This is a genomic window from Alkalicoccus luteus, from assembly GCF_012034335.1.
Classification (GTDB): domain Bacteria; phylum Bacillota; class Bacilli; order Bacillales; family Salisediminibacteriaceae; genus Alkalicoccus; species Alkalicoccus luteus_A.
On the sequence record NZ_JAATHJ010000001.1, the window covers coordinates 228,619 to 285,483 of the forward strand.

Here is a 56,865-nt window from a genome sequence, read left to right on the forward strand (position 1 = left end):
AATCTTCCGGAAAAAATGAATCCACAGGCCAGAAAGCTGCTGCTGTTGCTGCTGAACGGCGCTGATAGCCGTACGCTGCGGTTCAGACATGGGTATACGCAGGCTTCCCTGCAGCACGCGAGACAGAAGCTGATGGAGGAGACGGCTTCAGACAGCGTTACAAAAGCCGTAGTCACCGCCATTCGAAACGGATGGACCACCCCGGTGCGTGCTTCTGCCCCAGAAAGGGTGCTGCTTTGACACTGCAGGAGATCAGGCTGTTGCATGAGAGCGGTTCATATCGTCTGTCTGCTTCCATTCAATCGTCAGATGCCGGCAAAAAAATGTATTACATTGCCTTGACACCGATGCGGGGAGACCTGCCGCCGCACTTGTACATCACAGAAAATAGGACGGTCTATCAATTTGTACAGCGTCTGCTAACCTGAAAAACACGATAAATATAAAAACCGAACGATCGCGGGAACTCCTTGACGAGTCTCCAGATCGTTCGGTTTTTTTGAGGCGGGGGATCCTTATGCCTCCAGCAGGTAATGCAGAGATTTCGTCATGGATTCGTTAATCGACGTCAGCTCGCGGTTGATATCGGCGAACCGTTCGATGACGCGGTTATTCTCTTCCACGGAGCGGTCTACCTGGTTAAATGAGCTGCTCAGGCTTTCTGAAGCAGTCCGAATCTCAGACATATGTGAATCAATCAGTCCCGATGCTTTCGACGTTTCCTCTGCCAGCTTGCGCACTTCTTCAGCAACGACGCTGAAACCTCTGCCGGCTTCCCCAGCTCTTGCTGCTTCAATAGATGCGTTTAGCCCGAGAATATTCGTCTGGGAAGAGACCTTGTTTATCATATTCAGTACAGCGTCAACGCTGTTAATACTTTTTTCTACCTGTTCCATGCGGATTTCAAGACCTTCGCTTGAGCTGCTGAGCCCTGCAGCTGCCTGTTCAAGCCGTTTTGTATAGTCGGTTACCGACTCGAGAACAGTTTCTGTCTTTTTAATGTTTTCCTCTATTTGAATCAAGTGCTCTATGTTATACCCGATCCCGAGAGCACCGATCACCTCGCCGCGTCCGTTGTGAACCGGCCAGGTGCGCCCAAGAAAATGCACGCCGTACGCTTCAAACGGGGGACGTCCGGATTGAGGCGTTCCACGCAGTGCCCCCTGCATCACTTCGTCATCAGACGGAACCGGATCGCCTGCCTGAATCGGAACATCGATTGTCCGTCCCGGGAAATGAGCGAGAAACCGCTCCTTCGTCACAATATCCATCATAAAATCATCTTTTGAGATCTGCTGGAATATCGGCGCCGCTACGACCAGCGCCTGTAAAATCTCTTCATCGGTCATTTGAGCGAGCTGATCCTTCTGCAACACATCCATCATGGCCATCACGTCCTTCGTCAAATCTGTCCTCTTCTCTAATCGGCAGAAAGACCTATTTCGTGAAGAAGAACAATATATTTTGCTATAAAGGTTGAAATACTATACAGGGGTATTGTATAGTGGAATCAAATACAAAAAGGAGGGATCGGTATGGCCGCTCCGGAGAAGAAAGTCGTGCAGCCGAACAAGCAGCAGCTTTTAAACCGCCTCAAGCGGATAGAAGGCCAGGTCCGCGGGATTCATAAGATGGTGGACGAAGACCGTTACTGCGTGGATGTGCTCAATCAAGTGTCTGCCGTGAACTCCGCGCTTCATAAAGTGTCGATGGCGCTGCTTGCGGATCATACGCACCACTGCGTAGCCAGAGCCGTGCAGAATGACAACGGGGAAGAAGCGATCGATGAAGTGCTTGATGTAATGGAACGACTGCTCAAATAATTTCTGAAGGAGGAACGATGCATGCTGAATAAAACGATAAACGTAAAAGGAATGACTTGCGGGCACTGTGTATCATCTGTTGAGGGAAGCGTCGGAAGTCTGGAAGGTGTCGATAAGGTAAAGGTAGACCTCGATCAGGCAACGGTTGATGTTGTATTCAATCCGGATCAGGTGACGGAAGAACAGATTAAAGAAACGATTGATGATCAGGGATTTGACGTTGTTTCCTAAATAGCAGATCGGGCTGACACGGTAGAATCGTGCAGCCCTGCTTTTTATTCAGTTTAATACTCCTTAGGGGTATATGTTTCTTGCGAAAGGAAGGTGAAGCTCTTATGAAAAAAGTAAACATGTCTGTCTCCGGTATGTCGTGTGCGTCATGCGTGAACCGGGTGGAAAAGTCGCTGAAAAAAGTGGAAGGCGTGGAAGAGGCGAACGTGAACCTGGCCTCGCACAGTGCGCAGATTCGCACGAGTGATGCTGTCACGACCGAACAGCTGATTCAGGCAGTGGAAAAGATCGGCTTTGGTGCGGATGTGGATGAAGATGGATCGGTGAAGGACCGCTCGGATAAACAGGAATCGGAAGCCTCCTCATTGAAAAAAAGTGTGCTTTGGAGCAGTATTCTCACTGCGGTCGTCTTAGTCGGAAGTATCCCGCACATGATGCCCCACTGGGGTACATGGGTCCCGGCGTTTCTGGCCAGCCCTTACGTTTTGCTCATCTTAACGACGTTCGTGCAGCTCGGGCCTGGACGCCGGTTTTATACAAAAAGCTATCAAGTACTGAAAAACGGTTCGGCGGACATGAACGTGCTCGTTGCGATGGGAACAACCTCAGCCTGGCTTTACAGCGGGGCGCTAACGCTTTTCCCGGCTTATCTGACGGGGCTAGGATTCCCGAATGAGCTTTATTATGATGTGACAACCGTCATCACCACGCTCATTCTCGTCGGCCGTTATTTGGAAGCAAAGGCTAAAGGGCAGACGTCCACAGCGATTAAAAAGCTGATGAACCTGCAGGCAAAAACCGCTCGTGTCGTCCGCGGCGGCGAGCAGCTGGAGATCCCGCTTGAAGACGTAGAGATCGGTGATGAGCTCATCGTCCGGCCGGGTGAACGGATTCCGGTGGACGGTATCGTATTAAAAGGTGCTTCAACCGTAGATGAATCGATGCTGACGGGAGAATCTATTCCCGTAGAAAAGCAGCTTGATGACCCGGTGATCGGTGCGACAATCAATAAATCCGGCAGCTTCACGATGCAGGCCTCCAAAGTCGGAAAAGATACGGTGCTGTCTCAAATTATCCGCATGGTCAATGAAGCACAAGGATCGAAAGCGCCGATTCAGCGGATCGTTGACGTGATTGCGGCCTACTTTGTACCGGCTGTTGTGCTCATTGCTCTCATCAGCGCTGCTGTGTGGTTCTTTATCGGACCGGAACCGGCGACCATTATGGCGCTGACGACCTTCATTGCCGTGCTGATCATCGCCTGTCCTTGTGCCCTCGGTCTCGCCACACCAACGGCGATTATGGTCGGCACGGAAAAAGGAGCAGAAAACGGGATTTTAATTAAAGATGCGACGAGCCTCGAGCGGGTAAAGCACGTCGATACGATTATTTTCGATAAAACAGGCACGATCACAGAAGGCAGACCGGTCGTTACTGATTTGCTGCCGCAGGGAGCTTTCACAGAAGAAGCGCTGCTCCGCGCAGCGGCTTCCGTGGAAAACAGCTCGGAGCATCCGCTCGGCGAAGCGATTGTCGACGCAGCAAAACAGCGAGGCTATAAGCTGGAAGAGCCGGAGCGCTTTCAGTCCATTACGGGTCACGGCATCGAAGCCGTTCTGAACGGACAGACGATTTTAATCGGCAATGATAAGCTGATGCGAGAGCGAGGCATCGAAACCGCCTCTCTTCAGAATGAAGCGAAGACGCTGGCTGAGAATGGCAAAACGCCGATGTTTACCGCAATCGAGGGAGAGGCCGCAGGGCTCGTAGCTGTAGCAGATACGCTGAAGCAGGATGTGAAGAAATCCGTGCAGGCGCTGCAGGGGCTGGGCATGAAAGTACTGATGCTGACAGGGGACCATGAAGGCACTGCCGCTGCGATCGCCAGAGAAGCCGGAATTGACGACTACATTGCGGAAGTGCTGCCGGAACACAAGGCAGATGCCGTGAAAAAGCTGCAGGCAGAAGGCCGGGTCGTCGCGATGGTCGGGGACGGCATTAACGACGCACCGGCGCTTGCACAGGCAGATGTCGGCATGGCGATCGGAACCGGCACAGATGTTGCCATGGAAACGGCAAACATTACGCTGATGAAAGGTGACGTCGCAAAAGTAGTGACGGCAGTGAGGCTCTCTCGTTCGACGATGCGCATGATCTGGCAGAACCTCGGCTGGGCATTCGGCTACAACGTTGTGCTCATCCCGGTAGCAGCTGGTGTGTTGTTCCCGGTGTTCGGCATCCTGTTGAATCCGATGCTTGCAGGTCTTGCAATGGCACTCAGTTCCGTATCCGTCGTGCTGAACACCTTGAGACTGCGAAAATTCAAATCGATTCCGGCTGCATAGCTGGACCGGGCACCAGAGGACGATCTCTGGTGCCCGTTTTGTTGGGGTTTTACTAAATCAGGATCAAAAAGCAGGCGCGTTGTAAAAGCTGAAGCAGCTTCTCGGCGCTTTTTTTAAATGACGGAACATTCGTCGTTGAAAGTGGTCTCGAGTTTGATAAGATCAGGCGCTAGAATGAAAAGTTCAGGCAGGGAAATGATAACATTTTCGCTATCGCGAACGAAAGTTGATAACTGTAATAAGTTTCAGCCTGAGATTGATAAGTTTAGCATCGAGATTGAAACGTTTGAGCTTCTGTTCGATAACTTCAGCCCTCAGAATGAAAACTTTCCTCACATTCTTAAGGAAGCTTCCGGCGGCCGGAAGCCATCTGAGTTAAGCTTTAGAAGAAAGTTAAACGTTTTTGCTGGAAAAGTTGATCATTTTGAGGAAGCGGATGAACGTTTATTCGTTATAGAAGTTCTAAGTTGATGCTCGTAAACAGTTGCGAGGCGAGGTTGACGCTTTTGCAAACGAAGTTGAACATCTCGCAGTAAAAGTTAATGCTTTTGCCGGAAAAGTTGAACACTTTCGTTCTGCCGGGCAGACTTGCAGCGCTTCGACCGCAGCCGGAAGCCGGTCTTTTTTACACAGAAAAAGCACTGAAGAAACCGAAACCGGCTTTTTCAGTGCTTTTCAGTGCGATCAGGAAGCGGATTGATCCGGCACGAGACTGTCCAGGGACTCTACTACCTGTTGTTCCGTTTTGCCGCCGACATGATGCTCCTGCACTTCGCCGGTTTCGTCAATCAGAAAAACAGACGGAAGGACGCCGACTCCATACGCGCTGCTCACGAGCATGTTGCGGTCGATATAAAGCTCGTAATCAAGCTGAAATCGCTGCTCGTGGCGCTCGACTTGAAGCTCCGTCTCATCTACGTTCACGTTCAGCACCTGCACGCCGAGTTCTTCATATTCCTCAAAATGTTCATTCAGGTACTCCATTTTATCGCGGCAGTAGGTGCAGTAAGTAGCCCAGAAGTTGAGGTAAACTCCTTCACCTTCGAAGTCCTCTAAGTACATTTCTTCCCCTTCCATATTTTCGAGTACAAAATCAGGCGCTTCATCCCCTTCTGCGACAAGGCCCTGATCCTCTGAAAAATGATTATAAAAGGTATATCCAATCGCCAGCAGCATGACAAGCAGTATGCTGGAGCGAATGAGAAGCCGGTTCTTTTTCATGCTGGTTCCTCCTCGAACAAACATCGTTCGTGCAATCGTACCAGCTGAAAAACCGGGATTCAACAGGCAGAAAGCATCAGTGCCTGATCACTTCAATCACGGCAAGTGCAGCCGTGGAAAGCAGGAACACCGCTCCTAACAGCGAGAATGTAAGCAGACGCTCCTCCAGCAGGGCTGCATATGCATCGGGAGCGGCAAACGCCGCCTGTGGGAAAAAGAGCAGCAGGGTAAATAAAAGCATGAGCAGAAGCGAGCCGTATTTCATCCATAGCAGTTGCTGAAGATGTGATGCCATAAGCGTCAGTCCTTTTTCTTTTTACTATAGCTTGAAATGGGAAAAAGTTCCACATTAATATCAGAGAAATGTGTTCAAAAACGGGTATAGGTGCATAACAGGGAGGAGGAGAAGAAGATGGGATTCGTAGCAAAGCTGATGAACGGGGCAAATAATTATTCTGTTGCAGACTTTGCTGTTTTAAAGACAGGACTGCTGGCGCTCGGTGTGATCACAGGCATATCCTTCCCGCGCAGGCTGCAGGCGTTTTTCCCGCTGTTTGTGATTGTTTATCTGGTAAGCCTCGTCTATATTATCGTACGCACCTTTTCACTGGCGGAGCAAGATGAGTAACAGGCTGCCGCAGCCCGGGTGAGAGGGCGGCCATTCAGCTGCGATATTTCCCGCGTCTGCTTCAGGCTGTCTCTGTCAATCTGCTGAGACAGCCTCCGCTCTCACGAATCCTGCTTTTTCGACTTGTCGTACAGCTCAGCGGATGTTCGGAGAGAGCCGTTTCTCGTCAGGCTGTAGGTCAGCTGATGAAACTGCTCCAGCGTCAGATCTTTGCCGCGGCTGAACCACAAGGTGAGCATGCCGAGACGGGAAGCCATTTCCGCTTCGACGATGTACTCCATTTTCAGGCGATCCTGTGCGGACAGCCCTGCCAGTTCGGAGGTAGAATAATACAGCAAATAATGACGCATTCTGTCTTTGAGCCTGTGGGCGAATGTCGGATCGCCATTCGGGCCGAGCAGCACTCTTAATTTATCGCCGTGCGTTTCATAAAAAGAGGTGAAATGCTCCATGCTCGTATAAAAATCGATTCCTTCATGATGAAGTTTCATCATTTGTTCAAATTCTGCTTCATCGGGTATAATCGCTTCTTCAATGGTTTGCAGGGCATCGTACACATCGGTGAAGTATACATAAAATGTTCCGCGGTTAAAGCCGGCTGCATCAGTAATTTCACGGACCGTGATCCGGTCAATCGGCTTTTCGCAGTAGATCTGCCAGAAGTGATCGAGAAGCGTCTGCTTCGTTTCTTCTGGTTTCGGTCGGCGTGGCATAGGTTCAGCTCCTTTTCGTTACCCGACAGATCCCATCTGATTGTTGATTGATAGGAAAAACGGCGTGTGATAGCGTAATCGTACAACACGTTGTTGGGTAACGCAACCAGATGAAGGAGCGGATTCATTAAAATGAGAATATGGGATTTTTCTATCAGACGACCGAAATTTACGGTCGTCATTATGATTGTGCTGCTGCTTTTGGGCACCGTCTCGCTGACGAGGCTTCCTGTGCAGCTGCTGCCGGACGTCGAGGCACCTGCTGCCGCGGTCGTGACGAGCTACCAGGGCGCAGGACCGAATGAGGTGCTGGATGATGTAACCGAACCGCTGGAAAACGAGCTCTCCAACGTTTCGGGACTGAATCAGCTCTCCTCCCAGACGCAGGAGGGCAGCTCTATTATTATCATGGAGTTTTCATTCGACACGTCTATTGAAGACGTTGAGAACGAAATTATTACCACGATCAACCAGGCAGATTTACCGGATGATGCCGGTCAGCCGAACTTCCTGCAGTTTGATCCGTCGATGTTTCCAAGCATGCAGCTTGCGATATCCTCGCAGGGAGATGATGTAACAGACTTTCAGGACGAGGTTGCCGATCTGCAGCAGGAATTGTCCAGGGTGAACGGGGTTGCTTCTGTTGATGAATCCGGAACGATTGATGAACTGTATGAAGCAGAGCTCGATCTGGATGTGCTGGAGGAGAACGGCCTGACGCAGAGCGATATCGTCGATGTGATTCAGGGGAGCAGCATGTCTATGCCAGGGGGCACCATCGTCGATGAAGACGAAGAAGAGCAAATTACAACCCGTCTTCTAAGCGAAATTGCGTCGCTGGAGGAACTGGAGGATCTGGTCATCACGGAAGATCCGGAAACCGGCGATGAGCTGACGCTTGCCGATGCAGGTGAGGTGTCGTTAACAGAAGAAGACCAGGATGTCATTACTCGTTTGGATCAGGAAAATTCTATTCAGCTCGATGTGATGTTTGAGTCAGAAGCAGACACCTCCGGAACCGCACAAGACGTGCGTGACGAGCTGGACAGCCAGCTTGAAGAAGACGAGTATGAGGATTTGACCGCAGGCTTTCTGTACGATGAAGGAGAATTCATCGATCAGGCGATCAGCAGCGTGATGATGTCGCTGATTGGCGGGGGAATCCTCGCAATGGTGCTGCTGTTTGCCTTTCTGCGCAACTTGAAAACACCGTTTATTATCGGGATTGCGATTCCGTTTTCGGTGATTACGACGTTCGCGCTGTTTTTCTTTACGAATATCAGTCTGAACATCATGACGATCGGCGGGCTGGCACTCGGGATCGGAATGCTTGTCGATAACGCCGTCGTCGTCATTGAAAATATTTACCGGCACCTGTCGATGGGCAAGGCATCCCGGCAGGCAGCGGCTGACGGAACGAAGGAAGTAGCCGGTGCGATTACCGCCTCTACGCTGACAACCGCCTCGGTATTTTTACCGATTGTGTTTGTTACGGGACTTGTTGGCGATCTTTTCGCACCGCTTGCGATTACCGTCGCCTTCAGTCTGCTGGCGTCACTGTTCGTGGCCGTCACGATTGTACCGATGATAGCGAGCCGCATCCTCTCGCCGCCGGATGAAGATTTGGAAGCGAGGCGGAAAGAAAAGCCGTATATGAAGCGGCTGGCCGGTGCTGTCTGGTGGACACTGAGACACCGCATTATTGTTATCGGGATCACGCTTGCGACGCTGCTGATCGGTGCTGTCGGACTGGCAGGGACAGGCGTGGATCTGCTTCCGGATTCTGATGAGGGAACGTTCCTGATCGAAGTGGAGCATGAAGAAGGAACGCTTCTGAGCCGGACAGAAGAAACGGTGGAACAAATCGAAGAAGAGCTGAACGACTATGCAGAAGTCGACACGTATTTGAGTACAATCGGGTCCAGCTCAATGGGGGGAGGAATGTCAAGCTCCTCTCATACGGCAGAAATTATCGTCACGATGGTCGATGCTGCCGATCGAAACGTCTCATCGTTTGACTTCATCGAAGAGATTGAATCAGATATTGAAGCGGTGGATGATACGCCGGAAATTGACGTACTCGCTTTTGCACAAGCAGGCTTCGGCGGTGAGCCGAACACATACAGCTTCAGTCTGCAGGACGAAAATGAGGCCCGGTTGACAGAAGCAGCGGATGAGATTATGGAACTGCTGGAGGATGAAGCTGATATCCGTCAGGTTTCTTCCTCTGAAGAAGAAACCTCTCCGGAGCTTCAGGTCACCGTTGACCGGGATGCTGCGAGAGAAGAGGGACTCATTCCTGCTCAGGTCGGCCAGGCGGTGTTGGATGCGACAGGCGGAGTGACAGCTGGTACGCTTGAGCTCGGTGAGGAGAGTCCGATGCCGCTCAACGTCCGTTATCCATCCGATGTGCTGAGCAGTACGGAAAGCTTCGGCTCGATCTTAATTCCGGATCAGCAGGGTGGATTCATTGAGCTTTCCGACGTTACGGAATTTGAAGATGGTGAAGGTCCTGCCATGATCAACCGTGCCGACCAGGAACGTACGATTGATATTGATGTCGGCTATGTGTCTGATATCTCCTTGCAGGAAGCAGGTGTTCTCGTGGCAGATGCTGTTGATGAAGCAGACCTCGACGATAGCACATCGTTTGTCGTCGGAGGCGATCAGGAGCTTCTCGATGACATCTTTCTTGATATAGCTCTCGCCTTTGTGCTCGGAATCACCTTCATTTACCTGGTGATGGTCGCGCAATTCGAATCATTTAAGTACCCGTTTATCGTTATGTTTACTGTGCCCCTGTTTGTGATCGGTGTGATGCTGTCTCTTACGGTGACGCAGAATCCGCTCAGCGTGATGGTGTTTATTGGAATCATCGTGCTGGCAGGTATCGTCGTTAACAATGCCATCGTGCTCGTTGATTACATTAATCAGCAGAAAGCAAAAGGCATGCCTGCGGCAGAAGCGATAGTAGCCGGTGTTCAGGACAGGGCCCGGCCGATTCTGATTACGGCGCTTACAACCATTTTCGGTGTCGTGCCGCTTGCAATCGGCATTGGGGAAGGTGCAGAAATCATCCAGCCGATGGGAATTGTCATTATCGGAGGGCTAATCAGCAGCACCCTGCTGACGCTGTTTGTTATACCGGTCATTTACAGCTTTTTTGATCGGACAACGCGAAACATGAATAAAAAATACATGACTCCGGATGGTCAGGTTGTTTACGGGCGTGATCTGGAAACGATGCAGACGACCGGGAACGAACCGTTTCGCATCGAAGCAAGACTGCTTCCAGATGAGGAGGAGCCGGACATCTATGAAGCAGAGCCGGACAGCCCTGTGGAAGCAGATGGGGATAATGAACTTGTTGAAGAAATGGAAGACCTTCTGCAGCGCATGAAAGAAAAACGCCGCCGCAGAGAAGAAGAATAACAATCGTGCACCGGGCTATCAGAGCCCGGTGTTTTTTGTGGAATTTTATCACCGGCGCCTATATGTTTACCACTAAACCGGTCAGAAAAGCATCTGCTTTGAAAACGTTTTATACAACTTTATTTCAATGTTTGTATAATAAATATATTGGGTAGATAGATTATTAGCTTATCCACGCGAACATGATACGGGACAACCGCTTATATAACAAGAAAGGCCCGTCCCTGGAGCACACGGAAGCGTACCGGCCGCTTCTTTTCGTTCACAAGCTGCCGGAATCGGCTACAGGACAGGGAGCAACGCATATGAGAAGAGAAGCCGAATTTAAGAAGCGCAAAATACTGGAGGCAGAAAAAGAAATCGTAGTGCTGGAAATCCAGCAGCTGGAGAAAGAGATGTCGATTATTCAGTGCCGCAAAAGCCGCTACACGAGTCGCCATATGTTAAAAAAATATGATGATAAGCTGTTTACAATTCGAACGAAAATACGCCGCCTGGAGCATCGGCTGATGAAAATTGAAGCAGCTATCGCGCATACAGAACCGTCGTGAACCAGTACGGCGGTCTTTTTAAAATTTTCTGGGAATATAAAGAATAGACCCATGCAAAAAGAGGCACAAACCTCTATGATTAAGGTACTAATGAATCATGGAGGGGGTAGTCAAATGTATATTTCTCCAGCAGAACTCGATGCACTGGAAGATTTTCGACCGGCTGTACAGCGTGCGCTCTATTTAGCAGAACGTATAAACGGAGTATGTATGCGCTACGTGTCCCATCATTACAATAATGCGTATGCAATTATCGATGGAGTCAAAACAGACGGCACCCCTTTTCCGCGGAACCTGTCGTTTGACTTCAACGATACGTACTGTGCGCTGACGAACCGTTCATCCACAGACGTCCTTCACATTCACGATGCGCTCAGCTATGATCAAACAGCCCGGCTGAAAGTGACAGAGCTACTGCAGATCCGTTCGTATGTCGGTGCCCCGATCCTGCTGAACGGAAGTGTATTTTTCGGCACCCTCGGGATAGCCGCTCCGGAGCCAAACGCCTTTTCAGCTCAGGATGCGGAAACCCTTAAGGCGATAGCCGCGTTTCTCGCTGCTGCAATCGAGCTCGAGTATGAACACTGCAGGCATGTGAAAGCAGGAACTTACAAGCGGGCAGCGCTTTCTCTGCTTCCGGAGGACATACCCGGTCTCGTCTGCTACAGCATCCGGATGGATTTGTATCCGGACTGGAACGGGATGCTTGAGGAAGCCGATCAAGCACACGTCGAGCATGTGCTGATAAGCAGGCTAAAACAGTATACGCAGCGGGAGCTGACGCTATTTCAGCTGGAGCCGCTCAAGTACATGCTGCTTATGTACGATGATGAAAAGCCGGTCGACAAACTTTATGCGGCACGTCAGCTGCATGATCATTTAACCGAACCGGTTAAATCCGGTGACCGCTTCATTAAGCCGGCAGTTGCTCTCGGCGTATCGGAATATGGAGAAGAGACGCGCACGCATACGCTGATTCAAAAAGCGTATATGGCTTCTGTCCGTTCGAAAGCAACACACCGGGCAAAAACAGTGTTTACACCGCCATCGGCCAAAGCAGCCTCCGAAACCAAATCGATTATCGCAAGAGATCTGCCTCTTGCTCTTGAACATGAATCGTTCTCTTTCGTCTATCAGCCGCAGTTTCACACTGGAACAGGCGCATTCTCCGGAGTAGAGGTACTGCTGCGCTGGGAGCACCCGGACATTGGCTTCGTGAATCCCGAATGGGTGTTTGAAGTAGCTGAACGGACAGGGATGCTTCTGGAAATGGACCGCTGGATCATGCAGAAAGCCGTACAGAACCTGAGTCCGCTTTATCAGATTCAGCCGTTTCAGGTATCGATTAACTTATCTTCCTTTCATGCTGATCCACATGAACTCGCAGCTGTTATCCGGCAAACGGCTGGCAAAGGTCTTATTCCTGCAGAGCACTTGACGTTTGAACTGACCGAGAACCCGGAGCCGGAATCAACCGAGCAGCTTCATTTGTTTCTGGAGTCGCTGAAGGAGACAGGTGTCCGGATTGCCCTGGATGATTTCGGCAAAGGTTACTCCTCCATGAGCTACATCCAACGGCTGCCGATTCATACACTGAAGCTGGACCGGACATTTATTCAGGATCTGGATACAGACAGCGCGCACCGCTGGCTTGTCAAAGCGATGGTGACGATGGGACGGCGTTTCCAGCTTTCGGTGATTGCCGAAGGAGTCGAGACCGGGGAGCAGCTGGCGCTTTTAAAGGAGTGCGGCTGCCCGTTTGTACAGGGCTACTATTTTGCACGTCCGATGCCGCTTGAAGAGCTGAAGAAAAAGCTGATGATGAACACCTACCGAACTGCAGGCTCTTAACGGAGAGATAAGAGATAAGACGGCGGCCGCCCTACTGCTCTTTCTTTTCGGCCGTCTGCTCTTCTTTGAGCGAGTTCAGCATATAAATCAGCCGGTCGTACTCATAAGGAGACAATGTGTCATACTGCTTCAGCTGACTCTGAATAAACTGGACCGTGTCGTTATCGACAAGGTCCTCTTTTTTGTCGAGAAAATAGGTGGCGATTGAGCTCGTGACCATCCCGATCAGGCCGATTCCAAATACCATCAGCAGCACGGCAATTCCCCGGCCGGTCGTCGTCACCGGTGCAATATCGCCGTACCCGACGGTCGTGGCCGTGACGACCGACCGCCAGACGCCGTCCATAAAGGTCTCGACTCCAGGTTCCAGATAGGTGACTGGAATCGCAGAAAGAAAGATTAATATTCCTACTGCGCCCAGTGTTTTCATGAGGCCATTTGTCCGTAAAATAGTATAGATGGGCGTGCGCTTCAGCAGCAGAGCTACTCTGATCAGGCGGAAAAGCCGGATCAGACGCGCAAACTGAAAGATCGAATCGAGCGGAATTGCCGCTATAAAATCAAACGGATTCCGCTTGATAAAGGCAGCTTTGTTGTCTGCGCGGAACAGACGAACAAGAACATCTGTAAGCAGCACGATCCAGACGAGATGATCGAGAAAAACGAGATTCGATTCATAGAAAACTGTAGAAGCCGACCAGAGAATCAGCAGCACAAGTATCACTTCATACGCAATTTTCAGCTTCTGCTTCATACACGTTTATCCCCTAAGCATCTGACAAAAAGTATACAGGAGAGAAGGCATAATGACACGGGTAGAAAGGCAGTGGTGTTTATTATATGAAAGCGTGGTGAAACAGAACAGAAAGGAGGGATTCGCATGATTCATATGCGTCCGCAAACGGAAGGTAATTACGTGGAGTATGAGGCGGAGGGCAAGCTGACGGAGGAGGAACATGAGCGCGTTTTTACAGAATTAAAGGACCGGATTCACCAATACGGAACGATCAGGCTGCTGGTTGTTCTGCCCGAGTTTCCGTCGATTGAAGCATCTGCTGTAAATGACCGGCTGCGCTTTGCGAAAGAACACCTTAACAGCATCGATAAGTACGCACTTGTGACGGATTCCAAGACAGCCTCCGCAGCAGTGACACTGTATGACAAGCTGGCCAAAACCGATTTTCAGACCTTCTCACCAGATGGACTGGAGCAAGCGAGGGCGTGGGTGAAGGAGTAAGGGAATGTGAACACGTTAATAGGGGGAGCTTTCGGAAAGATGCCGAAAGCTTTTTCTTTCACCGCATGCGCAGCGGGAGGCTTGTTGCTTTTGCCTCGAGTTAAGTTACTTTCGGGGGGAGTTAAGTCGTTTTATTCGTTATAACGATCTGTTACGTTAGCTAAATTACTTTTAACCGTCGTTATGGTTCTTACTTGAATAGAGGGAGAAGGTGCCTGCTCTGCTCGTGAGGAGGATCAATGTTTTTTTACGATAAGGTTTTATGGCATGCGATATAAGACCTTCTTTTCGAGAAGGTCTGGTTTGGCACGGCTTTGCATGATCCGTTTTTGCGATTTTAAGTGATTAATCAATCCTTCCATAAAGCCGTTGGAGTCGTCGTGTTCACAGGCCGCGACCAACGCTTTTCGGTCTCGCCACAGCCGTTGACAGAAATGGTGAATCAACGGGACGCTTTTCCATTCAGGTTGTGTCATCAGTCGTTCCAGTTCCAACCCATCTTTCTGCCGGACCCCTTCCCGAAACAGGTAGATAAACACGAAGAACGGGGCAAGGGGAGGAAATCGCGTCACGAGACGATGCACCCGATCCCGATCCGCCGGGTCTCCGTCCATGGTCCATCTCCACAGGAGCCGCTTGGCCTCTTTTCGGCTGATGGCCGCTACTGGAGGGGCCCGGCCTTCTCGGCGATGACGGCGAATCAGGCCGACCATTTTCTGCACGGCACTAGGGCTCCCGCGATACCCCTCCAGTCGCAACACCTCGACGATGCGGCGAACCGACCATCGCTGTCCTTCCAACTCGACCATGCGTTGTTCCCACCCGATCGCATCCGGGGCTGGTGGAACCTGAGCCGGTGGCGGGACGTCCCGGCCCAAGTCTTTTTTGACCGTTCGATAATCGATGCCCATGATCCGGCCGATGGCTTTGTAGGAACGACCCTCGGCTCGCAGGGCCTGACAGCGCTGAGCTCGTTCCCATTGGTCAGCCATGCGCTTTTCCCGGAGACTGGATGGATGGGCTTCTGTCGAAAGAGGGGGCGCCGGCTCAATCGACGGCGCCTCTTCTAACAACACGGTCGCATCCACGAACGTGTCCAGGGCGGTGTCGAGTAGCTGTTTCAGGTTGTGGATGACGTGAAAACGATCCACGATCTGGATGGCGTTCGGCAATGCTTCCTCAATGGCCTTTTGAAACCCCTTGTATCGGTCCCGGCAGACAGACTGGATCTCTGGATGCTCGGTGAGCCAAGCTGCGACGGTCCCCGCATCCCGACTTGGCAACAGGGCAATCGGCTGGTGCGTGTCGACATCGGCCAGTAAGGTGCCGTAATCGTTCCCTTTTCGAAACGCAACGTCATCGATGGCGACGAATCAGCGCAAGTACCGCATCGTTACTGATTGGACAGCCTAACTGACGGCACACCTTTTCGGTCTGGACGGCACTGGTCGTAAACGCAATGAGGCGAATCTGTTCTTCCAGCCTCGCACTGCGGCGATGGCGAGGTGGCAGCCAGGGAACGGGCTCTGTAAACACTTTTCGCGAGCAGGCAGGCTCGTCGCAAAACCATTTGGTTAACCGAATGGTCATCCGAACGGGACGCTTCGTATCCGGCAGATCCATGAACAGGCGGGTGGTGGCACTGTGGCGGCGGGTGGCCGTTTGATGGCAGGCAGGACAGGCAGCCGAGGGGGACCGCAGATGAACATGCAGGTGGACATCCGTGGCGGTTTCCGTTCGTTCCAGCAGCTCCAGACGAGGATCGAGGGATTGAAGTGCATAATCCATGGCAGCGCCCTTCTTTCGCTTTTGGTTATTATATTCCCCAATTAATCCAACATGACGCTCCCTAATTGAAAGTAAGAACCGATGTTGTGCAGCTTTTCATCGCTTCAAGTAACACGAGGAAGGTCGTCGTCATTATAGGACATGGAAAAAGAGCCGCTAAATGGTGGAAGGAATTTTCTCCCACTTGTCGAATCAGACAATATAGTGCATAGATCAAGCTAAAAACGGAGGTACGACGCGATGTAAAAAACACCTTTATCTCAGGAAATAATTGAATATCGATAAAGGTGTGAAAACGATGCTGATTACAGAACGATCGTTTTTGACGATGTGGATCGGCCAGCTTGCGACGATTTTTGGAAACCGCTTCAGTGAGATTGCAATTCCACTGATCGTGCTGCAGGTGACCGGATCACCTCTGCAGGCGGCGCTCGTTGTCATCTGCTCCCAGGCGGCTCCGCTGATCCTTGCGCTTCCGGCCGGGAATTGGATGGAGCGCCGCAGCAAACGTGCAGTGGCGATGTCGGCGGAAGCAGTCAGCTTTACGGTGATGAGCGTATTCACTCTGGCGGTCCTGTTTGACCTGCTCACCGTCTGGCTGCTCGGAGCAGGCTTGTTCGTCATCGGCGCTGCGGGCCTTTTCTTTCGGGTTTCCTTTGGGGCAATGGTGCCGCAGGTTGCAGGACGCAAGCGGCTCGTCGAAGCGCACGGATGGTTTGAAGGAGCGGATGCGATCAGCACCTTCGCCGGCCCCGTTTTAGCAGGCGTGATTTTGTCGGCCTATGGGACAGCTGCTGTACTGGCGGTGGATGCTGCTACGTATGCTGTTTCTTTTTTAGGGATCGCCTTTTTAACGCTGAAAGAGAAACCGGTATCGAAGCAGCCACGGTCCAGAGAGCCGATGCTTGCCGGGCTGCGCATGCTGGTCACGAACAGTCGTCAACAATTTATTACGATGCAGCACATCATCTTGAACAGCACGACGACGGCCGCTGTGCTGCTCGTCATTATTTATACGAGTGAATCGCTCGGGTTTGCTGCCTGGCAAACGGGTGTTGTTCTTTCAGCGGCCGGAGCGGGCAATATTGCCGCGGTGCTCCTGCTGCGAAGCGTCAGCCGCTTGGCATGGAGCAGCCTTTACGGGGGGCTCATGCTGCTCGCTGCTGCGGGGCTGCTCCTTATCAGCCTGACAGAAGCACTTGTACTTCTGGCGTTCGGCATGTTCTTATTTGACGGCGCGCTGTCGATGGCATTTGTACTGAATGGGTCCGCCCGTACGGCGGTGACATCCGATGCCAGGCTGGCGCGCGTGCTGGCGGCGTCTGCCTTTATTGGAGGTGCTGCTGCCATTGCGGGAAATGCATTTGCAGGAAGTGTATCCGAATGGTTTCTACCGGCATTTGGATTGATTGGTCTCAGCGTGCTGCTCGCTGGAAGTGCGTGCGCAAGCTTTTTCTTTCGGGAAGGACGTTCTCCAGTGCAGGAGCTGGAACCATAGACAGGAGAGGGGAAGACCGATGTTTACATTCGATATTGATGAAGAGCTGAAGCTAGAGCTTGTCGCAGCAAAGCACAAGAAAGATATTTTTACACTGACAACGAAAGACAAGGTGTATCTTGGAAAGTGGCTGCCGTGGGTCGATCAAGTCGAGCGGGAAGAAGATACGGCTGCATTTATTCAGAACAGCCGAAAACGGTTTGCCGAGCAGAAATCGCTTGAGGCCGTTATTTTGTATCACGGGGAGGCTGCCGGGATCGCCGGGTTCAATCGGATCGATATGACAAATGGCGTTGCTTCTGTCGGCTACTGGCTCGCTGCAGAGTTTCAAGGGAACGGGATTATGACGCGGACGGTAAAAGCATTGACAGATTACGCCTTCGTGGAGCTTTCCATGAACAAAGTGGAGGTCCGGGCAGCCGATGAAAACCGGTCGAGCCGGGCTGTACCCGAGCGTCTCGGTTTTATTGAGGAAGGAACGATCCGCGAAGTGGAGCAATTGCGCAGCGGCATGGTGGATCATGTTGTGTATGGCGTGCTGAAGCGGGAATGGGAGGCAACAGGCAGCTGATAAATACTGTCTCAGGCCCGCTTTGAGGAGGGATGAAGATGGAACAGCTTCCTGAAAAAAACCTGTTTATGTGTTGTCATGAACCGAACAAGAAGGCGTTTGCGGCATTTCCAGCTGGCGTGCACGTGCGTTCGATGACTGCGCATGATTTACCGACGTGGATGGCAATGCCATTTGACGATCCGGCGGATGCCAGCGCGTACCGGCCGTTTATGGAAGAGTACGTGAAACGCGTTTATAGCTCTGACATGAAGTGCTTTTTCAGGCAGACGTTGATTGTGGAGGATGACAAGCGAATCATCGGTGTTTGTACGAGGTGGAAGGCGTACGGCAAGCTGGAAACCGTTCACTGGCTGAAAACGGTCCCCGAATGGGAAGGACATGGGATCGGAAGGGCGTTGATGACTCAGCTTCTCGCAGGGGAGCGGTTCGGCACCCGTATTAATCACGTGGAAGAGAGCATGTCCTACTTACAAGCAAACATGAAGCCGGAGCTGTATGCAAAGCTGCAGATTGTGAAGGCACCGGCTGCTTTTGTACAGATTATGGATGAAGCTGAAACAGAAGAATGTTAACGGCGTCTGTTTAGATAAAAGAAGGGAATGGCGCGGATGCGTAAAGCATGGTTTGGAATGATACTGCTTCTGGCTGCCTGCGGATCAGGAGAATTGAGTGCTGAAACAGAGTGGGAAGAAGGCTATGGCGAACTGCCGGATGCGATTGAAAGTAAATTCACTCATGAAGAGGATATCCTCGCTTGTCTTCATGACAACGGCTGGACACACGGTGAGAACTTCGATGAAGCAGCCGATCCGGGCAAGCGGACCGGAACATGGTTTCTGCATGATGGGGGTGGAACCTTTGGCTATGGATGGCCTCATGGAATCATGCCTTCCGGTACGGAATATGAAGCCGTGCTGTTTGAGCATGGAGAGGGGGAGGCAGACGTTGATCGGAAGCTGCAGCTGACGGTAGTGGATTACAGCAGCTGTGAAGCCGGTGAAACCGTGGTACAGGAGCGGACCGGGATCGGCTCGTTCGATCAGAAGAAAACGTTCTTTTCCGGCGAGATTCCCGGACCGGACGGGATGCTCTACCTGTCAGAGCTGAGCGTGCTTCATCCTGACACGGGAGAGGCAGAGGATACGCGGAGCGGCTTTCTGCTGACAGCACCGAACGAAATTGGGGCAGCTCTCTCGTATGAAAACGATGCAATAAAGCTCGAAAATACAGGCCCTGTTCCGCTTGTGACAGGCAGCGCTTATACGGTCGAAAAGCGTGTTAACGAGACGTGGCGCACTGTACCGACTGAGCAGGCGTTTACAGATGAAGCTATTGCCATTGGCATTGGAGAGAGCGTGGAAGAAACGGTAGAGCTGCCGGAGCTCGCAGCGGGAGAATACCGTCTCGTCAAGCAGGTTCACCCTGACGGTTTTTCGGGGGAATATACGCTGGCGATTCCGTTTGAGGTGAAACAGCCATGAAGATTCAGCTGACAGAGGAGGTTGACGAGGCACTGCTTGCTCGTTTGGAGCCGCTATACCAGCATATGTTTAGCGACATCCGAACGCTTCAGGAAAAAGCAGCTGCAAAGCCTGCTCTGCATGTTACAGCAGCGTGGGATCATGAGGCTCTCATTGGATTTAAGATTGGGTATAGGACAGGAGCAACGACGTTTTACAGCTGGCTTGGAGCGGTCGATCCGGACCGGCGCCGGGCCGGAGTTGGCAGCGCACTAATGAGAGGCCAGCATGAAGCGCTCAGGAAACTGGGGTATACAAGCGTCTGCATGAAAACGATGAACCGCTGGCGTGGGATGCTGATCCTCGCGCTGCAGCATGATTTTCTCATCATCGGCACAGAAGAAGGAGAAAAAGGGGTGAAAATAGTGCTGGAAAAAGCACTCACTGAACGTCAATAACAGCTGGCAGACATACAACCAAAGAGGCTGTCCCTATGTATAAGTCGGGACAGCTTTTTTCGTTATTTCCCGGGAAATAGAAGCGTCCTACGATGTCAGGCTCATCATTCGTTCGATAGCCAGACCTGCATCAGCTGCTATGTCTTCCGGCACGCGGATTTCATGAACAATTTTCCCGGATGAAACTTCATCGAGCACCCACGCCAAATGAGGCAGATCAATCCGGTTCATGGTGAGGCACGGACACATATCCGGATTAAGCGAGACGATCGACTGCTCCGGATATTCGGCAGCAAGCCGCTGCACGAGGTTCATTTCCGTTCCGATGGCCCATTTTGTTCCGGGCGCAGCCTGCTGAATCTGGTTAATAATGTAGGAGGTAGATCCTGCTAAATCGGCTGCCTGCGTCACTTCCCATGTGCACTCCGGATGCACCAGAATCTGTCTGTCCGGCTCCTCGCTGCGAAACTGCTGAATGTGCTCCATTCTAAAATTCTCATGTACCGAACAGTGTCCTTTCCAGAGCAGCAGCTCCGCATCGTCCAGTGCCGCACCCGGCTGATCCGGTACCAGTTCGGCACGAATCGGATCCCAGACCGCCATCTTTTCGCGGCTCATGCCTCCTTTATACGCAGTGTTTCGTCCAAGGTGCTGATCGGGCAAAAACAGTACTCGTTTTTTCTGCGAATAGGCCCACGCCATGACCTGCTCGGCATTTGAAGACGTAACAGTCGTGCCGCCGTGCCGGCCGACGAACGCTTTGACTGCCGCAGAAGAATTCACGTAGGTAACAGGAAGGATCGTGTCCCCGTAGCGGTCCGTCAGCTGTCTCCAGGCCTCTTCACACTGCCGGTCATCGGCCATATCAGCCATGGAGCAGCCGGCTCGTAAATCGGGCAGAATCACGCGCTGCCTGTCCGGCGTCAGAATATCTGCTGTCTCTGCCATGAAATGGACGCCGAGAAAGATAATCACATCCGCTTCGGGACGTGCAGCCGACTGTCTGGCAAGCTGCAGGGAATCCCCTGTTACATCAGCAAAACGTATGACTTCGTCGCGCTGATAGTGGTGGCCGGGAAGAAACAGCGAGCTGCCAAGTGCTTTTCGATTTTCGCATACGAGCTGCTGGAGCTCCTTATCAGACAGCTGCTTATATGCAGTAGGAAGTGCCGGTGTCAACTGGTCGAACAGCATAGACTTCATCGAACTGCCTCCTTTATCGTCAGGCGCATGCTCATATCGAGAGCAGGTGCTGAATGCGTCAGTGCTCCGAGAGATATAAAATCAATGCCTGCAACCGCAGCTTCACGGATCGTGTCGAGCGTGATCGACCCGGAACGTTCAATTCGAATAGAATTCGGGATCAGACGGACCCAGCGGACGGCTTCCTCGTTCGTGCAGTTATCAAGCATGATCACATCCGGCTGGCACTGGACAGCCTCCAGCAGCTCCGCTTCGTTCTCCACTTCGATTTCCAGTGCGGTGAGCGGTCCTGCGGTGCGCCGGATCGCTTCTGCTGCTTTCGTGATCGACCCTGCGGCTGCAATGTGATTTTCTTTGATCATGCAGACGTCATCAAGCCTGGCACGGTGACTGGCACCGCCGCCGGCGCGAACAGCATCTTTTTCAAGCATGCGAAGTCCGGGAGTCGTCTTGCGGGTGTCCGTTACGCGCACACCGGTTCCCTTAAGACGGGTCACTGCCTGCTGTGTGAGCGTTGCTGTCCCGCTCAGCCGCTGCAGCAGGTTCAGCAGCACCCTTTCTCCAGACAGGAGATGTGCGGCGGGCCCATGAAGCAGCACCACTGTATCTCCAGCTTTCACGGAGACGCCGTTTTCCAGACAAAATACCACCTGCAGACCAAGAATGGAAGCACCGGTATGTATGAGCTCATTTCCGTAAAAACATCCGTCTGCCTTCATTGTGATGGCTGCCTCAGCCTCCGTGCTGCCGAGCGCAGCGGCTGACCGGTCTCCAAAGCCAATGTCCTCATTTAAAAACTGGATCAGCTGTTCGCGTAAAAGCAGTTGGTTCATATGCATTCTCCTTCCAGTGGGCGCCAAGCGGCGTGTCATTTTCTCTGGCTGCTATCGCCATTAAAGTCGCAGTATCGATCATATTGGCTGTCTCCAGCGCCGTCGTTTTTTCGAGCGCAGGGGAAAAGGACCGTAAATAATCGAGCAGTCCGTCAAGCGCTGTATTGTTGCGCACCACGCCGAGCCCTTCGTGAATGTGCCGCTGCAGCTCCTGTACATCCGGCGCTTCAGCAGGAAGAGGAGAAGTGAGCTTTATCGAACCCGAAAGACCTGGAACGGACTCTTCTCGTAAAGCATTTCCGCAGCGCGTTCCTGTAACAAGTGCTTCAAGCAGCGAATTGCTCGCGAGCCGGTTCGCCCCGTGGACCCCGGTACAGGCTGCTTCACCGATCGCAAAAAGTCCGGGAAGTGCGGTTCTGCCGTCCAGGTCAGCCGGGATTCCGCCCATATGAAAATGTGCGCCGGCAGCGACCGGCAAAAGGGGGCCGGATCGACGGCGTTTCATTTCCAGGTACAGAAACGGAAAGCGTTTCGACAGCTGATCGACTCCGCTCACATCAAGCCACACGGACCGGCCCTGCTGACGTTCCTGGTCGACGGCCCGGGCCGTGACGTCTCTTGGAGCAAGATCACCTCCGGCGGCCTGCATCAGTTTCGTGCCATCCTCTCGAAGCAGCGTGGCACCTGCCCCTCGGACAGCTTCGGAAATGAGCTGAATGGTTTGTCCTTTTTCTGTCCACAGAGTCGGATGAAACTGAAGATACTCCATGTCCTCCAGCTGCATACCTGCCCGGTGAGCCATCGCAGCGGCATCTCCAGTCGTGCCGGGGGCATTTGATGTATATGGAAACAATGAGCCACTCCCGCCTGAAGCTAGCACGACCGCATCAGCGCGCAGCTGCAGACGTTCACCTCGGTGACGATACACAACGCCTGTGCAGCGGCCGTGTTCCACGAGCAGGTCTTCTGCCTGCGCCTGCTCCAGAACGTGTGCCTCTTCCAGGACGCGCGCTGCTTGCTTCATCAGACGTGCACCTGTCTGATCTCCTCCGGCATGCAAAACGCGCGGCAGGGCATGAGCGCCTTCTGTTGCAAGCGAAAGCGCTCCGTCTGGCTGTCGGTCGAATACATATAGCTTTGCAGCGAGCAGCTCTTTACCATCGCGAATCAGTTCACGCACACGGGTGCCATTATTTTTCCACGAGCCGCATTCCATCGTATCGAGCCAGTGCTGCTCGATTGAATCATCCGGATGAAAAGGAGCGGCAACGCCGCCCTGTGCCAAATAAGAATTGCCGGTGTGCTGGTCGTGTTTTATCAGCACTGTGCAGGTTGCCTCCTTTGGCAGGTTGGCCAGCGCGCTGCAGGCAGCGAGTCCACCTCCGATTACAATCACGTTCATATACGTCACCTGTCTTTATAAGTGTCTTGACACCTATCTTTACATAAAACTACACTAAGAACAAGTACTGGAAAGGAGAAGAGCGATGATATATTTGGATCACGCCGCAGGAAGCCCGATGCATTCAACCGCAGTAGAAACGTGGTGCCGCGCGCAGAGAGAGTTTGCAGCCAATCCATCCAGCCTGCATGAGCCGGGAACAAGGGCCGCGCAGCTGCTTGAGCTTGCCAGAAAGGAAACAGCGGCAAGACTCGGTGCAGAGACGGAACAGCTGTACTTTACAGCCGGCGGGAGTGAGGCGAATCAGCTGGCACTCGGAAGCCTGCTGCAAGGGAAAGAGCCGGGGCACGTCGTTACGACAACGATTGAACATCCGTCAGCCGCTTCTTTTTTCAGGCGTCTGGAGCGAAACGGAACAATGGTGACGAGATTAGTGCCGGATCGAAGCGGCGTACTGACTACCGAGCAGCTTACACGCGTGCTGCGACCGGAGACGGCGTTGATTTCGATTCAGCTTGTAAACAGCGAGACTGGAATCATGCAGCCGGTTTCAGCATTGAAACAGGCAGCCGGTGATATTCCCTTTCATACGGACGCGGTGCAGGCTTTCGGAAAGGTGCCGCTTTCGATAAACAAGCTCGGCGTGGAAGCAGCAAGCGTATCGGCCCATAAGCTAGGCGGTCCGAAGCACATGGGAGCAGTCTATTTGAAGGATCAGACGTGCTGGAAAGAGGTGTGGCCAGATACAACGCAGGAGCACGGCTTTCGTCCCGGAACGGTCGACGTACCGGGAGCGGCTGCGTTTGCAGCTGCTGTACAGGCGTTCCCGGACCTCCGTGCTGCAGCCCGGGAAGCATTGGAAAAGCGGAGACTGTTTATCCGGGCGCTGCGGCCTGCAGGAGCAGAGGTGGATGAAGCGCAGCAGCAGTCCCCTTACATCGTTGGCATTCGCATTCCTGGTATGTCGGGGCAGTACCTGCTGGCTCTTCTGGATCGGAAAGGGATATATGTGTCAACGGGAACAGCATGCACACAGGGAGAAACCGATGCCTCGATGATGATGCAGGCGATGCATCCGGACAGCCATGCCGAACGATCGCGGTTTCTGCGCGTTTCGTTTACGCACACGACAACGCCGGAGGAGCTTATTCAGGCAGCGGAAGCAATTTGTGATATCGTGGAGGCAGTCAGGAGGAATGAACATGTCAGCAAAAGTACTCGGTGAAGAGCGGCGTCAGGCTATCATTCAGGAGCTGAAGAAGTCCGGAAGGGCTCGGACCGGCAAAGCACTCGGAGACCAGTTTGGCGTCAGCCGGCAGGTGATCGTACAGGATATCACGCTGTTAAAGGCGCAGAACCTGCCGATCACGGCGACGAGCCAGGGCTATATCTGGAGTGATGAAAGAAGCGGACGAATTGAAAAAACCGTCGCCTGTATTCACCCGCCCGAACGGACGGAAGAAGAACTGCTCCTGCTGGTAGACCACGGCGTGACCATAAAGGACGTCCGCGTGGAGCATCCTGTTTACGGCGATCTGCGCGCGAGTATCATGGTCAAAAACCGTCGCCAGGTGCAGCAGTTTCTCGAAAAAGTTCGGAGGACCGAAGCAAGCTATCTGTCTGAGCTGACCGACGGCGTTCATCTCCATACGCTGGAGGCGGACAGTGAAGAAGAGTTGTCTGAAGCCGTTCAGGCACTGAAGCAGGCTGGTCTGCTGCTTCATGAAGCCTGAATATACCCCTGCTAGGACAAACTGTTCAATATACCCATTTTTTGTTTTACTTCCCTTTCGTTCGTGAATGGTACATACAATAAGCCCATTACGATGGATGAAAGGATGGTTCGATGAAAGCAGTAACGTATCAAGGCAAAGATCACATGGAAGTAAAAGAAGTAGAGGCACCGTCGATTCAAAAAGACACGGACATGATCGTGAAAATCACCGCCAGCGGCATTTGCGGCTCAGACTTGCATTTATACAAAGGCGGTATCCCTGCGCCGCAGGATTATATCGTCGGCCATGAGCCAATGGGCATTGTAGAGGAAGTCGGTCCAGGCGTGGAAACCCTCAAAAAAGGCGACCGCGTCGTTATTCCTTTTAACATTGGATGTGGGCAATGCCACTTCTGTCAAAATCAAATGGAAAGCCAGTGCGACGAGTCGAATCCGCACGCGGAAATGGGCGGATTGTTCGGCTTTTCAGAAGACTTCGGGAGCTTCCCGGGTGGACAGGCGGAGTACCTGCGCGTTCCTTACGCTGATTTCACCTCGTTTAAAGTGCCGGAAAACAGCGAATTGGATGACGAAAGCGTGCTGTTTTTATCCGACGTAGTCCCGACAGCTTACTGGAGCGTGGAAAACAGCGGGGTCTCTTACGGTGATACGGTCATCGTGCTTGGCTGCGGACCGGTCGGGCTGATGACGCAGAAGTTTGCTTGGCTCAAAGGTGCAGAGCGTGTCATCGCAGTGGATCACTACGAATACCGGCTGGAGCATGCCCGCCGCACCAATAACGTGGAAACGTACAATTTTGAGAAAAACCCGGAGATCGGCAAGCTGCTTCATGAAAAAACAAAGGGCGGCGCCCAGGTCGTTATTGACTGTGTCGGTATGGACGGCACCGTGCCGCCGGGCGTTGAGCACGGATCTGACGGAGACAATCAGTTCGGCACGATCAGTCCGATCATCACAGCCTCCCAGGCCGTTCAGAAATTCGGCGTCGTGCAGCTCACCGGCGTCTATGGAACCGAAGCCAACAATTTCCCGATCGGCGACTTCTTCACCCGTAATGTCGCGCTCACGATGGGACAGGCTCCCGTCATTCACATGATGCCGGCGCTGTACAAAATGATTGAAAACAAGCTGTTTGATCCGAAAGACATCATCACGCACCCAGTGCCGCTCGACCAGGCAGCGGAGGCGTACCGCATGTTCGATCAAAAAGAAGAAAACAGCATCAAATTCGTGCTGAAACCATAAGCAGAGAGGGCTTCCGGCTGATGCCGGAAGTCTTTTTTCGTTCGATGACAGGGCTTTATAGCGGGGACACACCTGTGTGCGGGAAAGCGTTTAACTTTTACGGTCAAATCGTTAACCTCGTTCGTAATATATTCAACTTCAGCTGCAAAAGCATTAACCTCGGTCGGAAAGTGTTTACGAGCTTCAACTTAGGACTGCTATAACGAAAAAACGTTCATCCGGAGCGGCAAAACGTTCAACATTTGCCAGCAAACGTTTAACTTTTTTCGGAGTCTTGTCCTAATGGGTCAGCCAATACATACAAAAGAGAAGCCGAACTTAACGGTATCAAACGCTGCCTCGGCATTAATTACCTAATACTGCAGGTAGCCGGTTGCGTTTTTTCATCAAACACGTTTAGATAAATAGAAGACGATATTGGAATGAGGAGTTGTATATACATGAAAAAACGCGTGAAAGTAGTAGCAGCTGTAATTGAAAATAGTGAAAAAGAGCTTCTCTGTGCGCTGCGGAGTAACGACATGTCACTGCCTAACGTTTGGGAATTTCCGGGTGGAAAAGTGGAAAACGGAGAAGATTTTGGCACAGCGCTGGAGCGGGAAATAAAAGAGGAGCTCCACTGCAGCATCCGAGCTGGTGAACTCCTCCACACACACGTTCATGAATATGAAAAAGCGATCGTCGAGCTTAACTGCTTGAGCGCAGTGATTGAGAAAGGGGAGCCTCACGCATCTGAACATGCTAAGCTGCTTTGGCTGCCTAAAGAAAACCTGACCTCCCTGCAGTGGGCTCCGGCAGATATTCCAGCAGTTGATTTTCTTACAACAAAAGTCAGCCGCTAAACCTTTTCGGTCAGCTCTTTATACAAAATCGACGGGAGAGGCTGCTTCAGGTGCATGCGAAACTGGATGGGTCTGCTGCCGCTCGCTTCAACCACTGTCAATTCTCCGACATAAATAAACGGCTCCGTTCGATTTCCTTCGATTGATTTATACTTGCGGACAAACAAATGCAGCCTGTAGCCTCTTGCTTCGTGTTCCATTATATTGCGCCCTCGTAACGAATCAGGCGTCATATTATTTGGGCTGTCCCAAAGAAACGTTGAGCGGTCAAGAAACTCATCGTGATAGTTCAGCCGCTCTTCAACGTCCGCGTCTTTATGCAAGTCGACATACAAAAAATAATCCTTTTCATTAGCCAGCAGACCGGATCCCCTGAAGGAAGAGTGGGTCTTAGAAAAATTTGATAATAAAGCGGCGTCTTTCATTTGGTATTGTGCCCCTATCTTTAAAAAGGGAAGTCCGTAATCAGCAGAACCAAAATCACGCTCGTAGCGGTGCAGGCCATATTCGATCACATCATGAAGTCGTTCATAACTGTACGGACTTTCTAGCAAGTGTGTAAAACGTTCGGTTCTTACTAAGCAATCATGCTGCCACTCTACTAACGCAGGTGAGCGTTGCTGCTCTCTTTTATCCATAAACTGCTGCGAAAGTGTGTTCATGGCATGGGCGACAGATGAAGGTGGCACCGTATCCAACCAGTGCAGAATCGCGGCTTCTGCATCCGCTCTTGTTAACCTGTCTTTCGTCATCAACGCATCCAGAAGTGCAAATTCGTGCGGCCTTTTTAATGGAAGTTGATTGGAAAGGAACTTATAAACAAGCTCCGAAGACTCTTCTTTAAATGGAATCTGAAACAAATCGTTTTTTTCTACTTTTGCTAAAAAATGAAGATAGCTGCCGCTTTTTTCGATAAATGGTATCGGATCCGGAGCGCCGTCGTACGTAAAAAAATCCATTAATGCGCTAGGAGCTTTGCCATTACGAATTTGTTTAAACTGCAGGTACGCCTCTTTTAAGTATTTCATGCTGAAAAAGGATTCCTGATCAATTTGCGCAATGATCCGCTCCTTGGCAATCCGGTCCATTTGAATATGAACGGGGGCCGGAACAGTCGCAAAATCGGTTGCAACAGCAACTTTTAAGCTTTCCTTATCGTAGTAGCGGCTGCCGTTTAATGCGATAGCGACTAAAAAGGCGCGGTTGTGATTGCCGATGAAATCGAGTACGGTCAAAAATTCCTTGCCCGGATGCTTTCGAAGGCCGCGGCCAAGCTGCTGAATAAATACAATTGGAGATTCTGTAGGACGCAGCATCAAAACAAGGTTCACACTCGGGATATCGACACCTTCATTAAAGATATCTACGGTGAAAATAAATTCAAGAGGATCGTGCTCGTCTTCGAGTTTTTCAATCATCTTTTTCCGCTCGGATGCAGGATCATCACCGGTCAGGGCAATGCTCGGCACCCCGGCCTGGCTGAATGCATCCGCCATATAGATAGCATGGTCAATGTTGACACAAAAACCGAGCCCTCTCCGTACAGCGCCATCATGCTTGTAAAAATACATATTCGTTAAAATATGTTCCACACGAAAGTGCACTTGCAGTCTTCTGGAAAGCTCGGCTTGATCATTCGGTGCAACGTCGTCTAAACGAATGCCATCTACATCAGTGATGCCAAAATAGTGAAAAGGTGCAATGATTTCATCCTTCAGTGCGTCATGAAGCCGAACTTCTGCTGCTACGTTATGATCAAACACTTCAAATACAGAAGCTTCGTCACTGCGCTCTGGAGTCGCCGTCATCCCGAGTGCAAAAGCTGGATGAAAATAGTCCATCACTTGCTGATATTGAGGTGCAGTTGTATGGTGAGCTTCATCGTAAACGATGTAATCAAAATGGGCAGGATCAAACTGGCTGTAGTGATTCGCCATCGTGCGTATGTTAGCGAATAGATAATCAGCCCCGGTATCTTTTCTGGAGCCGGTCATCATGCCAAACGAGTGTTGCTGGTGAAGCAGGTGTGAAAAGGTTTCTTTCGCTTTTACTAAAATGTCTTCACGATGAACGAGAAACAGGAGGCGTTTCGGCTGTGTTTTTTGCACATCGAAAGCAGCCATGTACGTTTTCCCTGTACCAGTAGCAGCAATAACCAATGCTTTGTTTTCACCAAGAGATCGGAGGCGCTCTAGGCTCTTCATTGCCCGGCTCTGCATGCTGTTAGGTGCGATGTAAGCCGGAAGTGTATGAAGGGTCTGCTGACGCTCTTTCACTTTCCGTGCACTTCGATAGACGGTTCGGTATTGATCAAGAAAGTCTTCTGAGGGAAGCTGACTTCGATTCCACAGCGTTTGGTATTCTGTTAACACTTGCTGCACGAACGCTTCATCCTTCTTAGAGATGATTTCAACATTCCATTCGACATTTGTTTTTAACGCAGCTCTCGTTAAATTGGAAGAACCAATAATAATTTTGTAATGCTCTTTGTACTCAAATATGTACGTTTTCGTGTGAAAACCGCCGTTTTCAGCAGAATTAAACAGTTTTGTGTCTATAAACGGAAAGTCCGACAGGCGCGCTACCGCCTCTGGATCAGTGAAGTTCAAGTATGTGGAGGAAAGTATACGACCGGATTTGCCGCGTTCTCCTGCTTCTTTTAACGTATCAAGCAGCAGCTGTGCACCGCTGTATGTTAAGAATGCGACCCCGAAATAAAACCGTTCGCACGTCTCAAGCGAGCTGGTAAGCTCCTTTAATAAATGTTCAGTACCGCCATTAATTAATAAACGTTCTGTCATCGGGTTCAGCCCCCAGTCTTTAAAATTCTGTGCTCTTCCATTGTAGAGAATAATAAAGCAGGATAAAACAACAAACATGCAAAAAAAGGAAAATAGAGTAAAGAGTCGAATATGAATGATAGACGGAAATCGGTGAGAAAGGAAACGATGCAGATGCTGTCATTGAAGCAGGTGAATCAGGATCGTGTTCAGGATTTTTTGCGGGAGCGCTGGGGCGGCGAAGAAATGGTGCTCTCCGCCGGTACGTTCCGCTATGACGAGCTGGATGGATTTGTATATGAAGAAAACGATCAGCTGACGGGGATCGTGACGTACGCCAGAGTCGATCATGAGCTGATGATCGTTTCCTTAAACAGCGAGGTGCCGGGCAAAGGCATTGGAGAACGGCTGCTGAAGCGGGTCGAGCAGGAAGCGATACAGGATGGATTTGCTGCCATAACCGTTTTAACGACAAATGATAACGTCCGCTCACTCGCGTTTTATCAGAAAAACGGGTTTCGCCTCACGGAGGTTATCATCGGTGCTGCAGATGAGGCGCGCAAACAAAAGCCGTCTATTCCGTTTACCGGTGAAAGCGGGATCGCGGTGCGGGACGAGTGGAAGCTTGTGAAACGCGCAGCAGGAGTCCAGCTGCAGCCGTTCGACGAAACGTTCCGCGATGCACTCAGCCGGTTCGAGCTTTCGGACGAGCAGCACGTTTTTACCTCTCTTCCGCTGAGAAAAATAGCAATGGCGCCCGATGCACATCACGTCGTCGTAGTGAAAGGCGGGGAAGCGGCGGGGTATTTCTGCCTGGAGCAGGGAGAGAAAAAAGACCGCTATACGGCCAATTCTTCAGCTGTGCTGCTCACTTCTTTCTCTGTCACTACAGCGTTCCAGGGAAAAGGCGTAGCTGCTAATGCTATTACAAAGCTCAAAGACTATATCCGGCTGCATTTTCCTCAGGTGAATGAAGTGGTGCTTGGGGTGAACGAACGTAACAGAGCGGCACAGTCGCTTTACCTCCGCTATGGTTTCACAGATCAAGGGGAGCGATACGAGGGGCCGAAAGGGAAGCAGCTTGTGCTGTCGATGGCGATTGAAAGGGAGGAAACGTATGTTTAAATGTGATCTGGGGGATGGACTGAAGCTGACGCTGCTCGAAAAACGTCATGCAACGACTTTGTTTGCGGCCATTGATCGAAACCGGGAAAGCATCGGCGCATGGCTGGCGTTTCCGATGCATACGAAGCAAGTGAGCGATACCGAGGCCTTCATCGAACGATCGCTTCTCCGCTGGACGGAGGAGGATGGCTGGTGGGCGCTCATCTGGGACGGGGACCAGCTTGTCGGATCAATCGGGCTGCTCTATGTCGACCATGATACGGGAAAAACAGAGCTTGCCTACTGGCTCGTGAAAGAAGCTGAAGGGAAAGGCATCGTGACCTGCACAGCAAGAGAATTTGTACATACCGCGTTTGCAGAATTAGGATTAAACAAAATCGAAATCGGTGCAGCTGTCGGAAATGATAAAAGCGCAGCTGTTGCAAAACGGTTAGGGTTTCAGGAGGAAGGAACGATCCGCAGCTACGAAAAGCTGCACGGCCGCTTTCTGGATCGCACGTTCTTTGGACTGCTTCGAAGCGAGTGGCAGACCTCATAACGCAACACACGACTGCTCTCATACAGCCCGTCTCTTTTTAGAGAACGGGTTGTTTTTTCTGACCAGGTATATTATGATAACCTAAAGCAAAGTAAACAGGTATGTATTATAAATAATGGAGGGGATTACGCCGTGGCAGATACCCTGGTACATGTGCAACAGCTGCAAAAATCCTTTGTCAAAAACGAAAAAGCCGAACTCGTGCTGAAGGATATTTCGATGGAAATTAAAAAAGGGGAAACAGTAGCGGTGCTCGGGAAAAGCGGCTGCGGTAAAAGCACGCTCCTCAATTTGATCGGCGGTTTTCATGAACCGACAAAAGGAACCGTGCTGTTTGACGGGGCGGAAGTGCAGGGGCCTTCGCGCAGAGCGATTATGCTGTTCCAGCACTACGCCCTTCTTCCGTGGAAAAACGTACTCGCAAACGTGGAGCTGGCGCTGGAGCCGGAAGGTTTGAGCGCGGACGAGCAGCGAGCCCGTGCGGAAAAGTACTTAGCGCTTGTCGGGCTTCAGGACAGCCTCGGCCAATTTCCGTCAGAGCTCTCCGGAGGCATGCAGCAGCGGGTGGCCATCGCCCGCGCACTTGCGATTCAGCCGGAAATGATCCTGATGGACGAGCCGTTTGCGGCACTTGATACATTTACCCGCTATTATTTACAGGATGAGCTGCTGCGGATTCAGCAGGAAGAGAAAACGAATATCGTGCTCGTCACGCACGACATTGATGAGGCCGTTTACTTGGCGGACCGTGTGTTCATCATGGACGCGAATCCTGGCAGAATCCGCCGCACGGTTCCGATTGAGCTGCCAAAGCCGCGGGACCGCAGTGATCGGGATTTTCAGTATTACCGCAGGCTCATTCTGGATGAATTCAATTTCAGCCGCCAGGAAGAGCAGCTTGAATACAACATTTAACGTGAGGCAGGAGGACATGGCATGAAACGTCGCAAGCAATTTTTCATGAGCTGGGGACTCGTCTCCTCGCTCATAATTACAGGATGTGCCCAGCCTGGCGGAGGCCAGACGGCAGAAGGTGAGCAGGTGATCCGGATTGGCCACCTGCCGATCACGCATGCAGCCCCTGCTTATTTTCTTGATCACTATCAGGACGAACTGCTCGATGGGGTCGAGGTCGAGCTGATCCGCTTCAGCAGCTGGATTGAGCTGATGGATGCGCTGAATGCTGGCCGTATCGACGGCGCATCCGTGCTGTTTGAGCTGGCGATCAAAGCCCGCGAACGCGGAATCGGCATCGAGGCCGTGGCGCTCGGACACCGGGAGGGAAACCCGATTATCGTAGACCCCGAGGTGGATCGCGTAGAAGATCTCGAAGGGACGACCGTGGCTATCCCGCACACGCTTTCCGCGCACAACCTGCTGCTGGATGAAATGCTGCAGCGGGCCGGTATGGAGTATGGCGATGTAAACGTCGTGGAAATGCCGCCGCCGGAAATGCCGGCTGCCTTATCAGAAGGCCGGGTATCGAGCTATATTGTAGCAGAACCCTTTGGAGCGCTCGGGGTGCAGAATGAAGTCGGCGAAGTGCTGTACCAGTCGAATGACTTTTGCCCGGATAACTGCCTCTGCTGCGCCCTTGTTCTTCGCGAGGACTTTATGGATGAATTTCCGGACGCAGCCGATGAATTTATGCAAGGGTATTTTGCAGCGAGCGAACGTGCCGGTGAAAATTCCGAGGAGTCAAGAGCTGTGCACGCGTCGTATCTTCCGGTAGAGGAGAGCGCGCTGGAGCTGTCGCTGGAGTGGATTTCCTACAGCAACCTCGACATTGAAGAAGAGGAATTTGATTACCTGCGACGCAAGCTGGTGGAAATGCAACTCGTTGATCAGCCGCCGCGCTATGAAGAGCTTGTCAATCGGACGTATCTGGAAGGCAGGGAGAGCTGATGTCATTTTTCAAATCACTAGGGTATGCAGCCATCGCATTCGTTGTTGTTATCGCGATCTGGCAGACCGTTGTCCTTGTCGGAGATTATCCGGAGGCGCTCTTGCCGTCTCCACTCGCCGTATTTTCGGGCATCGTTTCCATTACCGTCGACGGGACGCTGTTTGAACACGTCCGCATCAGCCTGTTTCGCTTCTTCACCGGCTATATCAGCGCCGTTGTCGTCGCCGTTATTTTAGGGCTGCTGCTGTCGCAGTCCACTCACGTATGGCGCATTGTCGATCCGATCGTACAGGTGCTGCGTCCGGTCGCGCCGGTCGCCTGGTCACCGTTTATCGTGCTCTGGTTCGGTATCGGCAATATGCCCGCGATCGTCATCATTTTCATCGCCGCCTTTTTCCCGGTGCTGCTTTCAACCGTATCTGCGGTGAAAAAAATTGATCCGACCTACGTGAAGCTCGCGCGCAACATGGAGTTAAGCCGGACGTCGCTGCTCTGGAAAATCATCTTTCCAGCATCGTTTCCGTACATCGCAAACGGCCTGCACATCGCGGTTGGAACGGCCTGGATTTTCCTCGTCGCAGGGGAAATGATCGGCGCCCAGTCCGGTCTCGGTTATTTAATCGTCGACTCCAGAAACGCGCTTGATCTGGATCTCGTGCTGGCAGGCATTTTCTTCATCGGCATTCTCGGCTTGATTCTCGACAAGTCCCTCGGGCTGTTTGAGCGCTGGATCGGCCGTCAGTGGGGAGCTAAAACATCATAAGAATACGAAGAACCGGCTTAAGCGCCGGTTTTTTCGCGTTCAGGCAAGCTCCGGCCGTTCATCATTCGTTCATAAACTTGATTCAATCTTTAACCGCGCTTTACATGAGCTTGATAATCGTCCTGTAAGGTGGGGGCTGAATCAATAAATGATGGGGGAATGAAGTGTGAAGCGTTATGTGTACATGTTCAGTATCCTGACAGGAGCGATGCTGCTGACAGGCTGTGGAGAAGACAATAATGAAGCAGCAGATACAGAAGGAGCCCCTGATGAAATTGTTATGGGGTTCGTGCCAACGACCGATTCGGATGAGATCGCCTCTACTGTGGAGCCGCTTGCCGAACGACTTTCAGAAATATTGGATCGTCCGGTAGAGGGGACAGTCATGACCAGCTTCTCGGCGCTCGTAGAAGCGATGGGCAACGGCCAGGCACATATCGGATTTCTGCCGGCCTTCGGATACGTGCAGGGAAATGAAGAGTATGGCATTGAGGTTATGCTGAAGTCCGAGCGCGACGGGGCGGATTCCTATCGAGCGCAATACGTTGTAAGAGCAGATTCCGGACTGGAAACATTGGAGGACCTGGAAGGAACACAGTGGACGTTTCCGGACGTTGCTTCTCCTGCCGGCTATCTGTTCCCGGCAGCTCATATTGGTGAAGAGATCGATGGTGTTCAGGACGCAGAAACGGAATTTTTCAGCGGCGTGCTAGAAGCTGGTTCTCATGACAATGCACTGATCGCTGTCATGGAAGGCGAAATGGATGTGGCAACTACGTACGAGGACGCAAGAGAGGTTATTTTGGACGACTATCCAGACGCTATGGAAGACTTAACGGTGATCGATTATACGGACGACATTCCGAATGACACGATCAGCATCATGCCGGAGCTTGATGAGGGGCTCGCAGATGACATCAAGGAAGCATTTCTACAGTTCAATGAAGAGGAAGAGATGATTCAGATCATGAACGACGTGTACCGCTGGGACGCTATTGTTGAAGCGGAAGACAGCGACTACGATATCGTGCGCGAAACGTACGAAGCTTTCCGTGATGAAATCGACGTCGATGACTTGTAGACTGGCATTTAAAGAGCTATATGGAGGCTTTTGGTTGAAGCGGGGAAAGGCAGCTGCCTTGGAAAGTAACGTAAGTCGGGCGGAAATCGATTTAACGCCGCGTGAAACGAACGTAACTCTGTTCAAAAGCAACTTTGCAGCAGGCAAAAGTGATTTACGCAACTTAACAGGCCGTTATAACGAATAAAACAACTTAAGCTCTCTCAAAACAAACACAAAACCGAGTAAAAGCAACTTTCACCATGAAAAAGGGAGGTCCCGATTCGGAACCTCCCTTTCCTGCTTTTCTATCACCGGGTCATCGACTCGGAATTGTGCGTCAGACGGTTTCGGTTACGGTGAGCTTTTCCGGTGCGACGGCATCTGCATCGACGCGCGTTTCACAGGAAGGGCAGTAGTAGCCGATTTCGACTTCCGTGCGGCAGTCGGTATGAACGAGTTTTTTGTAGCACTCATCCAGGTGATCCCGCCCCCAGACGAGCATGGCATCGAAGACGGTCGTAAAAGCACGGCCGCTCTCGGTCGCTTCATACGCATAGCGCGGCGGATGCTGGGAATAGATCGTACTCGTAATTAATCCGAGTTCTTCAAGGTGTTTCAAGCGATCGGAAAGCACGTTCGCTGAAATAACAGTTAACTCCTGTTTCATCGCATTAAAGGTAGACCGGCCGACGAGCACTTCGTGCAGGACGAGCATCGTCCATCGGTCTCCGACGAGATTCAGCGTCTGGGCGATGTTGCACTCCAGCGGATAGCGGTTTTTCATCAGGTCAGCCTCCTGTTTTTGTTAAGTTACACTTAGTGTATCAAAAAACTCGGAATTAAAAAAGTGTTATTGGGTTGTTTTTTTTAACTTAGTCCTGTATGATAAAACATATAAGATTGATAGGAATAATTAATTCAAGGAGGATTTTATCATATGGCACTGTATCTCATCGAATCATCATTAAACGAGGACGTAAAAACGGAAGAAGCATTTGAAGCAAAGGTTGCACAGCTGCAGGAGAAGCTGCAGGAAGAACTGATTGAAGTGCAGGTTTCCGCTGACTTCGGCCGTGCATTTTTTATTTTTGAAGCAGATGACGATACGCTGCTGGAGATGAACCTGCAGGCGCAGGGACTACCGGTTGATTTGAAGAAAGAGGTCCGTATCGTCGGCCAGGATCTGGAAGAAGCGAAAAAACAGACAGATAAAATCAATTATCTCGTCGAATGGAACCTGCCGGAAAACCTGACGATGGACGCATACCTGGAACGTAAAAAGAAAAACTCCGTTCACTACGCGGAAGTACCGGAAGTGCAGTTTTCCCGCACGTACGTCTGTGAAGATATGAGTAAGTGCCTCTGCTTCTATGATGCACCGGATGACGAAGCCGTCGTTCGTGCCCGTGAAGCAGTAAAAGCACCGATCGACAGCATCACGCAGCTTTCCAACAAGAAGTAACATTTCGAAAGGGGAATCCGACCGTGCAGACATTACACCAGGAAGAAGTGCTCAGCAGTCTCCTCCAGGAGGAATTGAAGCCGCTCGTTCGAGCCGTGGATGAAAAAGCGTACTATCCAGAATCGTTTCTGCTTTCTCTGGGCCGTCACGGCCTGTTGTCTTCAAAAGGGAAAACGATCGACGAAGCCGCGCAGTCCGAGGCAGAAGTCGTGCGGGCGGTATCCTCTGACTGCATGACGACCGGTTTTAACCTCTGGTGTCACTTGGCAGCTCTCACGTATGTACGACATACGGACAATGAGGCGCTGCGCGAGCGGTTTTTGGAGCCGCTTGAAAATGGTGAGCTGCTCGGTGCAACCGGACTTTCCAACCCGATGAAATTTTATGCTGATCTGGAAAAGCTTCATCTTCGCGCGGAGCGTGTAAAAGGCGGATACGTCCTGAACGGGGCACTGCCCGCAGTCTCCAATCTTGGCGAGGGCCACTGGTTCGGTGCGATTGCGCACGCTGAGGATGCGAGGGTGATGGCGTTTATATCCTGCGATGCCAAAGGCCTCAGCCTGAAGGAGAAGGTGTCCTATCTAGGCTTAAACGGAAGCGCGACGTACGCGTGCAAGTTTGAACATGTCTTCATCCCGGATGAACAGATTTTAGCGGAGGATGCGGACAGCTTCGTTCCGAAAATGCGACCGTACTTCGTCACGTACCAGGTTCCGCTTGGAATTGGCGTGACAGAAGCGGCCGTTACCTCAATGAATAAGTGCAGCAGCAAGCAAAACGGCGCCAACGCTGTGCTGCCGGTTCAGCCGGCGCATATTCAGGAGCGGCTTGACCTTGTCAAGCAGGCGTTTCGCGATCAGCTCGAACAAGGGGTGACGTGGAAAGGGATTCTGGAAGTGCGCCGCAGCGCGGTCTATCTGACGCTCGATGCGGTGCAAGCGGCGATGATGCACGCAGGCGGCTCAGCGTATCTGCAGACGAGTGCAGACGGAAGAAGGCTTCGTGAAGCATATTTCTTCCTCAACCTGACTCCGACAGCACGTCATCTGGAGCGAATGCTTTCTAATTAAATCATTACAAGTAATGCCTTGGACAGAAGTCCAAGGCATTTTTCATGCATATGCTTCAACAGATCCGCTCTTTATGTCGCTATTAGTACCTATGCGATAACATGAAGGTCTGCGGTCCGATAAATGTAGCTGCTAACATAACGTTTGGTTACCTGAATGTATCATTGTTCACTAGAATGAAAGAGAATGTTTGACGTTTTATGATGGATTAACGCACTGATATGAAAATAATGGTAATAAAAACAAATAAATGGAATATAGTCACTCTAACGTTTTATTCCATTTCTTAACTAGCAGGCAATTGTAACTCTTTTTAATGTTATATGAGTCAAAAGGCGTTGTTGAAACGAAGTCCAGCCTGCTATACGGTTGGTACATATAGGAAGTTAATTTTTATGAGCTCCTGTAATGTCGGCAGCTTTATGAGAGAAAATAGACCGTAATCAGTTAAAACATTTGGTCCTGTTTTCGAAATGAAAGATTTTTAGACGAATAAACGAGGTGAATCGGAATGGATTTAGCTAGTGTCTTTCTTTTCGTCATCATCGGCGTGATTATTTTCAGTATCGGCATGCTGGCGTACACGACCGTGAAAAACAAATAAGAAGCAAGATGGCACCCTGCAGAGCGTTTGCAGGGTGTTTTTTAAGTTTAATCCCGAGGGTCTGCGAGGCAGACACCAAAGCGATTCTGCTATGATGGAGAAGACAAGGATTTCCAAGGGAAGGGATGGAACGTATGATGCGGGTTTACATAGCTGCGGCCGCCGCCGGCTTTTTGGCGCTGGCTGCTCTCATGGGCATCGGACGCTTTGCGTATACGCCGATCCTTCCGCTGATGGAGGCAGAAGGAGTTGGTGAGCTGAAGGCTGGCTGGCTCGCTTCTGCAAATTACATCGGCTACTTTCTCGGAGCGTTTGCCGGAGGGAGCTTGATGGCAGGGCGTCTGCGATGGATCACGGTAGTCGTGCTGACCGGGCTTACCGTGCTGCTAATGGGGCTTACAGAGTCTTCCGTCGCCTGGAGCCTGCTTCGATTCACGGCCGGCTTTTTAGGAGGAGTCGGTTTCGTCTGGACAGCCGGCCTGATCTTGCCCATCCTGCAGCGGGCAAAGCATGCCCCTTATTGGATCGGACTGCTGTATGGCGGGGTGGGCTTCGGTATTTTTCTTTCCGGATTTGCCGTGCCGCGCTTCGCGGGAGCTGAAGAAGCGTGGGAAGCGGCCTGGATCGGGATGGGGCTGCTCGTATGCATCGCCGCAGTTGTCATACTGCTGCTGTATCCGAAGCAAACGGAAGCGAAATCGCATACTGCTTCAGTACAGCCGGCCTCTGACGGAGACCGGCGCCGGGAGCGGACGCTTTACACCGCCTATTTTCTCGAAGGCTTCGGCTACATTATTTTTGCGACCTTTATCGTATCGATTTTGGCCGGCACCGGCGGGTTGGATACCGATCCGGCTGTTATCTGGATGTTCGTCGGGATCGGTGCTGTGCCATCGTGTCTTTTCTGGGCGTGGATTGGGGCGAGAGTGACGAAGCAGTCGGCGCTTATCTGGGCGTACGCGGCACAAACAATCGGTGTGCTGATTCCGGCGTTAACCGGAAATCTAAGCCTGCTGCTCGTAAGTGCGGTGCTGTTTGGCGGCACGTTTATGGGAATTACGATGATGACGATCAGCCTCGCTCATGAGGAATTTCCGGGCAAACGCCAAAAGGCGACCGGAAATTTAACAGCCCTTTATGGCATTGGTCAAGTGCTTGGGCCGCTCGCAGCCTCCGCGCTGCTGCTCTATGCGGCTGAAGCCGTGGTATTCGTAACGGCAAGCGGAATACTGACAGCAGCCGGCCTGCTGATGATCGCGTTTCGGAGGCAAAATAAATCAACCTAATAGAAAAAAGGAGGGTGACGATGATACACGTGAAGCGTGCAGAACTAGAACATGTAGAAGGCATTCAGCGTGTCTGCTGCGAGGGCTGCCGCGCCGCCTACCGCGGATTGCAGGAGGATGCCTATATTGAGCGCAACAACCGCTACTGGTACAACGAAACCAGAATAAAGGATGAGCTTAAGGAGAGCGATCGGTGGGATGGCTATTACGTTGCTATTGAAAACGGAGAGGTCGTCGGTGCAATCGGGGGTGGGCTGATGGGTGAAGCCGAAAGCGAAGTTTACGTGCTCTACCTTGATCCGGCACGCCGCGGTGAAGGGATCGGAACCATGCTGCTGGAGACACTGACACACGTGCAGCAGCTGAAAGGGTCACAGAGGCAGTGGGTCTCCGTTGCAAAAGGCAATCAGAAGGGCATCCCCTTTTACGAAAGCAGAGGCTTTCAATTTGTGGCTGAAAAGCCCTCTTTTTCGAATCAGGACGGAGAAGACTATCGTTCTTTCCGCTACGTGCGCGAAATAGGGGGGAATACATAATGGAATGGATCAGCGTTACGCCGCTGCTTCTTTTGGCCGTTGTTTGTGTGCTGCTTGTTTATTTTCTCCCGGCTGCGCTTGCCTACCTGTTTGGACAGACGAGACGCCGGCTCATCCTGATATTGAACGTGCTGATTGGCTGGAGCGGAATCGGCTGGGCGCTGCTTCTCGCCTGGACGATCGTCATAAGGCTGCGTGCATCATGAGGCTTCTGCTTGTTATAGCGCTGCTGCTGGCGGGTTGTTCGCCGGACATTCGTGCAGATCAAATCGCTGTTTACAGCTTTACTTCCTTCCATGGCTGGGGCGGGGATCCGGTGATCGTCCTGGAAGACGAGGAAGCGGTGAACACATTTACTGAGACGCTTTCTGAAGGCAGCCGCCTCTCCGGAGCGGTGGACGTCGTTGAGCCGGACTGGACGGTCGTGCTGGATGGAAAAGACGCCTGGCACCTGTGGCTCGATGACGAGAACGGAAGTGCCATGCACGCAGACGACACACATACGCTTTATGAAGTGGGAAGTACAGACGATATTCAAGCCTATTTACTTTAGAGTCTTCTTGCGCAGCCGCGTGAGAAGGCTTTTTTATGTTTCCGTTTCACTGTAACCGATGCCGCTGTATAGCTCCGTAAAAAAAGACTCCATGATCGGTGTAACGGGGCGGTCTTTGCGATAAATTAACGAGATCCAGCGCGAGGCTTGCTCATACGGAAGCGGCCGGATTGCGAGTTTGCCCGCAGCAAGATCTTCCTCCACTGCCCGGGAGGAAAGGATCGCACAGCCGCTTCCAAGCCGGACTAAGGAACGAATCGCCTCTACATTCGTCAGCTCCATCGCGACATTCAGGTTCAGCTTCTCTTCAGCTGCCCAGTCGTTGACGATATCACGCGTCGATCCGCTTTGATGAAGCAAGAGCGGGAACCGCTCAATATCTGCTTCGAGCTGGGTGGAATCCAACAGGGGATGTCCGGGAGGCGTAACGAGGACAACGTCATCTGGACAAAGGCGTTTAACCGTCAGCTTCGACGTCGTCAGATTCTGCTCGGACACGATGCCGATATCGAGCCGCTTCATGATGATATCATCTGCTGTCTGAGGAGCAGGCTGGATGGAAATACGCAGCTGCACATCCGGTGTCTTCTGCTGAAACTGGTATAAAATCGGCGGCAGCACGTAGTTGGCCGGAATGTAGCTTGCGCCGAGAAATAACTCCCCTTTCTTATCCCGGTAATCGCGCATCACCCGCTCGGTTTCCCGGAACAGCGCCATCAGCTCCCGGCTGTAGTGCCGCAGCGCTGCACCGGCTGGAGTGAGCGTGACCTGTTCCCCTTTTCGTTCAAACAGCGGTGTTCCGATCGACTGCTCCAGCTGCTTCAGGTGAAAGGTCACTGTCGGCTGCTTGACGCCCAGCTCTTCTGCGGTTCGTGAAACGTTTTGCAGCTGCGAAAACGTATAAAATACCTCGATCTGCTTCCATTTCATTCAGCATCTTCCTTTTTTGAATAATACAAGCTGATTTTACGGTTCAGGTATAGAAAAAATCTATATGTAAATAGAGAATACCACAGCAGTATTGAAGGAATGTTAATTCTGTCTTTAAATTTCCTTAACATTTTATCCGTAACATACGGAGTGTAGACGAAAGGAGCGGACAACATGGATATTCAGTTCAGACAGCTTGAAAAATGGTTCGGAACGCTGCAGGCGCTGAAGCCGTTATCAATGACGATTCAGTCAGGAGAGTTCGTCAGCCTCGTCGGTCCGTCCGGCTGCGGAAAAACGACGCTGCTGCGAATGATTGCCGGATTAGAAGATCCTGCAGCAGGACCGATTCTGTTTGGCGGGACTCCTGTTTTTGATAGTGAAAATCATATAAATAAACCGCCGCAGAAGCGGAAGATCGGCATGGTGTTTCAGGACTTCGCGCTCTGGCCGCACATGACGGTATTTGAAAATGTGGCGTATGGCTTAAAGGCAACCGGCCGCAAGCGTGAAGTGAAGGAAAAGGTGACCGATGCTCTGAAGAGCGTTCAGCTTGATGCGCATCACGAACGGTATCCGCATCAGCTTTCAGGCGGCCAGCAGCAGCGCGTGGCCATAGCCCGTGCGATTGCAACTGACCCGGAAATTATTTTAATGGATGAACCGCTGAGTGCGCTTGACGCTTCTCTTCGCGATGAAATGCGGATTTTGCTGCAGTCGCTCGTGAAAAAACTGAACATGACGGCAGTTTACGTTACGCATGACCAAAGTGAAGCGATGGCGATGTCAGACCGAGTCGTCGTCATGAACGCAGGCGAAGTGCAGCAGACGGGCACCCCGGAAGAAATATATCAGCGTCCGGTTAACGATACCGTCGCCTCTTTCATCGGAAAAGGAACGCTTCTGGACGGGCTGGTTACGGAAGTGGAAGAGGTGCCGATGTTGAAGGTGAGCACCGAGGTGCAAATTCCGCTTTCGAGCAAAAAAACAAAAGGGCTAAAGCCGCATGACTGGGTGCATGCGATCATTCGTCCGGAGCAGGTGAAGCTTGATACAAAGCCGTCAGAAGCAGGTCTTGCAGGCGTCGTTGAAACGGTCAGCTTTCTCGGCGAACGGTATGAAGTCAGCGTAAAGCTGCACGGCTGTAATGAACGGCTGTTTGCTTATACACATGAAAAAACAGCGCCAGGTCAAGAGATTTCGCTGACGGTACGCAACACCATCCATCTGATACAGCATAAGGGAGGACTTACACATGAAGAAACAGCTTAGTATAGCAGCAGGGACAGCAGGGATTCTTTTTTTAGGAGCATGCGCTCAGACAGAGTCAGAGCAGGGTGCAGAAAATGACCTAAATGAAGCTGCTGAACAGAATGAGACAAATAATGAAGAGGCAGCGGAATCAAACGACAGTGAAGAAGCCGATCATGAAGAGACCGGCGAACTGACGATTTATACATCCGGTCCTGCCGGAATGGCAGAGGCGCTTGTAGAAGGATTCGAAGAGGAAACCGGCGTTGAGGTGGATATGTTCCAGGGCACAACGGGTGACGTGCTCGGCCGTTTGCAGGCAGAGGAAGACAATCCGATCGCAGACGTTGTTGTGCTGGCTTCCATGCCGCCGGCGATGGATTTTAAAGAGCGGGGCATGACGATGGCCTATGAGTCCGAGTACGCGGATTCCCTCCGCGACGGCTGGTATGATGAAGAATTTCATTACTACGGCTTCAGTGCATCTGCTTTAGGGCTAAGCTATAACACCGAGCTTGTCGATGAGGTGCCGGAAGACTGGAGTGATCTCACAGACAAGCAGTACGCCGACCAGATTGCGATTCCGGATCCGTATGAGTCCGGAACGGCACGCGACTTTATTGCGGCTTACGTCAATCAGGAAGGCGACGCCGGCTGGGAGCTGTTTGAGGAGCTTGCAGACAATGGACTTCAGATGGAAGGAGCCAATAATCCAGCATTGCAGTCGGTTATTGGCGGATCGAACCAGCTTGTAATGGCCGGAGTCGATTATATGGTCTACAACAATATCCAGGACGGCGAACCGGTAGACATCGTCTTTCCGGAAAGCGGTACGATGGTAACGCCTCGTCCGGCATTTATTATGGAAAGTGCTGAGAACGTAGACTCTGCTCAGCAGTATATCGACTACATTCTGTCGGATGCCGGACAGGAAATTGTCGCGGATGCCTTCCTCATGCCCATCCGTGAAGATATCGACGTTCACGAAGATCGCGCGGATATTGATGAGATTGAACAGCTCGATTTTGAGTGGGAGTACCTGGAAGAAAACGGGGAAGCTTATCTGGAGCGTTTCCAGGAGATTGTCCGTTAAATGGCACACGTTTCCTGGACACAGCGCGTCAATAAATACCTGGCGCTCACGGTACTGACGCTGCTCGTTTTGATGCCGCTGGCACTTGTCATTATGCGGGCCGTCACTCCGGAAGGCACGTTTGAAGGATTTGGAGCCTTTTCGATACTTGGGGAGGGAATGTATCAGGAAATTCTGTTGAATTCCCTGCTGCTCGGATTCGGTGTCGTCATTCTATCGTCTTTTATCGCAGCGCCGCTCGCTTTTTTCATGGCGAGAACCGAGCTTGGCAGGCACCGGTGGATCGATATTGTTTTGATCATTCCATTTATGACGCCGCCTTATATCGGCGCAATGGGCTGGATTTTATCGATGCAGTCCAATGGGTACGCGGAGCAGCTGTTTCCATTTCTTGCACCGGTTACGCCGTTGTTCTTTACGTACTTCGGCATGGTGCTTGTGATGAGCCTGCATCTGTTTCCGTTTATTTATCTGATCATGCGAAACAACCTTGAAAACATCGGCGGCCGGCTTGAGGAGGCGGGGCTGATTCACGGAGGAAGCTTTGGCTACCGGCTGCGCCGCATCGTGCTGCCGCTCTTCGTATCCGGCTACAGCATGGGAGCGCTGCTCGTTTTCGTGAAGACGATCGGGGAATTCGGGACTCCGGTGACGCTTGGAAACCGGATTGGCTTTTACGTGCTGACGTCCGAAATTCACCGCCACGCATCCGTCTGGCCGATCGACTTTGGCACAGCAGCGATTTTGTCGACGATGCTTTTAAGCGTGAGTATGGCCGTCTGGTATTTTCAGCAGTGGTTTGCTGCCCGGACTCACGGAAAAGTAGTATCAGGAAAAGGGCAGACGAAAGCATATACCCCGCTTGGAAAGAAACAGATTTTTGCCTGGCTGTATCTTGCCGGCGTGCTCGGTCTTGCGATCGGAGTGCCTTACTTCTCCGTGGCATCGACGGCCTTTATGGATGTGCAGGGACGTGGACTTGCGTTTGATAATCTGACGCTGCGTCATATGCAGGATCTGTTTACTGGAAGCGGCCTTGAGGCCCTGTGGAACAGCGTCTGGCTTGCGGGAATTGCCGCAACGATCAGCGCAGCAATCGGCCTCTGGGTCACCATCATCATCATGAAAAAACGGGGAACCGTCGAAAAGGGAATGGATTTTCTTTCGATTGCTCCGAATACCGTGCCCGGCATCGTTGTCGTCGTCGGGCTGATTTTATTCTGGAACGCCTACTGGAATCCGGCTCCGGTGTATAATACGTGGATGATGCTTGTGACGACATACGTCGTGCTCTATATCCCGTTCACGGTCCAAAATATTAAAGCCATTTACGGCCAGCTTGGGGATTCGTTGTTTCAGGCAGCGAGAACGAGCGGTGCCTCCCCGTGGTACGTGCTGCGAACGGTGCTGCTTCCGCTTATTTTGCCGGGCGTGCTCGCCGGCTGGATCATGTCCTTTACGATCTCGATGCGGGAGCTTGTCGGCTCGCTCATTCTGCGGCCGCCGAACATGCACACGTCCGCGACGTTCATTTACTCCCAGTTTGAGCAAGGGACGGTCGCCCAGGGCATGGCTATGGCACTTGTCACGGTGGGATTAACGACAGTTGTTCTCATCGGTGTGGAAAAAATGAAAGAACGGTCACAGCGCTACCGGACGTAAAGGAGAATGATGATCATGCACGTTACGTTTCTGGGAGGGGCCGGCGAGTACGGCCGCTCCTCTTTTTTATTGCATACAGAAGAGCAGGATTACTTAATCGACTGCGGCATTGCAAAAAGCCAAAGCGGCGCCGTGTATCCGGAGTTCGATCGCATCGATCCGGAGCGGCTGAAGGCCGTCTTTTTTACCCACAGTCACGATGACCACACGGGTGCATTAGGAAAACTTGCCGAGACAGGATGGAGCGGACCGGTCTATGCATCGGCCCCGACGATTGCGCAAACAGGTCCGCTGCCGGACGGTTTTTACGCCGTGGAGCTCAATTCAGCTGCAGCCGGATCCTGGAACGCGGTTGATGGAGCGCAATACTGTTTTGGAAGAGCCGGACACACGGAAGGGGCCTGCTGGTTTTTGTTTGACGTGCACGGCGAGACCGTCTTTTTTTCAGGAGATTACTCGATGTGCTCCACGCTGTATCCATATGATCTCCCGCCCGAAAAGCCGGTAGACTTGGCTCTCATGGATGGCGCCTACGGCCTTGAAACGCGTGATCCGGACAAGGTGGAGGAGGCGCTGCTGCAGCGCTTGAGAGAGCGGATGCCGGCTGCGATTCACGGACCGCTTTCGGGTAAGACGCAGGAGCTGCTCGTTCTGTTAACAGAAGCAGACATGAAGGTGGCAATAGATCCGGAAATCCGCGCCTATACGCTAAACAGCCTGAAAAAGCGCCGCGGCTGGTACAGGGCAGAAGGAGCCGCAAGACTGGAAGCTGCTCTGACAGAAGTGGCTGCACCTGATCAACATGATCAGCATACCGCAGGGCTCTATCTTGAAAAGACGCTTGCCAGCGGAGATCTGTCCGGCCTCACTCTTTTTACCACGGGTCCAAAGCTTTCCGTTTTCGAATCAGGTCCGTATGAAAAAGTCCCGTTCTTCGTTCATCCGCTTTTACACGAAACGAAAGCACTGCTGAAACGAATCCAGCCTGTTCGAACGGTGTTTACGCATACATCAGCGCCGGAAGTGTTTTTACCGCTTTCGGAGACGTGCGTCGTCACAGCGGGTGTAGGAGATACGGTGAGCGTGAGCAGAAGCAGAACCGGCTGACGTGAACAGCAGGACGAGCCAAACGCGCCACTACACAATTTTACCAATTGATACACGACATTTCCGCAGACACTGGAACTGGCAGAAAGTATACTTCTCCTAATAACATTAAAGGGGAGTAGCCACTTCAGCTGAGTCGTCAGGACGGGGATTTTATCCCCCGGTTCAGCTGGGCAGCGTCATATGCCGGCAAGACCTTTACCGCTGAGGTAAAGGTCTTTTCTTTTTGCCTCAGACGCTGATACGAAAGAGGTTATGAGAGATGACAGCAATGCTGCTTGAGTACGGATGGACACTGTTGATCCTGATTGGTCTGGAGGGGCTGCTTGCAGCTGATAACGCGCTCGTGCTGGCAATGATGGTGCGGCACCTGCCGGAAAAGCAGCGCAAGAAGGCATTGTTTTATGGTCTCGCAGGCGCTTTTTTATTCCGTTTCAGTTCGCTGTTTATGATTTCCTTGTTAATCGACGTGTGGCAGGTCCAGGCGATCGGTGCCGCTTACCTGATTTTTTTGGCGCTGAACCACTTTTTCCGCCGTCATGTACAGGCGAAAATCCGCAAAAGCGGCGGTGGATTCTGGAGTACCGTGTTTAAGGTGGAACTGGCGGACATTGCATTTGCAGTAGACTCGATTTTAGCTGCAGTCGCGCTGGCAGTCGTGCTTCCGAAAACCGGTCTGCCATCGGTTGGAGGGATGGACGGAGGCCAGTTCGCAGTCGTGCTGGCTGCCGGATTGATCGGCATTGTGCTCATGCGTTTTGCTGCTCACTGGTTTATCCGTCTGCTGGAGCAAAAGCCTCAGCTGGAGCACGTGTCTTATTTGATCGTTGGCTGGGTCGGCTTTAAGCTCGTCGTTTATACGCTCGCTCATCCGGATATTGCTGTCATCGATCATCATTTCCCGCATTCCCTGCTCTGGAAGGGCTTGTTCTGGAGCGTGCTGCTCCTCACCTTTGCAACAGGGTTTTTCTGGAACAGGTTTCCCTGGTCGGCAGCTGCTAAAAAAGAAAAAGCTGCTAAGGTGGAGGTATGAGCGCCGTTTCTGCAGCAGGCTGGTTCGGAAGCGCAGAAGTTACGATCGCAACAGCGCTTCTGGCAGCCGGCGTTTTTCTCATATATAAAAAGCGCCGGCTTGCCTGGTATGTGATGGCGTATTTTTTCGGAGGCATGCTGTTTACGGTGATGCTTAAATACCTCATTCAAAGAGAGCGTCCGGGAGCTGAACGGATGATTGAGCTGTTCTCCTTTGAATTCGAACTGGAATCCTACAGCTTTCCTAGCGGTCATGCAATGCGGCTTCTTTTACTGGCCGGTTTTTTAATCTGGCTTTTGCTGCACTATTGCTCAAGCAGGGTGATGCGGGCGGGAGCTGGTATCTTCATCTTTCTCGCAGTGGCGGCTGGCAGTTACTCGCGTGTTTCAGACGGCTGGCACTACCTATCTGACATTGCAGGATCTTTCTTCGCAGCTGTCATATTTGCCAGCTTGTTTTTAATGGTGACGCGGCAGCATATTTTTGAGAATGTTTAAAAATCGAAAAACAGCGCGTATGTTTCACCAAAATGAATCAAACGAAAGTAAGCAACTATTCCATATAAAGGAATTTAATAGTGGGATCGTCAAGTCGTCATCTGGAAAATCTGTGCAATTTGGCTGTTAATGGAGCAAAACCTCAAATGGACATTTTTCCAAACGTTGCACATTTTCTGATTCTGTTTTATCTTCACGGTAACATAGATAAAGGAGGAGATTTTCATCTTGCAGCAGTTAGGAAAAAACGTTGTCGTTTTGATGTCTTCGCTTTTGCTTATCTTCAGTCTTGTAACCCCGGCCTTTGCTGAAACGAACGGGGAACAGGAGCTGCCGGCTACCTCAGAGCTGGATCAGGTCCAGCAGCAGCTTGAACCGTATCTGATTCCGGTAAACGGCTGGTATGAGCTGGATGAAAAGGCGGCTGCCGCTTCGTTCACTGAAGAGGAAATCGCTGATATATCTCAGGCACTGCAGTATTACGGAGCCGTCTATCACGATCCCGGCGACATTTCCACGCAGGCGCTTCCCGTTGCGGTTGTAGTGTTCCTGGGTGGTCTGGCGGCTTTCGTCGGCTGGGAACTGGCCTCTGAAATCACGAGTGACTTTTACACATGGGGCGTAACAGAAGGCTGCAACCGCTGGAGTCACGTTGGCGTTGTAAACAGCTTCTGTACAGCAAACGATTATCTCTAAATGTTTCATGAAAGGATGGTGTGAACGATGAGCGGAGCAATTATGTTTTTTGGCTCATTGGCAGCGCTCCTGTTTGCCGGAGTCGGGCTTATTCTGTGGGGCGGAAAAACGTTGATCAAGGCCGCAAAACAGCTGCGTTGAAGCGGCTTCTATCATGAAGAACGAACAAGCCGGGAGCATCACTGCTCCCGGCTTGTTGTTTAGGGCTTAGTTTCTAGTATTCTTCTGCCATGGCTGGCTCCAGAGCGGTTCCCGGTCCGAAAAACTCGTAGTGGATACGATCGTCGGGAACACCGGTCTGGCTGAGCAGTCCGGCGGCTGTCTGCATGAACGCTTCGGGTCCGCACAGGTAAACATCTGCGGGCTGCTCCGGCATAAAGCGACGAAGCGTGTCGGCTGTCAGTCGTCCCTGTGCATCCCCGTCCTCGCTGTGCGCAGGATGTTCAATGACGAGGAAGCGTTTGTGAGGAGCAGTGGCCCAGTCTTTTGTTTCTGCTGTTAATCCAGCTGTGCGGCCGTCCCGGACGGCATGAATCAGCGTCATCGGACGTTCCGGTTCGGCTTTCTTTTGCTGCTTCATCATGCTGAGCAGCGGCGTGATGCCAACTCCGCCGGCGATAAAAACGGCGGGAGCGGGGGACGATTTAACCGTGAAATCTCCGGCTGGCGCACTGGCCGGGAGCGTGGAGCCGACACGGACGCTGTCATGCAGCCAGCTGGAAACGATGCCATCGGGGCCGCTTTCCCGCTTCACGCTGATCCGGTAATAGCCGGTATCAGGCTGATCGGAAAGAGAGTATTGACGGATATGCGTATACTGCTCTCCCGGAATTTGCGCCATGATGCTGATGTATTGTCCAGGCTCAAACGGTGGAAGTGGCTTGCCATTAGCGCGTTTAACGTAAAACGATGTGATTTCGCTGCTCTCCAGTCGTTTTTCCACGACTTCAAGCTCCTCAAAGCCATCCCATCCGGCATCCTCGTACATCTTCTTTTCCGTTTCAATGAAAATGTCAGCAATCACACCGTAGGCTGCACCCCAGGCCTCGATCACCGGATGATCCTTTTCCAGGTTTAGCTTCTCCTGCATCGCCCGTAACAAATACTCACCAACCAGCGGATAGTGCTCGGCGCGGACGCCAATGCTGCGATGCTTATGAGCGACACGTTCCACAAACGGACTGATCGCTTCCAGGCGGTCGATGTGCACAGCGGCCTGGTAGAGAGAATAAGCTAGCGCCCGCGGCTGCATCCCGGTTTTCTGATGAACGTGATTGAACACATGAAGCAGCTCCGGGTGATCTTCAAACAACGTGTTATAAAAATGGGTCGTTACCGTGGCGCCATGCTCTTCCAAAACCGGAATCGTCGCCTTAATCGTCTCTTTCTGTGCCTCTGTTAACATCATTATCCACCTCCACATAATCTACCTCTATTGAACCATATTCAGTGATTAAAGATGTATTTAAAATACATCTATTTTGTGAACAATGGCAGAGAAAGGAGCCCTGACATGTAATCACAAGCTAAGAGTTCCATGCGTATAAAGTGATCGGCTGCGGACATGTGATCTCTGGGGAGTGCGAAATCAGATGAAACGGACGGGCTTGTGGCAGGAGTGTTCGCAAAAAAGCACTGAAAACAGGTACAGACCCATTTCCAGTGCCAAAGCCAATCTATTCATTTAAGAAGGAAGCGGAGCATCCGGTGAGATGAGACCTTCGTCGATCATCTCGATCCAGAATGCGGACGGAATGTGCTCGGATAGAGCATCGAGATCAGCCTGAATCCGGTCGGGACGAGTCGAGCCGGGTATAACAGCCGACACGTTCGGGTTTGCGGTGGAAAATTGCAGGGCCGCTGCTTTTAAGCTGACGCCGTGGTGGTCGGCAATTTTTTGCACCTTCTTTATATGCTTTCGCTGCTCGTCGTTGATCGGAGCATAGTCGAAGTGATCGCCGCCGAGCAGGGCGCCGGAATTGTAAGGTCCGCCGACAACAATACGGGAATCCTGCTGACTGACACGGGGCATCAGGTGGGTCAGTGCACGCTCATGCTGCAGCAGCGTATACTGGAGCGCTGCAGGCTGATATCCGGCTTCGTTTCCTCCAGCTCCAGTGCGAGCTCGATCGGAATCGTCGTGTTCACACCGAGCCCCCAGGCGGAAATAATCCCTTCATCCCGCATCTTAGTGAGAGCTTTAAACGCGCCGTTTCGGGCTTCATCAAATTTAGTAATCCACTCATCCCCAAGGAAGTCAGGCGATAAGTCATGGACATACACGATGTCGAGACGGTCTGTCTGCAGTCGTTCGAGGCTTTGTTCGATCGAACGCTTCACCGCATCCTCTGTATATTCATTCAACAGCTTATTTTGATGACCGTCCTCAAACAGTCCCTCCTTGTCCTCTTTTTCATCAAGGACAACGCGTCCGACTTTTGTGCTTAAAATGAAGTCATCGCGATTTTTCTCTGAGAGAACACGGCCTAATCGTTCTTCAGCAAGGCCGGCTCCATAAAACGGAGCAGTATCAAAATAGCGGATGCCTGCATCCCATACCGCACGCACCGTATCCTCTGCTTCCTGTTCAGGTACGTCCCGGAACAGGTTTCCGAGCGGTGCTGTCCCATATCCTATTTTCTTCTTTAGTTTCTCATCCAAGATCGTCATTTTTACTCCTCCTCGTTTCGAGCTTCCTTCGACGTTTACCTTTTTATTGAAAAATCTAAACGTCTGCATGATCATACACGTGAAGTTGGATAAAATGGGATTAATTGTTATGTTATTCAGCGAGAAAGCGAACAAAATGTTCAGAACTACAAAATAATTCTGAGAAAATGTCGCATTTTATTCTTATCTCCTATATAATTGTTTTCATTAATCAATTATTTTGATTTATTTGATAATTGAGTAAACATGCAGGTGGGTACAAAGCCCATTTCGAAAGGGGACGAGAACATGAAAAAGCGTGCACGCACCTATTCAACAGCAGCCGGATCCATCCTCGCTGTTACAGCACTCGCAGCTTGTGGAGGCGGGGAAGAAGCGGTGGAGGATTATCCGAGCAGGGAAATCGAAATGATTATTCCGTGGGATCCGGGCGGAGGAAGTGACATTGAGGGCCGTCTTGTCACAGAGCATGCGGAAAATCATATTGATACGAATTTCGTTAACGTCAACATACCGGGCGTCGGCGGAACGGTCGGTTTGGAAGACCTTGCAGAAGAGCAGCCGGACGGCTATACGCTTGGGCAGGTGCATGAAGGACTGATCGTCGCTCATCATTCAGATATCACGCAGATTAACTACGATACATTCGAACCGATTGCAGCGATGTCTTCAGCTGATCAGATTCTCGCCGTGTCGACCGACCTTGGTGTGGACACACTCGATGAATTCGTCGAACTGGGGCAGCAGGAGGAAATTAACTTCGGGGGCACAGTGTCCGGAATTCCACGTATCTGGGTCGAACAAATGGCCCAGGAGCTTGAAATTGACTACAACATGGTTGGGTACGAAGGTCTGGCAGAGGCCATTCAGGCACTTGCCGGCGGGCATATTGATGCCGCGATCGTCGACTATCCATCTGCCTCTGATTTTGTCGAAGCAGGTGACATGGAGTTCATCGCAATTGGAACCGAGGAGCGGCTCGATCACCTGCCGGATACACCGACGTTCGTGGAAGAAGGCTATGAGCTGACGATGGGCTTAAACCGTGGTTATGTAGCGCCTGAAGGAACGCCCGACGAGATCATTGAGCGTCTCGGAGAATGGTTTGAGGCGACAGCTGAAGATCAGGATTACATCGATGCGGTGGAAAATGTCGGAGCGCAGGTAGATTTTATGGGACCAGAGGCGTACCGGGAGCACCTTGATGAGCAAAATGACATCATCAGCGGCATCATTGAGGAACTGGGAGATGAGCTTGAGGAATAACTGACAGTGTGCCGTCCGGGAGTGATGCTCTCCGGACGGTTCTGCCGTATAGGACGTCTGATACGAAAGGAGAATAAATAATGGGAGAAATAATTGTGTTGCTGCTGCTGATTATCTTCAGCGGGCTGATATTTATGCAGGGAGATGAGTTTGCGCATTTAAATGAGAGTCAGCTCGGACCGGGCACGTTCCCGCAGCTGATTGCTGTTCTGCTGGCCGTCCTGTCTCTCGTGTTGCTGATCAGGAAGATCATCGATATGAAGCGTGCTGCCGGCACAGGTGCATCAGCGGGTGAGCAGTTCCGTGCCTTTATTCACGAATACAAGCTCGTCATCATTATGTTCGCGATGCTGACGGTTTACATCGTGCTGATTGATGTAATCGGCTTTGTCGTGATGACGCTGTTATTTGTGATTGCCGCAGGACTTCTGATTGGACCAAAGAAGCGGAAAAACATAGTAATCCTCGTCTGCGTTTCTGTCGTTCTTACATTCAGTACGTACTTGTTTTTCCAGAACGTGTTATACGTGCGTTTCCCAAGTGGCATCTTACTATAGAAAGGAGGTAACTCCATGTTTGATCTGTTAATTCTCGGCATGAATGAAATTTTTCAACTACATATTCTGCTTATCATTTTCGTCGGGGTTGTCGTCGGAATTTTAGCCGGACTGATTCCAGGCTTCACCGTCGCGATGGCAATTGTGCTGACCCTCCCGCTGACGTTTGGTATGGATCCGGTCACCGGTGTGGCGGCGATGATAGGTGTTTTCGTCGGCGGTATGTCCGGCGGTCTGATCAGTGCGACACTTCTCGGCATTCCAGGAACGCCTTCATCGATTGCAACGACCTTCGATGCCTATCCGATGGCGAAAAAGGGAGAAGCGAGCAAGGCACTTTCGATCGGGATCTGGGCATCGTTTTTAAGCTCCATTATCAGCCTGCTTCTGCTCGTTACCATTGCGCCGCAAATTGCGAGATTCGCGCTCATGTTCGGTCCGTGGGAGATGTTTGCGCTTATCGTCCTGTCGCTTACGATCATCGCAAGTGTAACTGGAGAGTCGATCTTGAAAGGCCTGATTGCCGGACTGTTCGGGCTTCTGATTGCGACAGTTGGCGCAGATCCAATTGCCGGTGTGTCACGGTTTACGTTTGATCTTGGCATACTTCGCGCCGGCATCCCCTTTCTAGTCGTACTGATCGGCATGTTTGCGATCTCCAGGCTGCTCGTCTTTTTGGAACGCACGGAGATGGCCAAAGATAAAGAAGAGAAGCAAAAAGATGAGCTGAAGGATATGAAAGTAGTGCTGAAGCCGCTCCAGACGCTGCGCATGGTACTGCGAAAGCCAGGCACTCTGACCGGTTCGTCCATCATCGGTTCTGTTGTCGGGGCAATTCCTGGCGCAGGCGGCAGTATCGCAAACATTATTGCGTATGACCAGGCAAAAAAATGGTCGAAGGATCCAAAAAAGTTCGGAACCGGCTGTGAAGAAGGAGTCGTCGCATCAGAAGCGGGGAATAACTCTACTGTCGGCGGTGATCTGATTCCGACCGTGGCACTCGGTATCCCGGGTTCAGCTGTAACAGCAGTCCTGTTATCGGCGCTCATGATTCACGGGATTACCCCGGGACCGCTGCTTGTGACATCTGAGCCAAACATCGTCGGCGGTATCTTCTTCGCCTTTTTTGTTGCATCCTTTTGGATGCTGATCGCACAGTTCGCGGGAATGAAATTGTTCGTGAAGGTAACCAACGTCCCTGTGCATCTGCTTGTGCCGATCATTTTCGTCCTCTGTGTCGTCGGGACGTTTGTGTTAAACAACCGCGTGTCAGATCTGTACATTCTTTTGATGATGGGCCTGATCGGGTATTTGTTTACGAAGTATAAATTCGCTCTGGCTCCGGCCATCATCGGCGTGATTCTCGGTCCGCTTGCGGAAGTAAACCTGCGCCGGGCGTTTATGACAAATCCGGACTGGACGCTCTTTTTCACAAGACCGATCTCGATTACATTTTTAATACTAGCTGTGCTCTCGATCGCCTTCACGGTATGGCAGACGAAACGATCCGGAAAACGGATGGCGGGTGCAGCTTAAAAGGAGGCAGAACGCATGGATATGAAGGTGAAAGGCCGCTCAGTCGTTGTACTGGCAGCTAGTAAAGGACTTGGAAAGGCTACGGCTGAAGCGTATGCACAGGAAGGGGCTTCAGTAGTCATTGCCAGCAGAAGCAGGGAAGAGCTAGAGCAAACGGCAGAGGAAATCCGCCAGAAAACCGGAAGCCGCGTGAAGGCCGTTCCATGTGACGTTAACGATCTGGAGTCCATTCGTGCGCTCATATCTAAAGCAGCCGAGCTGCACGGAGGGATTGATATTCTCGTAACCAATGCCGGCGGTCCGCCGCCCGGGACGTTTGACAGTATCTCGGACGAGCAGTGGCAGCAGTCGTTTCAGCAGGTGCTGCTGAGCGTCACCCGGCTCGTGCGCGAAGCACTTCCCTGGATGCGAAAAGCAGAGGCGGGGCGGATTGTGATGATTGCGTCTTCGTCTGTGAAGCAGCCGATCGATGGTCTAATTCTCTCCAACACCTTTCGGGCAGGACTTTCCGGACTCGCGAAAAGCCTGTCACAGGAGCTGGCGGCAGAAAATATCCTCGTCAATATTGTCGGGCCGGGCCGGATCGGCACCGACCGGCTGAAGCAGATGGATACTGCCAGAGCAGAGCGAACCGGGACATCTGTCGAAGAGCTGCAAAATCAGGCGCAGGCAGAAATACCGGCTGGACGCTACGGAACCCCTGACGAATTTGCCCAGGCAGTTGTCTTTCTCGGCTCCGGATCCAATACGTACATCACCGGTCAGACGCTGCTTATCGACGGCGGACTCGTTAAAGCCCTCTAAAAAGAAGAACGCCCTTCCTCGACGTGAGGAAGGGCGTTTTTCGTTAAGCGCGGCCGGCTTCTTTTACTTGCAGGATGGAAAAGAACTCCCGCATAAAGTCCGGCAGATCAGGCCAGGCGTGCCCGGTTACGAGGTTGCGGTCAACGTGAGTGCCGGCCTTTACGTATTCAGCCCCGGCAGCTTCGATTTCCGGCTGGCAGGCCGTATAGCCCGTCATTTTACGCCCCTTAATCAGGTGCCCGACCGTTGTCAGAATCTGCTGGCCGTGGCAGATGACGCCCATCGGTTTGTCTTCTTCCAGAAAGTGAGCCGTGATTTCGCGCACTTTTTCATTCATTCGGATGTATTCCGGAGCCCGTCCGCCGGGCAGAATGAGAGAATCGAAGTCCGCAGGGTTAATATCATCGACTGATTTGTGTGATTCAATTTGATACGCCTTCATTTCCGTGAACGTTTCCATGTCCGGCAGGAAATCATGCGCGACCGTCTGCAGCTTTTTCTGCGTTGGAGAGGCAATCGTGACCTCCACCTGTTCTTCCAGACAGCGGTAGTACGGATAGTAAATTTCCAGACAGTCAACAGCATCACCAGTTACGATCAATACGCTTTTTGCCATTGCAATCGCTCCTTTTCTGGAATTGTCCTTCCTTATTTACCCAGTCCCAGTATAACCTAAACAGGTGCTTCAGTCGGATTTTTTTCGGGCGTGATACTTCTGCAGCAAGGAAATCCAGTTATCTGCAAGCTCCGGGTTGGAGCCGAAATGCAAATGGACAAAGCCGGCAGTGATTGTGCTGGAAGCATAGCCGTCAGGACCCGATCCGAAGCGTCCGTCCAGCTGCCAGGCAGGGCTTTCGTGCCCTGGTTCATAGGTCGAATAGCGGAATTCGTGTCCTTTTGCTGGACTCGTCAACAGTGCATTTGTGCGCTCCGGGGTGGTTTCCCGATAGCCGAGCGCGGCCAGACGCTTCGTGAACGTCACTTTACCCGGAATGAGACCAAGCATC

Annotated in this window: 58 protein-coding genes and 1 pseudogene (2 of these 59 cut by a window edge); 42 read left to right on the forward strand and 17 right to left on the reverse strand. The window is 51.7% G+C overall.

Translation table 11 applies throughout. The annotated features are described in order from the left end of the window. Positions 1–240 carry the end of a hypothetical protein gene (locus HCN83_RS01200; protein ID WP_168004465.1) on the forward strand. The gene continues 438 nt to the left of window position 1, outside the view, so 240 of the gene's 678 nt are visible here — the last part of the coding sequence; its start codon lies off the left edge, out of view; it ends in the stop codon at positions 238–240. Between the two features lie 275 nt (positions 241–515). Here HCN83_RS01200 and HCN83_RS01205 read toward each other — a convergent pair whose 3' ends face one another. Then, entirely contained in the window at positions 516–1,406 is an 891-nt protein-coding gene (locus HCN83_RS01205; RefSeq protein WP_168004466.1) for a methyl-accepting chemotaxis protein, read from the reverse strand. A 129-nt stretch (positions 1,407–1,535) separates the two neighbouring features. Here HCN83_RS01205 and HCN83_RS01210 point away from each other — a divergent pair, with 129 nt between their 5' ends. The 3 genes from HCN83_RS01210 (at position 1,536) to HCN83_RS01220 (ending at position 4,399) form a co-directional block, all read left to right on the forward strand. After that, positions 1,536–1,823, forward strand: a complete 288-nt coding sequence (locus tag HCN83_RS01210; RefSeq protein ID WP_168004467.1) for a metal-sensitive transcriptional regulator — start codon at positions 1,536–1,538, stop codon at positions 1,821–1,823. Between the two features lie 21 nt (positions 1,824–1,844). Then, a complete protein-coding gene (gene copZ, locus HCN83_RS01215; protein ID WP_168004468.1) occupies positions 1,845–2,054 on the forward strand; it encodes a copper chaperone CopZ in 210 nt (69 codons plus the stop codon). A gap of 104 nt (positions 2,055–2,158) precedes the next feature. After that, positions 2,159–4,399, forward strand: coding sequence for a heavy metal translocating P-type ATPase (locus HCN83_RS01220; RefSeq protein ID WP_168004469.1), 2,241 nt, complete (start codon positions 2,159–2,161; stop codon positions 4,397–4,399). Between the two features lie 684 nt (positions 4,400–5,083). Here HCN83_RS01220 and resA read toward each other — a convergent pair. Beyond that, the gene (gene resA / locus HCN83_RS01225) at positions 5,084–5,620 is read right to left on the reverse strand and encodes a thiol-disulfide oxidoreductase ResA (protein WP_168004470.1); all 537 of its coding nucleotides are present in this window, start codon (positions 5,618–5,620) and stop codon (positions 5,084–5,086) included. 76 nt (positions 5,621–5,696) lie between these two features. Continuing rightward, entirely contained in the window at positions 5,697–5,915 is a 219-nt protein-coding gene (locus HCN83_RS01230; protein ID WP_168004471.1) for a hypothetical protein, read from the reverse strand. 117 nt (positions 5,916–6,032) lie between these two features. On the opposite strand from HCN83_RS01230, the gene HCN83_RS01235 reads away from it, so the two are divergent. Then, on the forward strand, positions 6,033–6,248 hold the full coding sequence (locus tag HCN83_RS01235) for a hypothetical protein (RefSeq protein WP_168004472.1): 216 nt from the start codon (positions 6,033–6,035) through the stop codon (positions 6,246–6,248). A gap of 101 nt (positions 6,249–6,349) precedes the next feature. Here HCN83_RS01235 and HCN83_RS01240 read toward each other — a convergent pair whose 3' ends face one another. Next, the gene (locus HCN83_RS01240; protein ID WP_168004473.1) at positions 6,350–6,961 is read right to left on the reverse strand and encodes a TetR/AcrR family transcriptional regulator; all 612 of its coding nucleotides are present in this window, start codon (positions 6,959–6,961) and stop codon (positions 6,350–6,352) included. A gap of 132 nt (positions 6,962–7,093) precedes the next feature. Between HCN83_RS01240 and HCN83_RS01245 the strand changes: the two genes are divergently transcribed. The 3 genes from HCN83_RS01245 to HCN83_RS01255 all read left to right on the forward strand — a co-directional run bounded on the left by HCN83_RS01245 (position 7,094) and on the right by HCN83_RS01255 (position 12,795). Next, positions 7,094–10,393, forward strand: coding sequence for an efflux RND transporter permease subunit (locus HCN83_RS01245; RefSeq protein ID WP_168004474.1), 3,300 nt, complete (start codon positions 7,094–7,096; stop codon positions 10,391–10,393). A gap of 182 nt (positions 10,394–10,575) precedes the next feature. Further along, positions 10,576–10,944, forward strand: a complete 369-nt coding sequence (locus HCN83_RS01250) for a hypothetical protein (RefSeq protein WP_168004475.1) — start codon at positions 10,576–10,578, stop codon at positions 10,942–10,944. Between the two features lie 114 nt (positions 10,945–11,058). Continuing rightward, a complete protein-coding gene (locus HCN83_RS01255) occupies positions 11,059–12,795 on the forward strand; it encodes an EAL domain-containing protein (RefSeq protein WP_168004476.1) in 1,737 nt (578 codons plus the stop codon). A gap of 31 nt (positions 12,796–12,826) precedes the next feature. Here HCN83_RS01255 and HCN83_RS01260 read toward each other — a convergent pair whose 3' ends face one another. Further along, a complete protein-coding gene (locus HCN83_RS01260; RefSeq protein ID WP_168004477.1) occupies positions 12,827–13,549 on the reverse strand; it encodes a potassium channel family protein in 723 nt (240 codons plus the stop codon). 126 nt (positions 13,550–13,675) lie between these two features. On the opposite strand from HCN83_RS01260, the gene HCN83_RS01265 reads away from it, so the two are divergent. After that, positions 13,676–14,032, forward strand: coding sequence for an STAS/SEC14 domain-containing protein (locus tag HCN83_RS01265; protein ID WP_168004478.1), 357 nt, complete (start codon positions 13,676–13,678; stop codon positions 14,030–14,032). A 260-nt stretch (positions 14,033–14,292) separates the two neighbouring features. On the opposite strand, the gene HCN83_RS01270 is transcribed toward HCN83_RS01265, so the two are convergent. Then, positions 14,293–15,396, reverse strand: coding sequence for an ISL3 family transposase (locus HCN83_RS01270; RefSeq protein WP_168004558.1), 1,104 nt, complete (start codon positions 15,394–15,396; stop codon positions 14,293–14,295). After that, positions 15,389–15,820 (reverse strand): transposase family protein, encoded by a 432-nt coding sequence (locus HCN83_RS01275; RefSeq protein WP_168004479.1) that lies wholly within the window; start codon positions 15,818–15,820, stop codon positions 15,389–15,391. Before HCN83_RS01275 ends, HCN83_RS01270 begins: the two co-directional genes overlap by 8 nt. 271 nt (positions 15,821–16,091) lie before the next feature. Between HCN83_RS01275 and HCN83_RS01280 the strand changes: the two genes are divergently transcribed. Genes HCN83_RS01280 through HCN83_RS01300 form a run of 5 tightly spaced genes read left to right on the forward strand, consistent with a single transcriptional unit; the run spans position 16,092 to position 19,810 of the window. Further along, positions 16,092–17,318: an MFS transporter gene (locus HCN83_RS01280; RefSeq protein ID WP_168004480.1), complete on the forward strand. Its 1,227-nt coding sequence runs from the start codon at positions 16,092–16,094 to the stop codon at positions 17,316–17,318. 19 nt (positions 17,319–17,337) lie between these two features. Further along, positions 17,338–17,889, forward strand: coding sequence for a GNAT family N-acetyltransferase (locus tag HCN83_RS01285; RefSeq protein WP_168004481.1), 552 nt, complete (start codon positions 17,338–17,340; stop codon positions 17,887–17,889). 38 nt (positions 17,890–17,927) lie between these two features. Continuing rightward, entirely contained in the window at positions 17,928–18,464 is a 537-nt protein-coding gene (locus tag HCN83_RS01290; RefSeq protein WP_168004482.1) for a GNAT family N-acetyltransferase, read from the forward strand. Positions 18,465–18,500: 36 nt separating this feature from the next. Then, positions 18,501–19,373 (forward strand): immunoglobulin-like domain-containing protein, encoded by an 873-nt coding sequence (locus tag HCN83_RS01295; protein WP_168004483.1) that lies wholly within the window; start codon positions 18,501–18,503, stop codon positions 19,371–19,373. After that, a complete protein-coding gene (locus HCN83_RS01300) occupies positions 19,370–19,810 on the forward strand; it encodes a GNAT family N-acetyltransferase (RefSeq protein WP_168004484.1) in 441 nt (146 codons plus the stop codon). Before HCN83_RS01295 ends, HCN83_RS01300 begins: the two co-directional genes overlap by 4 nt. 87 nt (positions 19,811–19,897) lie before the next feature. On the opposite strand, the gene nadA is transcribed toward HCN83_RS01300, so the two are convergent. From nadA to HCN83_RS01315, 3 genes are read right to left on the reverse strand one after another with little or no spacing between them, the layout of a single operon-like run. After that, positions 19,898–21,013 (reverse strand): quinolinate synthase NadA, encoded by a 1,116-nt coding sequence (gene nadA, locus HCN83_RS01305; protein ID WP_168004485.1) that lies wholly within the window; start codon positions 21,011–21,013, stop codon positions 19,898–19,900. After that, positions 21,010–21,846, reverse strand: coding sequence for a carboxylating nicotinate-nucleotide diphosphorylase (nadC, locus tag HCN83_RS01310; protein WP_168004486.1), 837 nt, complete (start codon positions 21,844–21,846; stop codon positions 21,010–21,012). The genes nadA and nadC overlap by 4 nt, the downstream gene beginning before the upstream one ends. Further along, positions 21,800–23,248: an L-aspartate oxidase gene (locus HCN83_RS01315; RefSeq protein WP_168004487.1), complete on the reverse strand. Its 1,449-nt coding sequence runs from the start codon at positions 23,246–23,248 to the stop codon at positions 21,800–21,802. Before HCN83_RS01315 ends, nadC begins: the two co-directional genes overlap by 47 nt. 85 nt (positions 23,249–23,333) lie before the next feature. Between HCN83_RS01315 and HCN83_RS01320 the strand changes: the two genes are divergently transcribed. From HCN83_RS01320 to HCN83_RS01335, 4 genes are all read left to right on the forward strand, one after another. Then, a complete protein-coding gene (locus HCN83_RS01320; RefSeq protein ID WP_168004488.1) occupies positions 23,334–24,473 on the forward strand; it encodes a cysteine desulfurase family protein in 1,140 nt (379 codons plus the stop codon). Then, positions 24,445–24,981 (forward strand): transcription repressor NadR, encoded by a 537-nt coding sequence (locus HCN83_RS01325; RefSeq protein ID WP_168004489.1) that lies wholly within the window; start codon positions 24,445–24,447, stop codon positions 24,979–24,981. The genes HCN83_RS01320 and HCN83_RS01325 overlap by 29 nt, the downstream gene beginning before the upstream one ends. 113 nt (positions 24,982–25,094) lie before the next feature. Next, on the forward strand, positions 25,095–26,228 hold the full coding sequence (locus HCN83_RS01330; RefSeq protein ID WP_168004490.1) for an alcohol dehydrogenase catalytic domain-containing protein: 1,134 nt from the start codon (positions 25,095–25,097) through the stop codon (positions 26,226–26,228). A 440-nt stretch (positions 26,229–26,668) separates the two neighbouring features. After that, positions 26,669–27,070: a (deoxy)nucleoside triphosphate pyrophosphohydrolase gene (locus HCN83_RS01335; protein ID WP_168004491.1), complete on the forward strand. Its 402-nt coding sequence runs from the start codon at positions 26,669–26,671 to the stop codon at positions 27,068–27,070. Here the strand turns inward: HCN83_RS01335 and HCN83_RS01340 are convergent. Further along, complete coding sequence (locus HCN83_RS01340; protein ID WP_168004492.1) at positions 27,067–29,871, reverse strand: DUF3427 domain-containing protein; 2,805 nt, start codon at positions 29,869–29,871, stop codon at positions 27,067–27,069. The two genes, HCN83_RS01335 and HCN83_RS01340, sit on opposite strands and share 4 nt — an antisense overlap. Before the next feature lie 111 nt (positions 29,872–29,982). Here HCN83_RS01340 and HCN83_RS01345 point away from each other — a divergent pair, with 111 nt between their 5' ends. The 7 genes from HCN83_RS01345 to HCN83_RS01375 all read left to right on the forward strand — a co-directional run bounded on the left by HCN83_RS01345 (position 29,983) and on the right by HCN83_RS01375 (position 35,450). Next, complete coding sequence (locus HCN83_RS01345; RefSeq protein ID WP_168004493.1) at positions 29,983–30,975, forward strand: GNAT family N-acetyltransferase; 993 nt, start codon at positions 29,983–29,985, stop codon at positions 30,973–30,975. Next, on the forward strand, positions 30,968–31,513 hold the full coding sequence (locus tag HCN83_RS01350) for a GNAT family N-acetyltransferase (protein WP_168004494.1): 546 nt from the start codon (positions 30,968–30,970) through the stop codon (positions 31,511–31,513). The genes HCN83_RS01345 and HCN83_RS01350 overlap by 8 nt, the downstream gene beginning before the upstream one ends. A gap of 132 nt (positions 31,514–31,645) precedes the next feature. Then, positions 31,646–32,428 carry an ATP-binding cassette domain-containing protein gene (locus HCN83_RS01355; RefSeq protein WP_168004495.1) on the forward strand — a complete coding sequence of 261 codons (783 nt, stop codon included), beginning with the start codon at positions 31,646–31,648 and terminating at the stop codon, positions 32,426–32,428. Positions 32,429–32,449: 21 nt separating this feature from the next. Next, entirely contained in the window at positions 32,450–33,418 is a 969-nt protein-coding gene (locus HCN83_RS01360; RefSeq protein ID WP_168004496.1) for an ABC transporter substrate-binding protein, read from the forward strand. Continuing rightward, positions 33,418–34,182, forward strand: coding sequence for an ABC transporter permease (locus HCN83_RS01365; RefSeq protein ID WP_168004497.1), 765 nt, complete (start codon positions 33,418–33,420; stop codon positions 34,180–34,182). Before HCN83_RS01360 ends, HCN83_RS01365 begins: the two co-directional genes overlap by 1 nt. A gap of 166 nt (positions 34,183–34,348) precedes the next feature. Then, entirely contained in the window at positions 34,349–35,263 is a 915-nt protein-coding gene (phnD, locus tag HCN83_RS01370) for a phosphate/phosphite/phosphonate ABC transporter substrate-binding protein (protein WP_343033634.1), read from the forward strand. 34 nt (positions 35,264–35,297) lie between these two features. Further along, positions 35,298–35,450, forward strand: coding sequence for a hypothetical protein (locus tag HCN83_RS01375; RefSeq protein WP_168004498.1), 153 nt, complete (start codon positions 35,298–35,300; stop codon positions 35,448–35,450). A 132-nt stretch (positions 35,451–35,582) separates the two neighbouring features. Here HCN83_RS01375 and HCN83_RS01380 read toward each other — a convergent pair whose 3' ends face one another. Next, on the reverse strand, positions 35,583–36,029 hold the full coding sequence (locus HCN83_RS01380; RefSeq protein WP_168004499.1) for a winged helix-turn-helix transcriptional regulator: 447 nt from the start codon (positions 36,027–36,029) through the stop codon (positions 35,583–35,585). 153 nt (positions 36,030–36,182) lie between these two features. On the opposite strand from HCN83_RS01380, the gene HCN83_RS01385 reads away from it, so the two are divergent. From HCN83_RS01385 to HCN83_RS01410, 6 genes are all read left to right on the forward strand, one after another. Next, positions 36,183–36,707: a DUF4242 domain-containing protein gene (locus HCN83_RS01385; protein ID WP_168004500.1), complete on the forward strand. Its 525-nt coding sequence runs from the start codon at positions 36,183–36,185 to the stop codon at positions 36,705–36,707. Between the two features lie 23 nt (positions 36,708–36,730). Beyond that, the gene (locus tag HCN83_RS01390) at positions 36,731–37,777 is read left to right on the forward strand and encodes an acyl-CoA dehydrogenase family protein (protein ID WP_168004501.1); all 1,047 of its coding nucleotides are present in this window, start codon (positions 36,731–36,733) and stop codon (positions 37,775–37,777) included. A gap of 729 nt (positions 37,778–38,506) precedes the next feature. Further along, positions 38,507–39,667, forward strand: coding sequence for a YbfB/YjiJ family MFS transporter (locus tag HCN83_RS01395; RefSeq protein WP_168004502.1), 1,161 nt, complete (start codon positions 38,507–38,509; stop codon positions 39,665–39,667). A 20-nt stretch (positions 39,668–39,687) separates the two neighbouring features. Further along, a complete protein-coding gene (locus tag HCN83_RS01400) occupies positions 39,688–40,203 on the forward strand; it encodes a GNAT family N-acetyltransferase (RefSeq protein ID WP_168004503.1) in 516 nt (171 codons plus the stop codon). Further along, entirely contained in the window at positions 40,203–40,409 is a 207-nt protein-coding gene (locus HCN83_RS01405) for a superinfection immunity protein (protein ID WP_168004504.1), read from the forward strand. Before HCN83_RS01400 ends, HCN83_RS01405 begins: the two co-directional genes overlap by 1 nt. Further along, positions 40,406–40,756, forward strand: coding sequence for a hypothetical protein (locus HCN83_RS01410; protein ID WP_168004505.1), 351 nt, complete (start codon positions 40,406–40,408; stop codon positions 40,754–40,756). The genes HCN83_RS01405 and HCN83_RS01410 overlap by 4 nt, the downstream gene beginning before the upstream one ends. Before the next feature lie 33 nt (positions 40,757–40,789). Here the strand turns inward: HCN83_RS01410 and HCN83_RS01415 are convergent, their stop codons facing one another. Next, complete coding sequence (locus HCN83_RS01415) at positions 40,790–41,686, reverse strand: LysR family transcriptional regulator (RefSeq protein WP_168004506.1); 897 nt, start codon at positions 41,684–41,686, stop codon at positions 40,790–40,792. Between the two features lie 174 nt (positions 41,687–41,860). On the opposite strand from HCN83_RS01415, the gene HCN83_RS01420 reads away from it, so the two are divergent. From HCN83_RS01420 to HCN83_RS01450, 7 genes are all read left to right on the forward strand, one after another. After that, positions 41,861–42,958: an ABC transporter ATP-binding protein gene (locus HCN83_RS01420; protein ID WP_168004507.1), complete on the forward strand. Its 1,098-nt coding sequence runs from the start codon at positions 41,861–41,863 to the stop codon at positions 42,956–42,958. Continuing rightward, positions 42,942–44,030, forward strand: coding sequence for an ABC transporter substrate-binding protein (locus HCN83_RS01425; RefSeq protein ID WP_168004508.1), 1,089 nt, complete (start codon positions 42,942–42,944; stop codon positions 44,028–44,030). The genes HCN83_RS01420 and HCN83_RS01425 overlap by 17 nt, the downstream gene beginning before the upstream one ends. Next, positions 44,031–45,692: an ABC transporter permease gene (locus HCN83_RS01430; protein ID WP_168004509.1), complete on the forward strand. Its 1,662-nt coding sequence runs from the start codon at positions 44,031–44,033 to the stop codon at positions 45,690–45,692. A 15-nt stretch (positions 45,693–45,707) separates the two neighbouring features. Further along, positions 45,708–46,799 carry an MBL fold metallo-hydrolase gene (locus HCN83_RS01435; RefSeq protein ID WP_168004510.1) on the forward strand — a complete coding sequence of 364 codons (1,092 nt, stop codon included), beginning with the start codon at positions 45,708–45,710 and terminating at the stop codon, positions 46,797–46,799. Positions 46,800–47,061: 262 nt separating this feature from the next. Further along, complete coding sequence (locus tag HCN83_RS01440; RefSeq protein WP_168004511.1) at positions 47,062–47,832, forward strand: TerC family protein; 771 nt, start codon at positions 47,062–47,064, stop codon at positions 47,830–47,832. Beyond that, positions 47,829–48,329 carry a phosphatase PAP2 family protein gene (locus tag HCN83_RS01445; protein ID WP_168004512.1) on the forward strand — a complete coding sequence of 167 codons (501 nt, stop codon included), beginning with the start codon at positions 47,829–47,831 and terminating at the stop codon, positions 48,327–48,329. The genes HCN83_RS01440 and HCN83_RS01445 overlap by 4 nt, the downstream gene beginning before the upstream one ends. Before the next feature lie 228 nt (positions 48,330–48,557). Next, complete coding sequence (locus tag HCN83_RS01450; protein ID WP_168004513.1) at positions 48,558–49,025, forward strand: hypothetical protein; 468 nt, start codon at positions 48,558–48,560, stop codon at positions 49,023–49,025. A 214-nt stretch (positions 49,026–49,239) separates the two neighbouring features. Here the strand turns inward: HCN83_RS01450 and hmpA are convergent, their stop codons facing one another. Together hmpA and HCN83_RS01460 are read right to left on the reverse strand one after the other, a co-directional pair. After that, a complete protein-coding gene (hmpA, locus tag HCN83_RS01455) occupies positions 49,240–50,433 on the reverse strand; it encodes an NO-inducible flavohemoprotein (protein WP_246238046.1) in 1,194 nt (397 codons plus the stop codon). Positions 50,434–50,709: 276 nt separating this feature from the next. Continuing rightward, positions 50,710–51,695, reverse strand: a pseudogene (locus HCN83_RS01460) (aldo/keto reductase). A 288-nt stretch (positions 51,696–51,983) separates the two neighbouring features. Between HCN83_RS01460 and HCN83_RS01465 the strand changes: the two are divergent. The 4 genes from HCN83_RS01465 (at position 51,984) to HCN83_RS01480 (ending at position 55,858) form a co-directional block, all read left to right on the forward strand. Continuing rightward, entirely contained in the window at positions 51,984–52,961 is a 978-nt protein-coding gene (locus tag HCN83_RS01465) for a Bug family tripartite tricarboxylate transporter substrate binding protein (protein ID WP_168004514.1), read from the forward strand. Between the two features lie 80 nt (positions 52,962–53,041). Next, the gene (locus HCN83_RS01470) at positions 53,042–53,518 is read left to right on the forward strand and encodes a tripartite tricarboxylate transporter TctB family protein (protein ID WP_168004515.1); all 477 of its coding nucleotides are present in this window, start codon (positions 53,042–53,044) and stop codon (positions 53,516–53,518) included. 15 nt (positions 53,519–53,533) lie between these two features. Next, a complete protein-coding gene (locus HCN83_RS01475; protein WP_168004516.1) occupies positions 53,534–55,054 on the forward strand; it encodes a tripartite tricarboxylate transporter permease in 1,521 nt (506 codons plus the stop codon). 15 nt (positions 55,055–55,069) lie between these two features. After that, positions 55,070–55,858 (forward strand): SDR family oxidoreductase, encoded by a 789-nt coding sequence (locus HCN83_RS01480; protein WP_168004517.1) that lies wholly within the window; start codon positions 55,070–55,072, stop codon positions 55,856–55,858. A gap of 43 nt (positions 55,859–55,901) precedes the next feature. Here the strand turns inward: HCN83_RS01480 and HCN83_RS01485 are convergent, their stop codons facing one another. Continuing rightward, positions 55,902–56,474, reverse strand: coding sequence for a DJ-1/PfpI family protein (locus HCN83_RS01485; protein WP_168004518.1), 573 nt, complete (start codon positions 56,472–56,474; stop codon positions 55,902–55,904). Between the two features lie 69 nt (positions 56,475–56,543). Further along, positions 56,544–56,865, reverse strand: partial view of a cobyrinate a,c-diamide synthase gene (locus HCN83_RS01490; RefSeq protein WP_168004519.1) — the end only. The gene runs 1,049 nt beyond the window's last position; only the last 322 of its 1,371 coding nucleotides appear in the window; the start codon falls outside the window, past its right edge; the stop codon is at positions 56,544–56,546.

Coding starts and splice junctions, on each gene's coding strand:
- HCN83_RS01210 (WP_168004467.1), top strand. CDS start 1,536: ATGGCCGCTCCGGAGAAGAAAGTCGTGCAGCCGAACAAGCAGCAGCTT.
- copZ (WP_168004468.1), top strand. CDS start 1,845: ATGCTGAATAAAACGATAAACGTAAAAGGAATGACTTGCGGGCACTGT.
- HCN83_RS01220 (WP_168004469.1), top strand. CDS start 2,159: ATGAAAAAAGTAAACATGTCTGTCTCCGGTATGTCGTGTGCGTCATGC.
- resA (WP_168004470.1), bottom strand. CDS start 5,620: ATGAAAAAGAACCGGCTTCTCATTCGCTCCAGCATACTGCTTGTCATG.
- HCN83_RS01230 (WP_168004471.1), bottom strand. CDS start 5,915: ATGGCATCACATCTTCAGCAACTGCTATGGATGAAATACGGCTCGCTT.
- HCN83_RS01235 (WP_168004472.1), top strand. CDS start 6,033: ATGGGATTCGTAGCAAAGCTGATGAACGGGGCAAATAATTATTCTGTT.
- HCN83_RS01240 (WP_168004473.1), bottom strand. CDS start 6,961: ATGCCACGCCGACCGAAACCAGAAGAAACGAAGCAGACGCTTCTCGAT.
- HCN83_RS01245 (WP_168004474.1), top strand. CDS start 7,094: ATGAGAATATGGGATTTTTCTATCAGACGACCGAAATTTACGGTCGTC.
- HCN83_RS01250 (WP_168004475.1), top strand. CDS start 10,576: ATGATACGGGACAACCGCTTATATAACAAGAAAGGCCCGTCCCTGGAG.
- HCN83_RS01255 (WP_168004476.1), top strand. CDS start 11,059: ATGTATATTTCTCCAGCAGAACTCGATGCACTGGAAGATTTTCGACCG.
- HCN83_RS01260 (WP_168004477.1), bottom strand. CDS start 13,549: ATGAAGCAGAAGCTGAAAATTGCGTATGAAGTGATACTTGTGCTGCTG.
- HCN83_RS01265 (WP_168004478.1), top strand. CDS start 13,676: ATGATTCATATGCGTCCGCAAACGGAAGGTAATTACGTGGAGTATGAG.
- HCN83_RS01275 (WP_168004479.1), bottom strand. CDS start 15,820: ATGGATTATGCACTTCAATCCCTCGATCCTCGTCTGGAGCTGCTGGAA.
- HCN83_RS01285 (WP_168004481.1), top strand. CDS start 17,338: ATGTTTACATTCGATATTGATGAAGAGCTGAAGCTAGAGCTTGTCGCA.
- HCN83_RS01290 (WP_168004482.1), top strand. CDS start 17,928: ATGGAACAGCTTCCTGAAAAAAACCTGTTTATGTGTTGTCATGAACCG.
- HCN83_RS01295 (WP_168004483.1), top strand. CDS start 18,501: ATGCGTAAAGCATGGTTTGGAATGATACTGCTTCTGGCTGCCTGCGGA.
- HCN83_RS01300 (WP_168004484.1), top strand. CDS start 19,370: ATGAAGATTCAGCTGACAGAGGAGGTTGACGAGGCACTGCTTGCTCGT.
- nadA (WP_168004485.1), bottom strand. CDS start 21,013: ATGAAGTCTATGCTGTTCGACCAGTTGACACCGGCACTTCCTACTGCA.
- nadC (WP_168004486.1), bottom strand. CDS start 21,846: ATGAACCAACTGCTTTTACGCGAACAGCTGATCCAGTTTTTAAATGAG.
- HCN83_RS01315 (WP_168004487.1), bottom strand. CDS start 23,248: ATGAACGTGATTGTAATCGGAGGTGGACTCGCTGCCTGCAGCGCGCTG.
- HCN83_RS01320 (WP_168004488.1), top strand. CDS start 23,334: ATGATATATTTGGATCACGCCGCAGGAAGCCCGATGCATTCAACCGCA.
- HCN83_RS01325 (WP_168004489.1), top strand. CDS start 24,445: ATGAACATGTCAGCAAAAGTACTCGGTGAAGAGCGGCGTCAGGCTATC.
- HCN83_RS01330 (WP_168004490.1), top strand. CDS start 25,095: ATGAAAGCAGTAACGTATCAAGGCAAAGATCACATGGAAGTAAAAGAA.
- HCN83_RS01335 (WP_168004491.1), top strand. CDS start 26,669: ATGAAAAAACGCGTGAAAGTAGTAGCAGCTGTAATTGAAAATAGTGAA.
- HCN83_RS01340 (WP_168004492.1), bottom strand. CDS start 29,871: ATGACAGAACGTTTATTAATTAATGGCGGTACTGAACATTTATTAAAG.
- HCN83_RS01345 (WP_168004493.1), top strand. CDS start 29,983: ATGAATGATAGACGGAAATCGGTGAGAAAGGAAACGATGCAGATGCTG.
- HCN83_RS01350 (WP_168004494.1), top strand. CDS start 30,968: ATGTTTAAATGTGATCTGGGGGATGGACTGAAGCTGACGCTGCTCGAA.
- HCN83_RS01360 (WP_168004496.1), top strand. CDS start 32,450: ATGAAACGTCGCAAGCAATTTTTCATGAGCTGGGGACTCGTCTCCTCG.
- HCN83_RS01365 (WP_168004497.1), top strand. CDS start 33,418: ATGTCATTTTTCAAATCACTAGGGTATGCAGCCATCGCATTCGTTGTT.
- HCN83_RS01380 (WP_168004499.1), bottom strand. CDS start 36,029: ATGAAAAACCGCTATCCGCTGGAGTGCAACATCGCCCAGACGCTGAAT.
- HCN83_RS01385 (WP_168004500.1), top strand. CDS start 36,183: ATGGCACTGTATCTCATCGAATCATCATTAAACGAGGACGTAAAAACG.
- HCN83_RS01395 (WP_168004502.1), top strand. CDS start 38,507: ATGGAACGTATGATGCGGGTTTACATAGCTGCGGCCGCCGCCGGCTTT.
- HCN83_RS01400 (WP_168004503.1), top strand. CDS start 39,688: ATGATACACGTGAAGCGTGCAGAACTAGAACATGTAGAAGGCATTCAG.
- HCN83_RS01405 (WP_168004504.1), top strand. CDS start 40,203: ATGGAATGGATCAGCGTTACGCCGCTGCTTCTTTTGGCCGTTGTTTGT.
- HCN83_RS01410 (WP_168004505.1), top strand. CDS start 40,406: ATGAGGCTTCTGCTTGTTATAGCGCTGCTGCTGGCGGGTTGTTCGCCG.
- HCN83_RS01415 (WP_168004506.1), bottom strand. CDS start 41,686: ATGAAATGGAAGCAGATCGAGGTATTTTATACGTTTTCGCAGCTGCAA.
- HCN83_RS01420 (WP_168004507.1), top strand. CDS start 41,861: ATGGATATTCAGTTCAGACAGCTTGAAAAATGGTTCGGAACGCTGCAG.
- HCN83_RS01425 (WP_168004508.1), top strand. CDS start 42,942: ATGAAGAAACAGCTTAGTATAGCAGCAGGGACAGCAGGGATTCTTTTT.
- HCN83_RS01430 (WP_168004509.1), top strand. CDS start 44,031: ATGGCACACGTTTCCTGGACACAGCGCGTCAATAAATACCTGGCGCTC.
- HCN83_RS01435 (WP_168004510.1), top strand. CDS start 45,708: ATGCACGTTACGTTTCTGGGAGGGGCCGGCGAGTACGGCCGCTCCTCT.
- HCN83_RS01440 (WP_168004511.1), top strand. CDS start 47,062: ATGACAGCAATGCTGCTTGAGTACGGATGGACACTGTTGATCCTGATT.
- HCN83_RS01445 (WP_168004512.1), top strand. CDS start 47,829: ATGAGCGCCGTTTCTGCAGCAGGCTGGTTCGGAAGCGCAGAAGTTACG.
- hmpA (WP_246238046.1), bottom strand. CDS start 50,433: ATGATGTTAACAGAGGCACAGAAAGAGACGATTAAGGCGACGATTCCG.
- HCN83_RS01465 (WP_168004514.1), top strand. CDS start 51,984: ATGAAAAAGCGTGCACGCACCTATTCAACAGCAGCCGGATCCATCCTC.
- HCN83_RS01470 (WP_168004515.1), top strand. CDS start 53,042: ATGGGAGAAATAATTGTGTTGCTGCTGCTGATTATCTTCAGCGGGCTG.
- HCN83_RS01475 (WP_168004516.1), top strand. CDS start 53,534: ATGTTTGATCTGTTAATTCTCGGCATGAATGAAATTTTTCAACTACAT.
- HCN83_RS01480 (WP_168004517.1), top strand. CDS start 55,070: ATGGATATGAAGGTGAAAGGCCGCTCAGTCGTTGTACTGGCAGCTAGT.
- HCN83_RS01485 (WP_168004518.1), bottom strand. CDS start 56,474: ATGGCAAAAAGCGTATTGATCGTAACTGGTGATGCTGTTGACTGTCTG.